Annotated in this window: 52 protein-coding genes (2 of these 52 only partly in view); 21 read left to right on the forward strand and 31 right to left on the reverse strand. The window is 63.6% G+C overall.

Annotated elements, in window-relative coordinates:
- Nucleotides 1-516, reverse strand: partial view of an ABC transporter substrate-binding protein gene (locus tag CFY91_RS13305; RefSeq protein WP_229727162.1) — the start only. 558 nt of this gene lie to the left of the window's left edge; 516 of the gene's 1,074 nt are visible here — the first part of the coding sequence; its start codon is at nt 514-516; the stop codon falls past the left edge of the window.
- Between the two features lie 298 nt (nt 517-814).
- Between CFY91_RS13305 and CFY91_RS13310 the strand changes: the two genes are divergently transcribed.
- Nucleotides 815-2,473, forward strand: a complete 1,659-nt coding sequence (locus CFY91_RS13310) for a nitrite/sulfite reductase (RefSeq protein WP_093986854.1) — start codon at nt 815-817, stop codon at nt 2,471-2,473.
- Nucleotides 2,457-2,954, forward strand: a complete 498-nt coding sequence (locus CFY91_RS13315) for a DUF934 domain-containing protein (RefSeq protein WP_093986855.1) — start codon at nt 2,457-2,459, stop codon at nt 2,952-2,954. Before CFY91_RS13310 ends, CFY91_RS13315 begins: the two co-directional genes overlap by 17 nt.
- Before the next feature lie 55 nt (nt 2,955-3,009).
- On the opposite strand, the gene CFY91_RS13320 is transcribed toward CFY91_RS13315, so the two are convergent.
- Both CFY91_RS13320 and sohB read right to left on the reverse strand, forming a co-directional pair.
- On the reverse strand, nt 3,010-3,999 hold the full coding sequence (locus CFY91_RS13320; RefSeq protein WP_093986856.1) for a YhdH/YhfP family quinone oxidoreductase: 990 nt from the start codon (nt 3,997-3,999) through the stop codon (nt 3,010-3,012).
- Between the two features lie 17 nt (nt 4,000-4,016).
- Nucleotides 4,017-5,033: a protease SohB gene (sohB, locus tag CFY91_RS13325; protein WP_093986857.1), complete on the reverse strand. Its 1,017-nt coding sequence runs from the start codon at nt 5,031-5,033 to the stop codon at nt 4,017-4,019.
- A gap of 203 nt (nt 5,034-5,236) precedes the next feature.
- Between sohB and CFY91_RS13330 the strand changes: the two genes are divergently transcribed.
- From CFY91_RS13330 to CFY91_RS13345, 4 genes are all read left to right on the forward strand, one after another.
- Nucleotides 5,237-5,947, forward strand: coding sequence for a histidine phosphatase family protein (locus CFY91_RS13330; RefSeq protein WP_093986858.1), 711 nt, complete (start codon nt 5,237-5,239; stop codon nt 5,945-5,947).
- Nucleotides 5,948-6,003: 56 nt separating this feature from the next.
- The gene (locus CFY91_RS13335) at nt 6,004-6,318 is read left to right on the forward strand and encodes an SCP2 sterol-binding domain-containing protein (RefSeq protein ID WP_093986859.1); all 315 of its coding nucleotides are present in this window, start codon (nt 6,004-6,006) and stop codon (nt 6,316-6,318) included.
- Nucleotides 6,319-6,508: 190 nt separating this feature from the next.
- Nucleotides 6,509-7,576 (forward strand): phosphotransferase family protein, encoded by a 1,068-nt coding sequence (locus CFY91_RS13340; RefSeq protein WP_093986860.1) that lies wholly within the window; start codon nt 6,509-6,511, stop codon nt 7,574-7,576.
- 35 nt (nt 7,577-7,611) lie between these two features.
- Nucleotides 7,612-8,379 (forward strand): SDR family oxidoreductase, encoded by a 768-nt coding sequence (locus tag CFY91_RS13345; protein WP_093986861.1) that lies wholly within the window; start codon nt 7,612-7,614, stop codon nt 8,377-8,379.
- 52 nt (nt 8,380-8,431) lie between these two features.
- Here CFY91_RS13345 and CFY91_RS13350 read toward each other — a convergent pair whose 3' ends face one another.
- A complete protein-coding gene (locus CFY91_RS13350) occupies nt 8,432-9,082 on the reverse strand; it encodes a hypothetical protein (RefSeq protein WP_093986862.1) in 651 nt (216 codons plus the stop codon).
- A 99-nt stretch (nt 9,083-9,181) separates the two neighbouring features.
- Here CFY91_RS13350 and CFY91_RS13355 point away from each other — a divergent pair, with 99 nt between their 5' ends.
- A complete protein-coding gene (locus CFY91_RS13355) occupies nt 9,182-9,955 on the forward strand; it encodes a TSUP family transporter (RefSeq protein WP_093986863.1) in 774 nt (257 codons plus the stop codon).
- Here the strand turns inward: CFY91_RS13355 and nudC are convergent.
- The 6 genes from nudC to CFY91_RS13385 form a co-directional block, all read right to left on the reverse strand.
- Nucleotides 9,952-10,782 (reverse strand): NAD(+) diphosphatase, encoded by an 831-nt coding sequence (gene nudC / locus CFY91_RS13360; RefSeq protein WP_093986864.1) that lies wholly within the window; start codon nt 10,780-10,782, stop codon nt 9,952-9,954. The two genes, CFY91_RS13355 and nudC, sit on opposite strands and share 4 nt — an antisense overlap.
- Nucleotides 10,775-12,439: a FimL-related protein gene (locus CFY91_RS13365; protein WP_093986865.1), complete on the reverse strand. Its 1,665-nt coding sequence runs from the start codon at nt 12,437-12,439 to the stop codon at nt 10,775-10,777. The genes nudC and CFY91_RS13365 overlap by 8 nt, the downstream gene beginning before the upstream one ends.
- Nucleotides 12,440-12,756: 317 nt before the next feature.
- Nucleotides 12,757-15,027, reverse strand: a complete 2,271-nt coding sequence (locus CFY91_RS13370) for an Orn/Lys/Arg family decarboxylase (RefSeq protein ID WP_093986866.1) — start codon at nt 15,025-15,027, stop codon at nt 12,757-12,759.
- Between the two features lie 104 nt (nt 15,028-15,131).
- On the reverse strand, nt 15,132-15,866 hold the full coding sequence (gene dnaQ, locus CFY91_RS13375) for a DNA polymerase III subunit epsilon (RefSeq protein WP_093986867.1): 735 nt from the start codon (nt 15,864-15,866) through the stop codon (nt 15,132-15,134).
- Nucleotides 15,863-16,303: a ribonuclease HI gene (gene rnhA, locus CFY91_RS13380; RefSeq protein ID WP_093986868.1), complete on the reverse strand. Its 441-nt coding sequence runs from the start codon at nt 16,301-16,303 to the stop codon at nt 15,863-15,865. The genes dnaQ and rnhA overlap by 4 nt, the downstream gene beginning before the upstream one ends.
- A complete protein-coding gene (locus CFY91_RS13385; protein ID WP_093986869.1) occupies nt 16,304-17,068 on the reverse strand; it encodes a class I SAM-dependent methyltransferase in 765 nt (254 codons plus the stop codon).
- Between the two features lie 136 nt (nt 17,069-17,204).
- On the opposite strand from CFY91_RS13385, the gene gloB reads away from it, so the two are divergent.
- On the forward strand, nt 17,205-17,990 hold the full coding sequence (gloB, locus tag CFY91_RS13390) for a hydroxyacylglutathione hydrolase (protein WP_093986870.1): 786 nt from the start codon (nt 17,205-17,207) through the stop codon (nt 17,988-17,990).
- A gap of 87 nt (nt 17,991-18,077) precedes the next feature.
- The gene (locus tag CFY91_RS13395) at nt 18,078-19,640 is read left to right on the forward strand and encodes a lytic transglycosylase (protein ID WP_093986871.1); all 1,563 of its coding nucleotides are present in this window, start codon (nt 18,078-18,080) and stop codon (nt 19,638-19,640) included.
- Here the strand turns inward: CFY91_RS13395 and CFY91_RS13400 are convergent.
- Nucleotides 19,628-21,073 (reverse strand): HDOD domain-containing protein, encoded by a 1,446-nt coding sequence (locus CFY91_RS13400; protein WP_093986872.1) that lies wholly within the window; start codon nt 21,071-21,073, stop codon nt 19,628-19,630. The two genes, CFY91_RS13395 and CFY91_RS13400, sit on opposite strands and share 13 nt — an antisense overlap.
- 143 nt (nt 21,074-21,216) lie before the next feature.
- Here CFY91_RS13400 and CFY91_RS13405 point away from each other — a divergent pair, with 143 nt between their 5' ends.
- From CFY91_RS13405 to fabI, 6 genes are read left to right on the forward strand one after another with little or no spacing between them, the layout of a single operon-like run.
- Nucleotides 21,217-23,043 carry an extracellular solute-binding protein gene (locus CFY91_RS13405; RefSeq protein ID WP_093986873.1) on the forward strand — a complete coding sequence of 609 codons (1,827 nt, stop codon included), beginning with the start codon at nt 21,217-21,219 and terminating at the stop codon, nt 23,041-23,043.
- Nucleotides 23,040-24,854, forward strand: coding sequence for an extracellular solute-binding protein (locus tag CFY91_RS13410; RefSeq protein ID WP_093986874.1), 1,815 nt, complete (start codon nt 23,040-23,042; stop codon nt 24,852-24,854). The genes CFY91_RS13405 and CFY91_RS13410 overlap by 4 nt, the downstream gene beginning before the upstream one ends.
- Nucleotides 24,855-25,940, forward strand: a complete 1,086-nt coding sequence (locus CFY91_RS13415; RefSeq protein ID WP_093986875.1) for a microcin C ABC transporter permease YejB — start codon at nt 24,855-24,857, stop codon at nt 25,938-25,940.
- Between the two features lie 3 nt (nt 25,941-25,943).
- Nucleotides 25,944-26,963, forward strand: a complete 1,020-nt coding sequence (locus CFY91_RS13420) for an ABC transporter permease (RefSeq protein ID WP_093986876.1) — start codon at nt 25,944-25,946, stop codon at nt 26,961-26,963.
- Nucleotides 26,964-26,967: 4 nt separating this feature from the next.
- Entirely contained in the window at nt 26,968-28,584 is a 1,617-nt protein-coding gene (locus CFY91_RS13425) for an ABC transporter ATP-binding protein (RefSeq protein ID WP_093986877.1), read from the forward strand.
- Nucleotides 28,585-28,595: 11 nt separating this feature from the next.
- Nucleotides 28,596-29,390, forward strand: a complete 795-nt coding sequence (fabI, locus tag CFY91_RS13430; RefSeq protein WP_093986878.1) for an enoyl-ACP reductase FabI — start codon at nt 28,596-28,598, stop codon at nt 29,388-29,390.
- A gap of 62 nt (nt 29,391-29,452) precedes the next feature.
- Here fabI and CFY91_RS13435 read toward each other — a convergent pair whose 3' ends face one another.
- The 3 genes from CFY91_RS13435 to CFY91_RS13445 form a co-directional block, all read right to left on the reverse strand.
- Nucleotides 29,453-30,802 (reverse strand): alanine/glycine:cation symporter family protein, encoded by a 1,350-nt coding sequence (locus CFY91_RS13435; protein WP_093986879.1) that lies wholly within the window; start codon nt 30,800-30,802, stop codon nt 29,453-29,455.
- 199 nt (nt 30,803-31,001) lie between these two features.
- On the reverse strand, nt 31,002-34,634 hold the full coding sequence (locus CFY91_RS13440; RefSeq protein ID WP_093986880.1) for a translocation/assembly module TamB domain-containing protein: 3,633 nt from the start codon (nt 34,632-34,634) through the stop codon (nt 31,002-31,004).
- Nucleotides 34,631-36,364 (reverse strand): autotransporter assembly complex protein TamA, encoded by a 1,734-nt coding sequence (locus CFY91_RS13445; RefSeq protein WP_093986881.1) that lies wholly within the window; start codon nt 36,362-36,364, stop codon nt 34,631-34,633. The genes CFY91_RS13440 and CFY91_RS13445 overlap by 4 nt, the downstream gene beginning before the upstream one ends.
- 103 nt (nt 36,365-36,467) lie before the next feature.
- On the opposite strand from CFY91_RS13445, the gene xthA reads away from it, so the two are divergent.
- The 3 genes from xthA (at nt 36,468) to CFY91_RS16035 (ending at nt 38,972) form a co-directional block, all read left to right on the forward strand.
- Nucleotides 36,468-37,280: an exodeoxyribonuclease III gene (gene xthA, locus CFY91_RS13450; RefSeq protein ID WP_093986882.1), complete on the forward strand. Its 813-nt coding sequence runs from the start codon at nt 36,468-36,470 to the stop codon at nt 37,278-37,280.
- 99 nt (nt 37,281-37,379) lie between these two features.
- The gene (locus CFY91_RS13455) at nt 37,380-38,741 is read left to right on the forward strand and encodes a substrate-binding domain-containing protein (protein ID WP_093986883.1); all 1,362 of its coding nucleotides are present in this window, start codon (nt 37,380-37,382) and stop codon (nt 38,739-38,741) included.
- A 72-nt stretch (nt 38,742-38,813) separates the two neighbouring features.
- The gene (locus tag CFY91_RS16035; RefSeq protein ID WP_165765328.1) at nt 38,814-38,972 is read left to right on the forward strand and encodes a hypothetical protein; all 159 of its coding nucleotides are present in this window, start codon (nt 38,814-38,816) and stop codon (nt 38,970-38,972) included.
- Nucleotides 38,973-38,978: 6 nt separating this feature from the next.
- Here CFY91_RS16035 and CFY91_RS13460 read toward each other — a convergent pair whose 3' ends face one another.
- Nucleotides 38,979-40,208 (reverse strand): acyl-CoA dehydrogenase, encoded by a 1,230-nt coding sequence (locus CFY91_RS13460; protein ID WP_093986884.1) that lies wholly within the window; start codon nt 40,206-40,208, stop codon nt 38,979-38,981.
- A gap of 141 nt (nt 40,209-40,349) precedes the next feature.
- Here CFY91_RS13460 and CFY91_RS13465 point away from each other — a divergent pair, with 141 nt between their 5' ends.
- Nucleotides 40,350-41,264, forward strand: coding sequence for a LysR family transcriptional regulator (locus CFY91_RS13465; RefSeq protein ID WP_093986885.1), 915 nt, complete (start codon nt 40,350-40,352; stop codon nt 41,262-41,264).
- Here the strand turns inward: CFY91_RS13465 and CFY91_RS13470 are convergent, their stop codons facing one another.
- From CFY91_RS13470 to rnd, 6 genes are all read right to left on the reverse strand, one after another.
- Nucleotides 41,265-41,678, reverse strand: a complete 414-nt coding sequence (locus tag CFY91_RS13470) for a hypothetical protein (RefSeq protein ID WP_093986886.1) — start codon at nt 41,676-41,678, stop codon at nt 41,265-41,267.
- A gap of 108 nt (nt 41,679-41,786) precedes the next feature.
- Nucleotides 41,787-42,590: an SDR family oxidoreductase gene (locus CFY91_RS13475; protein WP_093986887.1), complete on the reverse strand. Its 804-nt coding sequence runs from the start codon at nt 42,588-42,590 to the stop codon at nt 41,787-41,789.
- Nucleotides 42,591-42,687: 97 nt separating this feature from the next.
- The gene (locus CFY91_RS13480; protein WP_093986888.1) at nt 42,688-43,914 is read right to left on the reverse strand and encodes a M61 metallopeptidase family protein; all 1,227 of its coding nucleotides are present in this window, start codon (nt 43,912-43,914) and stop codon (nt 42,688-42,690) included.
- Nucleotides 43,915-44,022: 108 nt separating this feature from the next.
- Entirely contained in the window at nt 44,023-44,472 is a 450-nt protein-coding gene (locus tag CFY91_RS13485) for a YcgN family cysteine cluster protein (protein ID WP_093986889.1), read from the reverse strand.
- Between the two features lie 7 nt (nt 44,473-44,479).
- The gene (locus CFY91_RS13490; RefSeq protein ID WP_093986890.1) at nt 44,480-44,773 is read right to left on the reverse strand and encodes a YcgL domain-containing protein; all 294 of its coding nucleotides are present in this window, start codon (nt 44,771-44,773) and stop codon (nt 44,480-44,482) included.
- On the reverse strand, nt 44,770-45,912 hold the full coding sequence (rnd, locus tag CFY91_RS13495; protein ID WP_093986891.1) for a ribonuclease D: 1,143 nt from the start codon (nt 45,910-45,912) through the stop codon (nt 44,770-44,772). The genes CFY91_RS13490 and rnd overlap by 4 nt, the downstream gene beginning before the upstream one ends.
- A gap of 108 nt (nt 45,913-46,020) precedes the next feature.
- Between rnd and CFY91_RS13500 the strand changes: the two genes are divergently transcribed.
- Nucleotides 46,021-46,875, forward strand: coding sequence for a sulfurtransferase (locus tag CFY91_RS13500; RefSeq protein ID WP_093986892.1), 855 nt, complete (start codon nt 46,021-46,023; stop codon nt 46,873-46,875).
- Nucleotides 46,872-47,504, forward strand: a complete 633-nt coding sequence (locus CFY91_RS13505; protein ID WP_093986893.1) for a response regulator — start codon at nt 46,872-46,874, stop codon at nt 47,502-47,504. Before CFY91_RS13500 ends, CFY91_RS13505 begins: the two co-directional genes overlap by 4 nt.
- Here CFY91_RS13505 and CFY91_RS13510 read toward each other — a convergent pair.
- The 10 genes from CFY91_RS13510 to cbiB form a co-directional block, all read right to left on the reverse strand.
- Nucleotides 47,496-49,106 (reverse strand): hybrid sensor histidine kinase/response regulator, encoded by a 1,611-nt coding sequence (locus CFY91_RS13510; protein ID WP_229727161.1) that lies wholly within the window; start codon nt 49,104-49,106, stop codon nt 47,496-47,498. The two genes, CFY91_RS13505 and CFY91_RS13510, sit on opposite strands and share 9 nt — an antisense overlap.
- A 131-nt stretch (nt 49,107-49,237) precedes the next feature.
- Nucleotides 49,238-49,786 (reverse strand): glutathione peroxidase, encoded by a 549-nt coding sequence (locus tag CFY91_RS13515; protein ID WP_093986895.1) that lies wholly within the window; start codon nt 49,784-49,786, stop codon nt 49,238-49,240.
- A complete protein-coding gene (locus CFY91_RS13520) occupies nt 49,787-50,551 on the reverse strand; it encodes a substrate-binding periplasmic protein (RefSeq protein WP_093986896.1) in 765 nt (254 codons plus the stop codon).
- A gap of 49 nt (nt 50,552-50,600) precedes the next feature.
- Complete coding sequence (locus tag CFY91_RS13525; protein WP_093986897.1) at nt 50,601-51,338, reverse strand: adenosylcobinamide-GDP ribazoletransferase; 738 nt, start codon at nt 51,336-51,338, stop codon at nt 50,601-50,603.
- Nucleotides 51,338-51,910, reverse strand: a complete 573-nt coding sequence (gene cobC / locus CFY91_RS13530) for an alpha-ribazole phosphatase family protein (protein WP_093986898.1) — start codon at nt 51,908-51,910, stop codon at nt 51,338-51,340. The genes CFY91_RS13525 and cobC overlap by 1 nt, the downstream gene beginning before the upstream one ends.
- Nucleotides 51,907-52,968, reverse strand: coding sequence for a nicotinate-nucleotide--dimethylbenzimidazole phosphoribosyltransferase (gene cobT / locus CFY91_RS13535; RefSeq protein WP_093986899.1), 1,062 nt, complete (start codon nt 52,966-52,968; stop codon nt 51,907-51,909). The genes cobC and cobT overlap by 4 nt, the downstream gene beginning before the upstream one ends.
- Nucleotides 52,965-53,492, reverse strand: coding sequence for a bifunctional adenosylcobinamide kinase/adenosylcobinamide-phosphate guanylyltransferase (gene cobU, locus CFY91_RS13540; protein ID WP_093986900.1), 528 nt, complete (start codon nt 53,490-53,492; stop codon nt 52,965-52,967). The genes cobT and cobU overlap by 4 nt, the downstream gene beginning before the upstream one ends.
- Before the next feature lie 9 nt (nt 53,493-53,501).
- The gene (locus CFY91_RS13545) at nt 53,502-54,968 is read right to left on the reverse strand and encodes a cobyric acid synthase (protein WP_093986901.1); all 1,467 of its coding nucleotides are present in this window, start codon (nt 54,966-54,968) and stop codon (nt 53,502-53,504) included.
- Complete coding sequence (gene cobD, locus CFY91_RS13550; RefSeq protein WP_093986902.1) at nt 54,956-55,966, reverse strand: threonine-phosphate decarboxylase CobD; 1,011 nt, start codon at nt 55,964-55,966, stop codon at nt 54,956-54,958. Before cobD ends, CFY91_RS13545 begins: the two co-directional genes overlap by 13 nt.
- Nucleotides 55,959-56,023 carry the end of an adenosylcobinamide-phosphate synthase CbiB gene (gene cbiB / locus CFY91_RS13555; RefSeq protein ID WP_093986903.1) on the reverse strand. The gene runs 841 nt beyond the window's last position, so only the last 65 of its 906 coding nucleotides appear in the window; the start codon falls outside the window, past its right edge; the stop codon is at nt 55,959-55,961. The genes cobD and cbiB overlap by 8 nt, the downstream gene beginning before the upstream one ends.

A 56,023-nucleotide genomic window follows, 5' to 3' on the forward strand; every position in this document is an offset into this window, starting at 1 on the left:
TGTATTGCGGGCTCCGGAAAAAGCCAGCATTTCGATAGGCGCCTGTGTAGCGTGCAGTGCCAGCAACCCCTCGGCCATCAAGGCTCCGGCCTGTTGATCATTGACCACCAGGCTGCCGATCCAGTTGGCATGTTTTTCCCGGGAAGCGCCGGTTCGCGCCTGCTGATCGGCAGTCAGGGTGCTGTGCAGGGCAAACAGCCGGCTTGGCGAATCGGCAAACAGCCTCAGCAACTCCGGACCGACATATTCCTCGTTGGTAAACAACAGGTAGTCCGGCTGGCGTGTCCGGGTGCGCAGTTCATGGGCCTGCTGCAACATGCGCTGCTTGTTGCGGCCGGCATAAACGACTTCCAGTTGCAGCCCCAGATCCGTGGCTGCGGCCTGCATGAACTGGCTATAGGTGCGCCAAAAGGGCTCGTCGGCATGTCCGGGATTGAGAAACACCACGCTGCTGGCCCAGCCGCAGGGCATCCAGTTGACCAGGAGCAACAACAGCGGCAGGCAAAAGCGCGGCATGATCGGAGCAACGAAGTTGTAAAAGGGCAGCAATTATAGTGGGTTTGCTGCAGTGCCCCTATTGAATGCCGCTATGGGAGTCATAGCGCTTTGCTATGACCGACTGCAAATTCCGGGTTAACGTCGACTTATTCTTTAAACTTCTTTCCATATGAACAAACATCACTTTTACGCATAAATGTGAGCTGGTATCTTGCGCCGCTCTGCCACGATTGTCGCGCCTGACGCGCCCCGCCGCCCTGACAGCGGCGCAGCAGAACATCCATGGCCTGACCAGCAGCCTGATCACAGGAAAATCATGTACGTATACGACGAGTACGACCAACGCATCGTCGAGGACCGCGTCAAGCAGTTCCGCGACCAGACCCGCCGTTACCTGAATGGCGAGCTTTCCGGCGACGAATTCCGCCCGCTGCGTCTGCAGAACGGTCTGTATATCCAGCGTTATGCGCCTATGTTGCGGATTGCCGTGCCCTATGGCTTGTTGGCCTCGCGCCAGGTGCGCAAGTTGGCGCAAATTGCCCGTGACTACGACAAAGGCTATGCGCATATCAGTACCCGGCAGAACGTACAGTTCAACTGGCCTGACCTGGAAGATGTCCCGGAAATCCTTGCTGAACTGGCCAGCGTGCAACTGCACTCCATCCAGACCAGCGGCAACTGCGTGCGCAATACCACCACCGACCAGTTTGCCGGTGTCGCCCGTGACGAGCTGATCGATCCGCGCCCCTGGTGCGAAATCATTCGCCAATGGTCGACTTTCCATCCGGAATTCTGCCAGCTGCCGCGTAAGTTCAAGATCGCCGTGAATGGTGCCGGCAATGACCGTGCGGCCATCGAAGTCCACGATATCGGCCTCGAAGCCGTACACAATGCCGCCGGCGAGCTGGGCTTCCGCGTGCTGGTAGGCGGCGGCCTCGGGCGCACGCCGATGGTCGGCAGCTTCATCAACGAGTTCCTGCCGTGGCAGCACCTGCTGTCCTACCTGGATGCCATCCTGCGCGTGTACAACCGCTATGGCCGCCGCGACAACAAGTTCAAGGCGCGCATCAAGATTCTCGTCAAGGCGCTGGGGGCGGAAGCCTTCGCCGAGAAGGTCAACGCCGAGTTCGCCCACCTCAAGGATGGCCCGACCACGCTGACCGAGGCGGAAGTCGAGCGCGTGGCCCGTCACTTCGTCGACCCGGCCTACCTCGCACTGGTCGATCTGGATGATGAGCTGTCTCGCCTGGACAACGAGCATCCGGGCTTCGCCCGCTGGCGTAGCCGCAATACCACGCCGCACAAAAAGGCCGGTTATGTAGCCGTGACCCTCTCGCTGAAGCCAACGGGCACCGCCCCGGGGGATGTCAGCGACAAGCAGCTGGATGCGATTGCCGACCTGGCTGACCGCTACAGCTTCGGCGAAGTGCGCAACAGCCACTTCCAGAACATCATCCTCGCCGATGTCGAGCAGCGTCGCCTGTTCGAACTGTGGGGTGAACTGCGTGAACTGGGCTTTGCCACCCCCAATGTGGGACTGTTGACCGACATCATTTGCTGCCCGGGTGGCGATTTCTGCTCGCTGGCCAATGCCAAGTCGATCCCGGTCGCCGAAGCCATCCAGCGTCGCTTTGATGACCTCGACTACCTGTTCGACCTGGGCGAGATCGATCTGAACATTTCCGGCTGCATGAATGCCTGCGGTCACCACCACGTGGGGCACATTGGCATCCTCGGCGTGGACAAGAAGGGTCAGGAGTTCTACCAGGTTTCGCTGGGCGGGCACTCCGGCCGTGATGCGCGCCTGGCACAGATCCTCGGCCCGTCCTTTGCCCAGGATGATATGGCCGATGTGATCGAGAAGATCATCGCCGTGTATGTCGAGCAGCGCCATGCCGACGAACTGTTCATCGACACTTACCAGCGCATCGGTATCGACCCCTTCAAGGAGCGCGTCTATGCAGCGAATCATTAAGAACGGCCAGATCATCGACGAAACCTGGCAGTTGCTGCCCAAGGACGCGAGCCTGGATGACATCCGCAACAGCGGGGACATCATTGTCCCGCTGGCCCTGTGGGTGGAACATGACCGTGCCCTGCTGGCCCGTGATGGCGGGCTGGGTGTGTGGCTGGATGCCGGTGAGGAAATCGAGGAAATCGCCGACCAGTTGCAACACTTCCAGGTGATTGCCCTGAATTTCCCGGCCTTCACCGATGGTCGCCATTACTCCACGGCTTATCTGCTACGTACACGCTATGGCTATGGTGGCGAAGTGCGTGCGATTGGCGATGTGCTGCGTGACCAGCTGTTCGCGCTGCGCCGCGTTGGCTTCGATGCCTTCGCCCTGCGTGCCGACAAGGACCCGCAGGATGCCCTGCAGTCCTTCGCCGACTTTGCCGAGGTTTATCAGGCGTCGGCTGATCAGCCGCTGCCATTGTTCCGGCGGCGCGCCTGATTGTATCTGGCATAAAAAACCGGCTTACGCCGGTTTTTTATGCGCGGAGCTGTACTCAGTCAATGCGTACCAGGCGCCGCCGTTGCAACTGCCCGGCAAGCAGCAGCTCAATGGCTTGCGGCACTTCATCCAGGCCGATTTCTTCGGCCAGTTGCGGAAGCTGGGTGAGCTTCCACTGCAGCGACAGCTTGTCCCACATGGAGGCCTTGACCACCAGGGGCAGCTCCACGGAATCCACTCCCAGCAGATTGACGCCGCGCAGGATGAACGGCAGCACGCTGGCCTGGAACTGGCTGCCTGCGGTCAGGCCGCAGCAGGCAGCGCTGGCCCCATAGCGCAGCGCCTTGACGACGTTGAACAGAATGTCGCCACCCACGGTATCCACTGCAGCCGCCCACTGCTCCTTGAGCAGGGCTTTCTCGCAGCCCTGTTCAAGTTCGCTGCGCGCCAGGATACGCTGCGCCCCCAGGCTGAGCAGCCAGTCGTGCTGACTGGTCTTGCCGGTACTGGCGACCACCTGATAGCCCAGTTGTGCCAGCAGGGCCACCGCAACACTGCCTACCCCGCCACTGGCGCCGGTCACCAGCACCGGGCCGGCATCACAGGTCAGCCCGGCCTGTTCCAGTTTTTCCACGCACAAACCGGCAGTCAGCCCCGCGGTGCCGAGCAACATGGCTTCGCGCAAACTCAGCCCGGAGGGACGCTTGATCACCCAGGCAGCCGGGACGCGAATGTACTGGGCCATACCGCCGCTGGTGTTCATGCCCAAGTCGTGCCCGGTGACGATCACTTCGTCGCCAGCTGTGAATTCAGCCACGGATGACTGCTCAACCACCCCCGCTGCGTCGATACCCGGCGTATGGGGATAGTGGCGGGTTACTCCCCTGTTACCGCTCGCCGACAGGGCGTCCTTGTAGTTCAGCGAGGAGTAATGCACGCGGATCAACAGATCGCCGGCCGGCAGTTCTGCCAGGTCTCGCTGGACGATCTGCTGGACGAAGCGGCCATCCTGCTCAATGACCTGAAGTGCCTTGAATGTGCTCATCTTGCAACCTCTCAATGCTAAAACCTTGCCTGGTTCAAACGCTCCCAGGCCTTGAGCAATAGCCCGTCGACACTCCCGGCCGCTGCCAGGCCCACACGTTCGGACAGGCTTTTACGCTGCACAAAATGCAGCTGGTACACATCGGCCTCGTTGGCGCGCTGCGCCAGGTACTCGTCACTGGTGCCCAGTTGATCGACCAGCTGTCGAACCAGAGCGTCCTGTCCCAACCAGACTTCCCCCGTGGCGATCGCCTCGATATTCAGTTGTGGCCGATAGCTCGCCACGAACGCCTTGAACAAGGCATGGGTAGTTTCCAGATCTTGCTGGAATTTCTCCCGACCCTGTTCGGTGTTTTCGCCGAATACTGTCAGAGTGCGCTTGTATTGCCCGGCTGTCAGCACCTCGAAATCAATATCGTGGCGTTTGAGCAGACGATGTACGTTGGGCAGCTGGGCTACTACGCCTATCGAACCCAGTATGGCAAAAGGTGCCGCCAGCACCCGGTTGGCGATACAGGCCATCATATAGCCACCACTGGCCGCGACCTTGTCCACGCAGACCGTCAACGGAATCCCCGCCTGGCGTATCCGCGCCAGCTGCGAGGCGGCCAGGCCATAGCCATGCACCATGCCGCCCGGGCTTTCCAGGCGCACAACCACCTCGTCCTCGGGGCGCGCCATGCTCAGCAGGGCCGTCACCTCATGACGCAAACTGTCTGCCGCACTGGCTCGGATATCGCCCTGGAAGTCCAGCACATAGATACGCTGGCGGTCGTTTTCCTGCTTCTTGCGCGCCTTGGCCTGGCGCTCTTCTTCCTTGCGCAGCGCCTTCAGCGCCGGCTTGTCGAGCACCTGTTGTTGCAAGCGCTGGCGCAACTCCTGATAGAACTCATTGAGTTTGTGCACCTGCAGTTCACCACCCTGCCCTCGTCCTTTGCTGCGTAAAGCCGCTACCACCACCAGCAGGGCCAGCAACGCCACCAGCAGGGTAAAAGTCTTGGCCAGAAACAACGCATACTCGCTGAAAAACTCCACGCATCCTCCTTGTCGAAAGGGTCCATGCAGCCGCTGCTGCAGTACCAGGCAAAGGCTCAAGCATAGCGGTGGCAACCGATGCCAGCCAGCCCGGCAGCGCAGCACCCTAGCGGATTCAAACAAGCGTATGTTTTTTCGTTGACAGTCTCCCGCCTTGCCCATACCCTCGGCGCATCTCAACGCCTAGCGAGAGTCCTGCGTACGTGGGCAGCATCTACCTGATCCGACATGGCCAAGCCTCTTTCGGCAGCGACGATTACGACGTTCTGTCGCCTGTCGGGGTGCAACAGGCAGAAGTCCTCGGACGACATCTGGCGGCACTGGGTATCAACTTGCAACGCTGCCTGAGTGGCGACCTGCGTCGCCAGCAGCATACCGCGCAAGCTGCCATGGCGCAGCTGGCGGCTTGCGGGGGCCACTGTCCTGCCCTGGAAATCGACGCCGCCTTCAATGAGTTCGATGCCGATGCGGTGATTCGTCAGCTGTTGCCCGACCTGTTGCGCGATGAGCCGCACGCCTTGGAAGTGATGCGCAATCCGGCCGCTCAGCGTGCGGAGTTTCAGCGCTTATTCGCGCAGATCATCCAGCGCTGGGTGGAACAGTCCACGGACAGCGACAGCGTGGAAAGCTGGACAGCGTTTTGCGACAAAGTGTGCGAGGGTTTGCAGCGGGTGCTCGCCCAGGCCGGCAAGCGCGACAACATTGCCCTGTTTACCTCGGGCGGAACCATTACTGCACTGCTACACCGTTTTGCCGGCATTCCGGCAGCCAGGGCATTCGATATGAACTGGCAGATCGTCAACACTTCGCTCAGTTGCCTGAAGTTTCGTGGCGACCAAGTGAACCTGGCTTCCTTCAATAGTCACGCCCATTTGCAACTGTTGAAGGCGCCGGAGCTCATCACCTATCGTTGAGCGCCGGCCAACCTGCGGCTTGCAAGGTCGCACAACCCAAAACAAAGGAAAAGACCATGACCACCGTTGCTGAAATCGTTCAAACCATGCAGTCCAAGTTCAACGCCGCTGCCGCTGCTGGCCTGGACCTGGTGTTCCAATTCAACATCGAAGACGGCGAGAACTATGCGCTGATCGTCAAGGACGGTACCTGTGCCGTTGAGCAAGGCGAGAATGCCAATGCCAACGTTACCCTGATCATGGACACCGAGACCCTGAAAGGCATCACCAGCGGTGAAACCGACGGCATGCAGGCCTTCATGGCTGGCAAGCTGCGCGCTGAAGGCGACATGATGCTGGCCATGAAACTGGGCGAACTGTTCCCGGTTTAAGCGCCGCCAGCCTTGCCAGAAACCGGAGCCTTGGTGCTCCGGTTTTTTTTCGTCTACAGCAAAGATCAGGCAGTTTGATTGACCGGCAACAGTGCGATCTATAACACCGCCGCAGGCTTGTAGGGCTGGCAGAAGGCGCATTAGATTAGCCAATAATCGATGGCCCTCATCATAAATAGAAGGGATTAACATGACGCTGACTGATCAATCCACCCGCATCCGCTCCGGTGAAGAGCTAGACGCAGGCACTATCGACCAGTACCTCAAGGCGCATATTCCCGGGCTGAGCGGTACGCCCAAGATCAGCCAGTTTCCCGGTGGCGCATCGAACCTTACCTACCTGATCGAGTATCCGGAGCAGGAGTTTGTCCTGCGTCGTCCGCCCTTCGGCCACAAGGCCAAGTCGGCGCATGACATGGGACGCGAATACCGCATTCTCAACCAGTTGAATGCCGGCTTCCCCTACTGCCCCAAGGCCTATGTACATTGCACCGATGAATCGGTGATCGGCGCCGAGTTCTACGTGATGCAGCGCGTCAAGGGCATCATCCTGCGCTCGGACATGCCAGCGGAGCTGAATTTCAGCGCCGAGCAGACCCGTGCGCTATGCCAAAGCTTCATCGACAAGCTGGTTGACCTGCATAACGTCGACTACCAGGCATGCGGCCTGGGCGACCTGGGCAGGCCGGAAGGTTATGTGCAACGGCAGATCGAAGGCTGGAGTGATCGCTACGAGAAGGCCCTGACGCCCGATGCGCCGTTGTGGGAACCGGTCAAGGCCTGGCTGCGCGAGAAAATGCCAGCCGACCACGTCAAGCCCGGCATCGTGCATAACGACTACCGTTTCGACAACGTGATCCTCGATCCGGGCAATCCGATGCAGATCATCGGGGTTCTGGACTGGGAGCTGACTACCATCGGCGACCCGCTGATGGACTTGGGCAACACCCTGGCCTACTGGATCGAAGCCGCCGATCCGGCCCCCGTGCAACTGATGCGCCGCCAGCCCAGCAATGCCCCTGGCATGCTGACGCGTCGTGAGTTCGTTGACTACTACGCCGAAAAAGCCGGTATCCGTATCGACAACTTCGACTACTACTACACCTATGGACTGTTCCGTCTGGCGGGCATCGTGCAGCAGATCTACTACCGCTTCTACCACGGCCAGACCCAGGACAAACGCTTTGCCCAGTTCGTGCAGATGAACAAGCTGCTGGAACAGATGAGCCTGCAGGTCATCGGCAAATCTACCCTCTAACCGGCTGTACAGCCGCTTACTGCCAAGGAATCACCATGTCCAAGACCCACCTGTTCGACCTTGATGGCAAGATCGCTTTCGTTTCCGGCGCCAGCCGTGGTATCGGCGAGGCCATTGCCAAGCTGCTCGCCCAGCAGGGCGCCCATGTGATCGTGTCCAGCCGCAAGCTGGATGGCTGCCAGGCGGTCGCTGACGCGATCATCGCCGAGGGCGGCAAGGCAACCGCTATCGCCTGCCATATTGGTGAAATGCAGCAGATCAGCGAAGTATTCGCGCAGATTCGCGAGCAGTTTGGCCGTCTGGATATCCTGGTCAACAATGCCGCCACCAACCCGCAGTTCTGCAACGTGCTGGATACCGACCTGGGGGCCTTCCAGAAAACCCTGGATGTGAACATTCGCGGCTATTACTTCATGTCCATCGAAGGCGGCAAGCTGATGAAAGCCAATGGTGGTGGCAGCATCATCAACGTGGCGTCGATCAATGGGGTCACCCCGGGTGAGTTCCAGGGTATCTATTCGGTCACCAAGGCCGCGGTGATCAGCATGACCAAGGTGTTCGCCAAGGAGTGCGCGCAGTTCGGTATTCGCTGCAACGCCCTGTTGCCGGGCCTGACCGACACCAAGTTTGCTTCGGCGCTGACCAGCAACGATGCCATCCTCAAGCTGGCCCTGCAGCGCATTCCGCTCAAGCGCGTTGCCGACCCCAGCGAAATGGCCGGTGCGGTTCTCTACCTGGCCAGCGAAGCGTCCAGCTACACCACTGGCGTGGCGCTGAATGTCGACGGTGGTTACCTGGCCTAAGCCGCACGGGTAAAAAAATGGCCTCGCAAGAGGCCATTTTTATGGGTGCGGTTCAGCGCCAGTTGGCGAGCGCCTCGTTGGCCGCCTGGTTGAGTGGTTGGGCGAGGAGCCCGGCAGCTGAAAGGCTGACCGAATAGGCGGCGCCATCGGCGAGCGGCAGGTAGGTCACGCGCTGTGCTTCGGGCGTCACCACATAGAGGTCACCCTGCCGGCTGCGCAGCCAGCGCCAGAAGTCCACGCCATAGGGGCTCTGTGCCAAGCTAACTTCGGTATGACTGGCCAGTTGCTGTTCTTCGATGGACAGGAAGCGCCCACTGAGCCGCTCCAGGCGATAGCCCGGCTGCAGGCCGATCAGTGCCGCCAGGCTCTTCCAGCGCAGCAGACGAACATCCAGTTGCCAGAGATCACCCTGCAGGCGTACCTCGCGCATCTCGCTGCCTTCAAGCAGGGTCACCCGATAATCCTTGTCGCCATCGGCCTGGAACGTCAGGGTCAGCAATGGCCGATCAGCCGGGAGCATCTGATAGCTGTGCAGGTCGTAGCCGACCACCCCGATCACGCCGGCACCCGCCAGCAAAGCCAGCCCCGCGCTGCCGCGCAACCAGCCGAGCAGCCAGTTGCTGCGCAACAGCATGGCGGCGGCTTGCCAGGCCAGGAGCAAGGCAAGTACGGCAATGCCGATGGCCAGGGCGTAATACTGCATGGAGTCGATTCCTTCTCTGCACGATAGGCGGCATTATGCTCAGCCCGTTGCATGGCAACCAGTTGCCGGCACGCACAATCTGACACAGATCGAGTTTTTATGGCGTTTGCCTTTGACCCAGGCGTACTAATGGTTCTCCTGCTGGTGGCGTTCACCGCAGGTTTCATCGATGCGATTGCCGGTGGCGGAGGGCTGCTGACCATCCCTGCCCTGCTCACTGCCGGGCTGCCTGCCCATCTGGTGCTGGGTACCAACAAACTGTGCGCTACCTTTGGTTCCGCCACCGCCAGCCTGGCGTTTTACCGGCGTCGCTTGTTCCGTCCGACAGACTGGCGCAATGCCTTGCTAGGTACCGCCTGTGGTGCCTTGCTAGGGGCGCTGCTGGCCCAAGCCATGCCGGCTAACTGGTTGCAACTCATGCTGCCCGTGGTGGTGTTTGCTTGCGGTCTGTATTTGTTGCTAGTGCCGACGCCCAATGCCGGTTGTGCGCAGGAAGCGCCGCCCGCATCGGGACGGCAATGGCCGCAAGGATTGGCCCTGGGGTTTTATGATGGCGTGGCCGGGCCGGGTACAGGCGCTTTCTGGACAGTCAGTAGCTTGCTGCTGTATCCGCTCGACCTGCTCCGGGCCAGTGGCGTCGCGCGCAGCATGAATTTCGTCAGCAACGCCATGGCATTGACGGTATTCGCGCTGAGTGGCCAGGTTGCCTGGGTGCTGGGCATCGGCATGGGCCTGGCGCTGATGGCCGGCGCCTATCTGGGGGCGCGCAGCGCGATCGGCGGCGGCGCCCGGCTGATTCGCCCGTTGTTCATTCTCATGGTGCTGGCACTCAGTGCGCGCCTGGCCTGGCAACACTGGTCGATCGGCAATTAGTCAAGGCGCGGCAGGGTATGACCGAGGCGCTGCGCCAGGTAATGCTCGATAAGAAAGCGGGCAATGGAGCGCGGAGCCGGCAGCGTTGGCAGTTGATCGATGGCAAACCAGCGCGCATCCTCGATCTCGTCTTCCTGCAGGCACAGTTCACCGCCGGCGTAGTCGGCATGGAAGCCGAGCATCAGCGAATGCGGGAAAGGCCAGTTCTGGCTGCCCAGGTAACGGATGTTGTCGACTGACAGCCCCACCTCCTCCTGCACTTCACGACGCACACAGTCTTCAGCCGACTCGCCGGGCTCCAGGAAGCCCGCCAGGGTACTGTACATGCCGCTGACGAAACGCGGCGAGCGGGCCAATAACAGCTCATCGCCGCGTGTGACCAGCACGATCATGCTCGGCGCCAGCCGTGGGTACTGGCGCAAGCCGCAGGGTTCACAGGCCATGGCCCGCTCACCGGGGAGCAACTGCATGGCCTGTCCGCAGGCACCGCAGAAGCGGTGTTCACGAGCCCACTGGCCAATCTGGCTGGCATGACCCAGCAGGCGAAACAACTGTTCGTCATGCTGCAGCATGACCTCACGCAAACTCAGCCAGCGGCAGCCCGGCAACAGTTCCGGCTCGGCCAGCTCCCAGACTTGCACCGGAGCGCCATCGAACAGGCCAATACCATGCTGGGCCAGGCAACGTAGATCCTGCTGCTGCACCCAGTTCAGAGGGAACAGACAGCCATGGTCGTCAGCAAGAAAGTGTTGGCGTTGGTGCAATAGCACCCAGCCGCTGGCAGAGGGCGGGCTTTGCCAGGCCACCTGCCAGCGTGCTTCAGGCATTCGCGGGAACCGCCATGCCGAGCGCCTTGATGCTTTCCTCAGCCAGATCCAGCACGCTGGGTCGTGTTTCCGGACGCATCACTGCCCCCGACTCCAGGTAGTACTCCAGGCTCGACAGGGCATCGGCCAGGGTTTCCAGCAGTTGCCCTGGTGGCGTTTGCGCCGCTTCCAGCATCTGTTTCTGGATGTACTCGGCACAGGCTCCCACCAACCAGGCGGCACGTTGCTGTTGCAGGAACCACAGGCCGCCACGTACGGCTTGCAGCGTCGACGGCACGTTGGCCAGGTGCAGCTTGTCACCGCTGGATTCCAGGTAAGAGGTAATCGCCCGCTTGGCCAGATTAAGCCCGGCCTGAGCTTCACCAACCACCACGATATGTGCTTCGGTCAACTGGTGATTGGCAAAGGACTGTGCTTCCTGACCGGGCGGTACGACCGCTGGACGTTGCTCGCGTTGCAGGCTGGCCACCATGCTTTCCACATAGAGCACCGCATCAGCCAGACGATGCAGGCTGTCCGGCTGTGGCGGTTGTTCGGCCGACCATTCGGCGACTACCGGCAGTTGGGCCTGCAAGGCATTGCCGGCTGAGCTCAGGCCGACCATGTCGAGGGTCTTGGCCAGTTTACCAAGCAGCCCATGCAGGCTGGCATAGCTTTCCGGCTGGGCGGTGCCGCGCTCAATCAGGTCGAGCAAGTCCTTCAGGCCGGCCAACTCTTCATGGATGGCCGCTGACAAGGAGCGCAATACCGCCTGTCCCGGCCCGCTCAGGCGCTGATAGGCATCCTCGAGCATATGATCGGTAAAGGGCAGCGGTGTCAGGTTGAACGTATTGCGTACCTGCCGTGCCAAGTCGCCCTGGCTGGCACCCAGTGCTACCAGGTACAGCAGCTCCTTCAGCAGGCTACGCGAGATTTCGTGTCCGGGCTTGTGCAGGGCATGCTTGAGCTCTCGCTCAAGCCGGGAGAACAACTGCTTGCGCGAGCGACGTGGCAACAACTGGGCATCGCTACAGGTTTCCAGGGCTGCGGCGGCTATCCAGCACAACCGGCCAGGCTCACCGGCCAGGCCGGCATCCATGCGCTGCAGGGCTCGCATCATCAGTTTGAGGCTGGCCGGCAGGTTGTTACCGCGCAGGTAATCCAGCAGGCCGAGCTGATACATGTGCTGCAAGCGCCGCGACAGTGCGGCGTCCAGGCCGGCACCACTATGGCCGTCATGCGGGCGTGGCTGGTCAAGACGCACACTGAAGAAGAAGCTTTCCGGCAGGCTGGGCAAATGACCGGCCTGACGCAGTTCATTAATGGTCGGCAAGAGTGCTTCGGGCAACTCCTGGCGCAGCAACTCGACGTTCTCCAGGTAACGACGCAAGACGAACAACGCCTTGCACAGCGCCGAGAGTTGCCCATCGCGCTCGCTGCCGGCACCAGTCGGAATGTCGGTGGCCTGCTGGTAGACCTCCTGGGCAAGCATTTCCGCACCGGTCAACTCGATCAGGCTGAGGGTGCCGCGCACCTGCTGCAGGGCTTCGATGGCATGTTGCAGCAGGCTGCCATTGTCACGCTCGACAATGAACTGCTCCAGGCTCAGTTCCGCCTGCTCCATGGTGGCGTAGAGTTCGTCACGAACCAGCGCCAGGGATGTTCCGCCCTTCACCATAATGTCTGTGCGCCTCCCAGCGCGAAGTGTCCAGCGTCGGCGCGAAGGGGCAAGGCCGCCCTTCGCCTGAGTCTTTGCTCAAGCACCGCAGGCCGGACCGATGGCAAAGCTCAGGGCCATCAGCCGGATACGCTCGACATTCATTGGGTTATTTTCATGAAGGCATCGCCCAACTATAACAAGCGAGCATCAAATGTCGATGCTGGCCACTGTGACCCAGGCCACGTCCGTACAGTTGAGCAATTGTTCAGCTATCTCACGCAAGCATTTGATCAGTCAGGAATCACTCGTTGGACACAGAGGCACCCAGGGGTGTTTCAGGGGCAGGCGTGTTCACGCAGGCAATTCACCCAGGCCTGGCCATCGCGACGCTGCAGGCCGTGCACGTCACTGTCAAAGCCGGGGAAATGGCTGTCGAACCAGCAGGCAAAACGCAGATAGTCGAGGATCGCCGTGCATTGGCTCGTAAAACGCTCACCCGGCATGATCAACGGGATGCCCGGCGGATAGGGCACCAACATCACGGCCGCGACTCGACCAGCCAACTCCTCCAGCGCTACCGCTTCGATCTCGCCACGCACCAACTGATCGTAGGCCTGCGAGGGCTTGCAGACCGGCTGCGGCAATTCGGTATACATCTGGCGCATGGCCGTCGGTGTTGCATGCTGGCGGTAGCAATCGTGCAGTTGCTGGCTGAGATCACGCAACCCCAGCCCCGCATAGCGCTGCGGGTCCTGCTGATACACGCTGGGCAAGGCCGTAACCAGCGGCTGGTTGCTGTCGTAGCTGCGCTTGAACTCCAGCAACTCGGTCAGCAAGGTACTCCACTTGCCCTTGGTGATGCCCATGGAGAACAGCACCAGGAAGGAGTACAACCCGGTCTTTTCAACCACCAGGCCGCGCTCCCAGAGAAACTTGCTGACCAGTGCGGCGGGGATGCCCTGCTCGTCCATTTGCCCATCGACTCGCAGGCCTGGGGTAACCAGAGTGACCTTGATCGGATCGAGTAGCACATAGTCCTCGGCCAGCGCACCAAAACCATGCCAGCCGGCCGTTGGCTGCAACAGCCAGTCGGCGACCTGCAGATTGTCTGTACCGTTAACCTGTGCCGGCTGCCAGATATCAAACCACCAGTCACCATCGGCCAGCGTCTGTCGCAGATTGGCCAGGGCACGCCGGAAACTCAGTGCTTCATCAAAGGTTTCCTGAATCAGTGAGCGTCCGGCAGGCCCCTCCATCATCGCCGAGGCAACATCCAGCGAGGCCAGAATGCCGTATTGCGGCGAGGTGGAGATGTGCATCATGAAAGCTTCATTGAAACGCTCGCGGTCCAGTGGTGCCTGCCCGCCATCCTGTACATGGATCATCGAGGCCTGGCTGAACGCGGCCAGCAGCTTGTGCGTAGAGTGCGTGGTAAACACCAGCGGCGCGTGCGCGCTGCGTGTGGTGCCCATGCCGTAACGCCCCTGATAGAACTCATGGAACGCCGCATAGGCGTACCAGGCTTCGTCGAAGTGCAGTACATCAACACTGTCACCCAGCGCCTGCTTGATGCGCTCGGCGTTGTAGCACAGGCCGTCATAGGTGGAGTTGGTAATTACCGCCAGGCGGATCCGGGCAGTGGCCGGGTCAATACCACGCTCCCGGGCCAACGGGCTGGCGGCAATCTTGGCGGCCAGCGCCGACGGGGAGAACTCATCAAGGGCAATCGGCCCGATGATGCCCAGCTCGTTGCGGGTGGGTGTCAGGTACAGCGGCACAGCCCCGGTCATGATGATCGCGTGGAGGATCGACTTGTGGCAGTTGCGATCGACCAGCACCAGATCGTCACGACCGACCATGGCGTGCCAGACGATCTTGTTCGCCGTGGAGGTACCGTTGATCACGAAGAAGCTGTGGTCGGCCCCAAAATTACGTGCGGCACGCACTTCGGCCTCCGCCAATGGGCCGGTGTGATCGAGTAATGAGCCCAGCTCCGGCACGGACACCGAGAGATCCGAACGCAGAGTGTTTTCACCAAAAAACTGGTGGAACGCCTGTCCAACCGGGCTCTTGCGGTAGGCCACCCCCCCGCCATGGCCTGGTGTATGCCAGGAATAATTGGATTGCGCGGTATGTTGCACCAGCGCCTTGAAAAACGGCGGCAGCAGGCCATCGAGGTAATTGCGTGCAGCCCGTGCTACCTGGCGAGCGAGGAACGGTACGGTGTCCTCGAACAGGTAGAGCAGGCCGCGCAACTGATTGAGATCGGCCATGGCCTCGGCCGGGGCATTTTCGATGGTAACCTGCTCACCCAGGGCGAAGATCGGTAGCTGCGGGGCGCGCTGGCGGGCCACGCGGATCAGTTCCAGCACATCCTGCAGCAGGCGCTGGTTCTCCCCTGCGCCCTCGGCAGCCACCAGCACGCAAGCCAGGCCATGATGGGTCGAGGCGACGATGCGCCCCTCGCTGGCACTGGCCGTGGACAGGATGGCAAAACCGTCCTGAGCCAGTTCGTCGGCAATCGCCCGCACCCGCTCACCTGCCACGCTGTCGGCCTTGATATCGCGGTGCACGATCAGGATGGGGAACTTGAGGTCTTTGTACATGCTGAGATTCCTGAAGGCCTGCCATGCTGCAGGTCTTCAGGTTAGTTCTGCACAGCAGCGCGCGTCACCCCATCTGTAAGAAAAGGTCGCAATGCCGCAGTGTTTTACGCGTCCGGCTCCAGGGTCTGCCACAGCGCCTGGCCACCAGCGGCCTTGGCTATCGCCGTCAGACGGGCCGCATGCGCGGCACGCTCGGCTTCACTGGCGCGGATCACCCGCCCCGCTGCGCGGCTAGCCGGCAGGCGGCGGATCGGCGAGGCCTGCTGACGCCCGGAGTTGTCCCCTTCGGCATTGTCGCCGGCCAGCGACAGATGGGTTTGCCCGCCGGTCATCGCCAGGTAGACGTCGGCAAGAATCTCCGCATCGAGCAGCGCGCCGTGCAGGTCGCGCCCGGAGTTATCGACACCATAGCGCTTGCACAAGGCATCCAGGTTGTTGCGTTGCCCCGGATGACGCTCGCGGGCCATCAGCAGGGTGTCCAGCACCGTGCAATAGTCGTAGGCGTCGCTGCGCTCAGTTTGCCCAAGCAGAGCAAACTCGTTGTTGATGAAGCCAATGTCGAACGCCGCGTTGTGGATGATCAGTTCGGCGCCTTTGATGAACTCGAAAAACTCGTCGGCGATATCGCGAAAGCGCGGCTTGCCGATGAGGAATTCGTTAGTGATGCCGTGAACGGCGATGGCACCTTCGTCGACTTCACGGTCTGGCTGCAGGTAGACATGGAAGTGCTTGCCGGTCAGGCGGCGGCCAATCAGTTCAACACAGCCAATTTCGATGATGCGATGGCCATCACCCACCGGCATGCCGGTGGTTTCGGTATCCAGAACGACATATCTCATGCGCGGGCCTCCTCGACGCCACGGTTGGCCAATTGGTCGGCACGCTCGTTACCGGGGTGCCCGGTATGCCCGCGTACCCACTGCCACTGTACCTGGTGACGCTGCACCTGCTCATCGAGCAACTGCCAGAGGTCGGCATTTTTCACCGGCTGGCGTGCGGCGGTTTTCCAGCCGCGCTTCTTCCAGTTGGGCAGCCATTCCTGGATACCGCGCATGACGTATTCGGAGTCGGTCACCAGCTGCACCTGGCAGGTGCGCTTGAGCGCTGCCAGGGCCTGGATGGCCGCAGTTAGCTCCATGCGGTTGTTGGTGGTATCGCGCTCGCCACCCCACAATTCATGTTCGACGCCCTTGTAGACCAGCAGGGCGCCCCAGCCACCCGGGCCGGGATTGCCCTTGCAGGCACCATCGGTATACACCTGAACCAGATCAGTCATTCAGCTCTTCGTTTCTTCGCAATTGCGCCGGCTGACCTTGGCCACCGGCATGGGCAGGAGTTTTCCCATCGGCTCGCGACGCTGCCGCTGCAGTGGACGCAAGCCCACTACCAGCTTGCGCGCCATCAGCAGATAGAGACCGGCACCTGGCGCATGCAGGCGAGCCCCCAAACGCTCCAGTGGCTGCAGGCGCTGCTGCCAGCGGACCGAGGAAAGCGGCGGACGATAACACCCGTAGGCACGTTTCTCCAGCGCAAAGCCCAGTAGGCCCAGCCAGTCGCCCAGTCGCGCAGCACCCAGGCAGCGCGCCAGGCCCTGACCATCATCGGCAAACTGCTGACGCACGCCCCAGCTGCTCCAGGGATTCATCGCACAGATCAGCAAATGCCCGCCCGGACGCACGCAACGCGCGGCCTCGCGCAGCAGCAACTGTGGCGAGGCGCTGAACTCCAGACTGTGCTGCAGCACCACTACATCGGCGGCATGCTCAGCCAGCGGCCAGGCATGTTCCTCGCAATGAATCTGCGTAGCCGTACCCGGTGGCCCCAGACACACCTGCCGCTGGATGCGCGGGGCAAGCACGCCTGCGGGGGCGGGTCCGCAATGCACGAGATAGCCGCCAAACAAGCCGGCCAGTGCTTCTTCCAGCAACGGCTGGGCGGCTTCCAGCAGCTGCTGGCCGTGGGGCTGGGCAAACCACTGCTGGGCCTGCAGGTCATGCAACCGTTGCAGGCGTGCGGCACTGTCGAAACGCTGCTTTAACATGGCAAACCTCCGCGGCAATGTCGCTACTCTGGTCTGCCCTTCGGCGGGATGCAAGCCAGGCGCCCGGCTGCGTTGCTTGGCGGCAGCCGGACGGTGAGCTGGTAGACTATCGCAGCCTTATCTGGAGAGTCCGCGCATGCTGAGCATCGAGCCCCTGGCCGCCTTCAATGACAACTATATATGGCTGCTCGCCGATGCCGAGCAGCAGCGCTGTGCGGTCATCGACCCTGGCGATGCCAGTCCGGTACTGGCCTGGCTGGATGCCCACCCAGGCTGGCGCCTGGAGCAGATTTTCATCACCCACCACCATGCCGACCATGTCGCTGGCTGCCGTGCATTGCAGGCCGCCAGCGCTGCACGCATCCATGGTCCGGCCGGTGAACGACTGCCCGTCTGCGACCAGTGGCTGCACGATGGCGACCAGCTCACGCTGCTCGACCGCCCCGTGCAGGTGCTGCATGTGCCAGGCCATACCCTGGGGCATATCGCCCTGTATTGCCCGCGCCAGGATAACCAGCCTCCCCTGCTGTTCTGCGGTGACACCCTGTTCGCCGCCGGGTGTGGACGGTTGTTCGAAGGCAGCCCGGCACAGATGCTCGCTTCGCTGAAGCGTCTGGCCAGCCTGGATGACGACTGCCTAGTGTATTGCACACATGAATACACCCTGAGCAACCTGCGTTTTGCCCTGGCAGTCGAACCAAGTAATCCGCACCTGCAGGTCTGGCAAGAGCGCGTGACTGCTCAGCGCCAGGCCGGCCTGTGCAGCCTGCCCAGCCGGATTGACGAAGAGAAAGCCGGCAACCCCTTCCTGCGTTGCCTGCAGCCGGAAATACGCCAGCAACTGGAGCAGCGTGCCGGACGCACAGCGCTTGACGAGGTCGAGCTGTTCGCCACCCTGCGCGCCTGGAAAGACGTGTTTTGAGAGCGCTGCGACAGACTGTCGGGTTGACCCTGGTTGCTCAGGGTTTCTAAAATCGCCGTCCTTTTCGCTGATAACGGCCGCATTGCCATGCCCTCCTTGCTGAACCGACGACCCCGTACGGCAGCCTTGGCAAGTCCCTGGCGCCTACTCGCGGCGGGCCTGCTGGCACTGCTGGTCAGCGGCTGCCAAAGCCTGCCCAATCCGGTCGGCGATGCCGATCAGGACACCGATCCCGCGCTCGGCCTGGAACAACACAGCAGCTGGCTGGAAGGCGAAGACCTCGACAGCGACAGCGAACAGTTCGCCGATGTCTGGGAGCGCATGCGCGCTGGTTACCAGCTACAGGACTACATCGAGGTCAACCCGCGCATCGAGCAACAGCGCCTGTGGTTTGTCAGCAATCCCTCGTTTATCGAAAAGTCCAGCCAGCGCGGCAGCCCGTACATCTTCTACATCGTCGAGCAGTTGGAAAAGAACAACATGCCGCAGGAGCTGGCCCTGCTGCCGATGATCGAAAGCGCCTACAACCCGCTCGCCTACTCGCGGGCCCATGCCGTTGGCCTCTGGCAATTCATCCCCTCCACCGGACGGCACTTCAAACTCAAGCAGACCAACTGGTATGACGGACGGCGCGACATTACCGCCTCCACCCGCGCGGCGCTGACCTACCTGCAATACCTGCACGACATGTTCAACGGCGACTGGCTGCTCGCCCTGGCCTCCTACAATGCCGGCGAAGGCACGGTCAGTCGCGCCATCGAGCGCAACCAGAAACTCGGCCTGCCGACCGACTACTGGAACCTGCCATTGCCCAAGGAAACCCGCGACTACGTGCCCAAGCTGCTGGCGCTGTCGCAGGTCGTGGCCAGTCCCGAGGCCTATGGCGTCAAGCTGGCCGAGATCGCCAATCAGCCGTATTTCGAGCGAGTCGCCTTCGACCACCGTCTGCAACTCAACCGTCTGGAAGACATGGCCGAGATCGACGAAGGCGAACTGGCGCGTCTGAACCCGGCCTTTAAACAGGGGGTGACCTTCGACGGTCCGAAGCATCTGCTGGTGCCCACCGACAAGGCCGAGCTGTTGCAAGCCAGCCTGGCTCTGCTCAAGCCCGAGGAACAGCTCAACTGGCAGCAATACAAGGTACGCAGCGGCGACAGTCTGCACAGCATTGCCAACCGCTACCATGTCAGCGTCAACAGCCTGAAAGACCTCAACGGTTTGAAAAGCAACCACCTGCGCATCGGCCAGGCACTGAACATTCCCGTGCCACCGGGCTTCAAGCCCAACCAGCCGCTTCACCAGGTCACCCAAACAGCCAGCAGCAGCCGTCAGTACCGGGTGCGCCAGGGTGACAATCTGTGGAGCATTGCCAAGGCCCAGCGGGTTTCCGTCAATGAGCTCAAGCGCTGGAACAATCTGCCAGGCAATGCCTTGAAGGTTGGCCAGGTACTGCGCCTGCAGGGCGGCCAGGTTGCCGTGGTGACGAACAGTTCTGCCGGCAAGCCCACCCAGTACCGCGTGCGCCAAGGCGACTCGCTATACCTGATCGCCAAGCGTCACAAGGTGCAACTGGCCCAACTGCAGCGCTGGAATCCGCAGGCCAGCAAGGCCCTCAAGCCTGGCCAGGTACTGACCCTCTACTTGCGCTGAGCCATCGCCTCCAGGCAGCGCCCGGTCGCCTGCACGAAGCGCTGGAAGGCCACGAACTGCTCGTGGCGCAAGGCGCGCGAGGAAACCCGGCAATCGGCATACACCACGCCGATCTCGCGCGTGCCGGCCATCAGTGCGGCAATGAAGAACATGCCATTCCCCAGCCAGTGGCGCATCGGCTGGGTCACCAGATCATTCAGGCTGTAACTGGCCGGCACGCCCATCCACAGGCTTTCCTTGCTTTTCAGCACGTAGCTGAACAGATGCGGCTGCTCGGGGCTGTGCGCCGGCAAGACGAAGTCCCTGCTCCAGTCCTCGCTCTGCGCACCGATGGCGCGACGCACGCGAAAACAGCGCTGTCCTTCGGCCAGTACGCTGACCATCACCCGCTCCAGGCCGGCGCCCTGATGCAGCCCCTTGAGCAGGGTGTCCAGCACCAGATTCACATCACTCTTGCTGTTGGCCAGTAGCGCCAGGTCTTGCAGGCATTGCTGGAGAACCAACAGGTCCGGCTGCAGCAGGCGAGCCTGGCGCTCCTCTTGCTGCAGGCGGATCAGTTCCGGGTCGGTATTGGGAATCAACCGGCCAAGACTCGGCGCCCCAAAGGTGCTGGCGACCTTGACCGCTTCGTCGGCACTGGCCAGCACCTGCTGCAGAGCTTCTTCGGGCGTGGTGCCGGTAAACCCTGACATCTGGTCAAGCAGCGACTGCAAAGGCGCACTGTCCCAGCCCTGCAGGGCGGCGGCGCTGATCTCCACGCCCAGACGTACCGAACGCACCAGTGGATCGTGTACTCCGCCACTGGCCAGCGTCAGGCAAGCCGTTTCGCCGAGGTTCCAGCTTTTCATCAGGCCCAGGGTCAACTGGCGGAAACTGGTCCCCAACAGTTGCTGGACCACCTGTTCAGGATTAGCACCCGGCTGCTGCAGTGCATGGCTCAACTCGTCGCTCTGACTGCCCGCACATCCCCAGAAGGCCATTTCCCCTAAATGATGGAGCAGCGCGGCAATGAACACCTCTTCCTGGTAACGCGGCTGTACATAGCCACAGATGTTGCGCGCCTGGACGGCCGCGTGGAAAGAGCGCGCCAACAGCTCGAGCAACTGCTCACGCGGCTGCCGGCCAAGCAGGCTGTCAATCAGGCTCACCGACAGGGCGATCTGCCGGACATTGTCAAAACCAATCAGGATGATCGCCCGGGAAATGGTCTTGATGCTGTCCTGCTGGGGGTTGAAGTAGGCGCTATTGGCCACACGCAACACTTTCGAAGTCAATGCGGCATCGCGCAGAAGGACTTCCGCCAGTTGCTGGACCGAGGCATTGCTGCCACTGGCCAGATGATTGAGGTCCTGCACTACGGCAGCCAGGGCCGGCAGCTCTGCCTGGCTGATACGTTCGATCCAGGCCTCAAGGCCAATACAACGATCTGTCACGGATGGTTCTCCAGCGGCTTTGTCACAGTCTAGCCAAAGTGATGGCAGCCTGCCGCCATGGCGACGTACTTTTTCCTGTACTGACAAGCTGTTACTGTACCGACAAAGAGCGACAAAACCGCCATGGATGAACCCTGCGCCTGATGCGAACCTTCCTTTTCCTGCTGCTGTCCTGCCTGTGCCTGCCGACGGTTGGCGAAGTGTTCAGGCAGCACGGTTATGCCCAGTTCGGCCAGCTCAAGTACCCGGCCAGCTTCCGTCATTTCGACTGGGTCAACCCCGATGCCCCCAAGGGTGGCACCCTGCGGGTGATGACCTACGGCAGTTTCGACAGCCTCAATCCCTACATTCTCAAGGGCACCAGCCCGAGTAGCAGCGCGATTTACCAGCAGTACGGGGTCAGCGAACTGAACGAGCCGTTGCTGGTCGGCAGCGGTGCCTACGACCCCTCGGGTGACGAACCGGCGTCCAGCTACGGATTGATCGCGCAAAGCCTGGAGTTCAGCGAAGATCGCAGCTGGGTGGTCTTCAACCTGCACCCCAAGGCCCGTTTTCATGACGGCCGGCCGGTCACCGCCGAGGATGTGCGCTTTTCCTACCGGCAGCTGGCCCAGTTCGGCCATCCCAACTACCGCACCAGCCTCCAGGAAGTGAAGCGCGTGGACGTCCTCGCTCCACTGCGCATCCGTTTTGTCTTCAAACGCGCCGGCAATCCCCTGCTCATCCAGCGCCTCGGGGAGCTGCCGGTGTTGCCCGCACACTACTGGCGGGCGCGTGAGTTCAACAGCACCAGCTACGAACCACCGCTGGGCAGCGGTCCCTATCGGATTGTCGAGGTCGATCCGGGGCGCCGCCTGGTCTTCGAGCGGGTCAAGGACTGGTGGGGTGCGCAGTTGCCGGTGAATCGCGGCAAGTACAATTTCGACCGCGTCGAAGTGGAGTTCTATCGCGACAGCCATGTGGCGTTCGAAGCCTTCAAGGCCGGTGAATTCGACCTGTACATCGAACAGCAGGCGAAAAACTGGGCCAACGGCTACAACTTTCCTGCCGTACGCCGCGGCGAGGTGATCCGCGCGCAGATCCCTCACCAGATTCCTACCCAGACCCAGGCGCTGTTCATGAACACCCGCCGGCCGCACTTTGTCAGCCTGGAGGTTCGCCAGGCGCTAGGACTGATGTTCGATTTCGAGTGGGCCAATCGCACGCTGTTCTACAGCGCCTACCAGCGTGCGCAAACCTACTATCCAAACAGCGAATTCAGCGCCCGCGAGCTACCCCAGGGCCGCGAATGGCTGCTGCTCTCGCCCTACCGCAAGCAGCTGCCGGAAGCCCTGTTCACACAGCCCTTCCAGCTGCCGCGTACCGATGGACGCGGCATCCCCCGCGACACCCTGCGCCAGGCGCTGCAACTTCTCGAAAAAGCCGGTTGGAAACTCAACGGGCAACAATTGGTCAATGCCCAGGGCCAGCCGTTGCAGTTCGAGATACTGCTGGTCAACCCTAATCTGGAACGCATCTTCCAGCACTTCCGCAGCAACCTGGCACGTATCGGCATTCAGGCACGCCTGCGCACGGTGGATCGTGCCCAATACAAGCACCGCCTGGACAACTATGACTACGATATGGCGCTGATGACCCTGCCGCAGACCCTCAGCCCCGGCCTGGAACAATGGTCGTACTTCCATTCCAGCCAGGTCGCCGTCAAGGGCGGCAAGAACTACGCCGGCGTTAACGACCCGGTGGTCGATGCGCTGCTGGAAAAACTCCTCGCCGCGCGCAGCCGCGAGCAACAGGTCGCTGCTGCGCGTGCACTCGATCGCGTGCTGCTCTGGCAGCACTACAGCATTCCCAACTGGTACAGCGGCCAACACCGCCTTGCCTACCGCAACCGTTTCGCCTTTGTCAGCACCCCGCCCTACACCCTGGGGCTGCGGGCCTGGTGGCAAACCACGCCGGAGAGTCGTCCATGATCCTGCCCCGTCTGCGTCGCTGCCTGCAGCTTGGCTGCCTGCTGTTCGGCCTGGCTCCGCTGGCCCAGGCCGAACACGCCCTGACCCTGTACGGTGAAGCACCGCGCTATCCTGCCGACTTCAGCCACTTCAGTTGGGTCAACCCCACAGCCCCCAAGGGCGGTACTTTGCGGCTGGCCGGGCTGAACGGCTTTGACAGTCTCAACCCGTTCATTGCCAAGGGTAATGCAGCCGATCAGCTAGGCCTGCTCTACGACACGCTGACCTTCCATTCGCCCGATGAGCCGTTTACCGAATACGGCCTGCTGGCCCAGCGCATCGAGCGCGACCCGCACAACCGTTTCGTGCGTTTCCACCTGCGCCCGCAAGCCCGCTTCAATGACGGCCAGCCGCTGACCGCCGAGGACGTCAAGTTCAGCTTCGACATCCTCCTCGAAAAAGGTCACCCGATGTACCGCCAGTACTATGCGGATGTCAGTGCCGTGGTTATCGAGGGCCCGCACCAAGTGCGCTTCGACTTCAAGCATGCCGACAACCGTGAGCTGCCGCTGATCATCGGCCAGTTGCAGATTCTCCCGCGTCATTGGTGGGCCGAGCGGGACTTCTCGCGGACCAGCCTGGAGCCGCCGCTGGGCAGCGGCCCGTACCGTCTGGTCAAGGTCGATGCCGGGCGCAGCCTGCGTTACGAGCGGGTCAAAGACTGGTGGGCTGCCGACCTGCCGGTGACCCGTGGTCAATACAATTTCGATGTAATCAGCATCGACTACTACCGCGATATGTCGGTGGCGCTGGAGGCCTTCAAGGCCGGGCGTTTCGACTTCAACCTGGAATATTCGGCCAAGGACTGGGCGACCGGCTACGACAGCCCGGCGCTACGTGACGGGCGCTTCATCAAGGAAGCGCTGCCTAACCGCAATCCGGTGGGCATGCAGGGTTTTGCCTTCAACCTGCGCCGCCCGATGTTCCAGGACCGCCGGGTGCGCGAGGCGATTGCCCTGCTGTTCGATTTCGAGTGGTCCAACAAGCAACTGTTCTTCGGCGCCTACAAGCGTAACCAGAGCTACTTCGAGAACTCCGAACTGGCGGCACGCGGCCTGCCCGATGCCGCGCAACTGGCGCTGCTCGAGCCCTGGCGCGGCCAGGTGCCTGACGAAGTGTTCAGCACGCCCTTTGCCGCGCCGCGCAGCGATGCCAGTGGCATCATCCGCGAGCAGACGCGCCGCGCCTACCAATTGCTCCAGGAAGCCGGCTACCGTATCGACAACGATCGCATGGTCGACGCCCAGGGCCAGCCGCTGGCCTTTGAGTTCCTGCTCGCCCAGGCCAATCTCGAACGCGTAGTGCTGCCCTTCAAACGCAACCTGGCCAGCCTGGGCATCGACCTGCAGATTCGCCGCGTGGATGTTTCGCAGTACATCAATCGCATGCGCTCACGGGATTTCGACATGACCTCGATGGTCTGGAGCCAGTCCAATTCACCGGGCAACGAACAGCGTGAATACTGGCATTCGAGCAGTGCCGACAACCCCGGCAGCCGCAACTACCTCGGTCTGAAAGACCCGGCCATCGACGCACTGGTCGACGGGTTGGTCAATGCCGACTCGCGGCAGAGCCTGCTCAACCACGCCCGCGCGCTGGACCGCGTACTGCTCTGGGGCCACTACGTGGTGCCCAACTACTACATCGACACCTGGCGCATCGCCCACTGGCAGCACATCCGCCGTCCTGAGCGCACGCCCGAGTACGACTACTCGCTGATGAGCTGGTGGCATGCCGACGCCGACGCTGCCGGCAACGAGGAGTCCCGCTAGATGCTGGCTTACATCCTGCGCCGCCTGCTGCTGATCATCCCTACCCTGTTCGGCATCCTGCTGATCAACTTCCTGATCATTCAGGCGGCCCCGGGCGGACCGGTGGAACAGATGATCGCCAAGCTGGAAGGCTTCGATGCCGCTGCCGGTGGGGCTACCGGGCGGGTGTCCGGCGGCGCCGCCGAGGTCAGTTCGGCATCCTCCAGCTACCGTGGCGGCCAGGGGCTGGACCCGGAACTGGTCGCCGAGATCGAACGCATGTACGGCTTCGACAAGCCGGCCAGCGAACGTTTCTGGCAGATGCTTGGCAACTATGCGCGCCTGGACTTCGGCAGTAGTTTTTTCCGCGATGCCAGCGTGCTGGAACTTATCGCCGAGAAACTGCCGGTGTCGATCTCCCTCGGCCTGTGGAGCACGCTGATCATGTACCTGGTGTCGATTCCCCTGGGCATTGCCAAGGCGGTGCGACACGGCAGTGCCTTCGACGTCTGGACCAGCTCGGCAATCATCATCGGCTATGCGATTCCCGCGTTCCTCTTTGCCATCCTGCTGATCGTGGTGTTTGCCGGCGGCAGCTACCTCGACTGGTTTCCGCTACGCGGGCTGACCTCCAACGATTTCGACGAGCTGTCCACCGGTGGCAAGATCCTCGATTACCTCTGGCACCTGGTACTGCCAGTCACCGCGCTGGTGATCGGCAACTTCGCCACGCTGACCCTGCTGACCAAGAACAGCTTCCTCGACGAGATCAACAAGCAGTACGTGGTCACCGCCCGCGCCAAGGGCCTTTCGGAAAAGCGCGTGCTCTACGGCCATGTGTTCCGCAATGCCATGCTGATCATCATTGCCGGCTTCCCGTCAGCATTCATCGGCATCTTCTTCACCGGCTCGCTGCTTATCGAGGTGATCTTCTCCCTCGACGGGCTGGGTCTGCTCAGTTTCGAGTCGGCCCTCAACCGCGACTACCCGGTAGTGTTCGGCAGCCTGTTCATCTTCACCCTGCTCGGCCTGCTGGTGAAACTGATCGGTGATCTCACCTACACCCTGGTCGATCCGCGCATCGACTTTGCCAGCCGTGAGCAGTAAGCCATGCCCCTGTCACCCATGAACCAACGTCGTCTGCAGCTGTTCAAGGCACACCGCCGTGGCTGGTGGTCGCTGTGGCTATTTCTTGGCCTGTTCATCCTCAGCCTGGGCGCCGAGCTGATCGCCAACGACAAGCCGCTGCTGGTCAAGTACGACGGCGCGCTGTATTTCCCGGTATTCAAGCGCTATCCGGAAACGGTATTCGGCGGCGAATTTCCCCTGCAGGCTCACTACAAGAGCCCGTACATCCAGGAACTGATAGCCGCCAAGGACGGCTGGATGCTCTGGCCGCCGATTCCTTTCAGCTACGACAGCATCAACTACGACCTGCAGGTCCCCGCCCCGGCGCCGCCTTCACCAGCCAACTGGCTGGGCACCGACGATCAGGGCCGCGATGTGCTGGCACGGGTCATCTACGGCTTCCGCGTGTCGGTGCTGTTTGCCCTGACCCTGACCCTGATCAGCTCGCTGATCGGCGTGTTCGCCGGTGCCCTGCAGGGCTTCTACGGCGGCTGGGTCGACCTGCTCGGCCAGCGCTTCCTGGAAATCTGGTCGGGATTGCCGGTGCTCTTCCTGCTGATCATCCTGGCCAGCTTCGTGCAGCCGAACTTCTGGTGGCTGCTGGGCATCATGCTGCTGTTTTCCTGGATGAGCCTGGTCGACGTGGTGCGTGCCGAGTTCCTCCGCGGACGTAACCTGGAATATGTGCGGGCGGCCCGTGCCCTGGGCATGGGCAACGGACAGATCATGTTCCGCCACATTCTGCCCAATGCCATGGTCTCGACCATGACCTTCATGCCGTTCATCCTCACTGGCGCCATCGGCACCCTGACCGCCCTGGACTTCCTCGGCTTCGGCCTGCCAGCTGGTTCACCCTCGCTGGGTGAACTGGTCGCCCAGGGCAAATCCAACCTGCAAGCCCCCTGGCTGGGCATCAGCGCCTTCTGTGTGCTGGCCCTGATGCTCAGCCTGCTGGTGTTCATCGGCGAGGCGGCCCGTGATGCCTTCGACCCCCGGAAGTGAAGCGATGAGCGACAACCTGCTGGAAATCCATGATCTGGCGGTAGCCTTCAGCCAGGGCGGCACGCCGCAGCGCGTAGTGGACGGGGTGAACCTGAGCATTCGCCGCGGGGAAACCCTGGCCCTGGTCGGCGAAAGCGGCTCCGGCAAATCGGTAACGGCCCACTCCATCCTGCGCCTGCTGCCCTACCCGCTGGCCAGCCACCCGAGCGGGCGCATCCTCTTCGCCGGTGCCGATCTGCTGCAACTGGATGAAGCGCGCCTGCGCGCCATTCGCGGCAACCGCATCGCCATGGTCTTTCAGGAACCCATGACCTCGCTCAATCCGTTGCACACGATCGAGCAGCAGATCGGCGAAGTGCTGGCCCTGCACAAGGGACTGACAGGCGCAGCAGCCCGCGCCCGGGTCCTCGAACTGCTTGAGCTGGTGGGTATTCCCGAGCCGCACAAGCGCCTGCGCGCCTACCCCCATGAACTGTCCGGCGGGCAGCGTCAGCGCGTGGTGATCGCCATGGCGCTGGCCAACGAGCCGGAACTGCTGATTGCCGATGAACCGACCACGGCACTCGACGTGACCGTACAGCTGAAGATTCTCGACCTGCTCAAGGAACTGCAGGCCCGTCTGGGCATGTCACTGCTGCTGATCAGCCACGATCTCAACCTGGTGCGGCGCATTGCCCACCGGGTATGTGTCATGCAGCGCGGAACGGTCGTCGAAGAAGCATCGTGTGAAACGTTGTTCCATGCGCCGCAACATCCCTACACCCGGGAACTGCTGGGAGCCGAGCCTGACGGGCAACCGGCTGGCAATCCCGCCGGCCCCTCGCTGCTGTCCGTCGAGGAGCTACGGGTGTGGTTTCCGATCAAGAAGGGGCTGTTGCGGCGCACGGTGGACCACGTCAAGGCCGTCGACGGCGTCAGTTTCGACCTGCCCCAGGGGCAGACCCTCGGAATTGTCGGGGAAAGCGGCTCGGGCAAGTCCACCCTGGGCATGGCAATCCTGCGTCTGCTCGGCAGCCAGGGGACCATCCGCTTTCGCCAGCAGGCTATTGATGGCCTCTCGCAAAAGCAGGTGCGCCCGTTGCGTCGGCATATGCAGGTGGTGTTCCAGGACCCCTTCGGCAGTCTCAGTCCGCGCATGAGCGTGGCGCAGATTGTCGGTGAGGGCCTGGAAATCCACGGCAGCGCCGACAGCCAGGCCCGGGAACAGGCAATCATCGCCGCCTTGGAGGAAGTGGGCCTCGACCCGCAAACCCGGCATCGTTACCCACACGAGTTTTCCGGCGGACAACGGCAACGCATCGCCATTGCCCGCGCCCTGGTGCTCAAGCCGGAGCTGATTCTGCTCGACGAACCCACGTCGGCGCTGGATCGCACGGTTCAGCGCCAGGTGGTGGAACTGCTGCGCAGGCTGCAGGAGAAGTACAACCTGAGCTACCTGTTCATCAGCCATGACTTGGCGGTGGTCAGGGCCTTAAGTCACCAGTTGCTGGTGCTCAAGGCTGGTCAGGTGGTGGAACAGGGGCCGGCCGAGGCGATTTTCGCCAACCCCCGGCATAGCTATACCAGGCAACTGCTGGAAGCCGCCTTCATGGTTCCCGGCTGTCGCACACACACAGAATGAGGATGTTGGATATGGGTTTTCTCGCCGGTAAGCGCGTACTGATCGTTGGCGTCGCCAGCAAACTGTCGATTGCCTCGGGCATCGCTGCCGCCATGCACCGCGAAGGCGCCGAACTGGCCTTCACCTACCAGAACGACAAGCTCAAGGGCCGCGTCGAAGAGTTCGCCGCCGGCTGGGGCTCCAGCGCCGAGCTGTGCTTCCCCTGTGACGTAGCCAACGACGAAGAGATCGCCAAGGTTTTCGAGGCGCTGAGCCAGAAATGGGACGGTCTGGACTGCATCGTCCACTCGGTAGGTTTCGCGCCGGGCGACCAGCTGGACGGCGACTTCACCGAAGTCACTACCCGCGAAGGCTTTCGTATTGCCCACGACATCAGTGCCTACAGCCTGGTAGCGCTGGCCAAGGCCGGCCGCCCACTGATGCAGGGTCGCAATGGCAGCATCCTCACCCTCTCCTACCTGGGCGCCGAGCGCACCATGCCCAACTACAACGTGATGGGCATGGCCAAGGCCAGCCTGGAAGCCGGCGTACGCTACCTGGCCGGCAGCCTTGGTCCGGAAGGTACTCGCGTGAATGCCATTTCCGCCGGGCCGATCCGTACCCTGGCAGCGTCCGGCATCAAGAGCTTCCGCAAGATGCTCGCCGCCAACGAGAAGCAGACCCCGCTGCGCCGCAACGTGACCATCGAGGAAGTCGGCAACGCCGGTGCCTTCCTCTGCTCCGACCTGGCCTCGGGCATCAGTGGCGAAATTCTCTACGTCGACGGCGGCTTCAACACCACCGCGATGGGTGCCATCGAAGACTGACTGGCCAAACCATGCAACAACAACGGCTCCCGCGGGAGCCGTTGTTGTTTGTGGCGGAAAAACTACTGGGTCGGTCGCGCAAAGTATTCGCGGGTCAGCTTGACCACCACCGGGCTGAGCAGGATCAGCGCCAGCAGGTTGGGAATGGCCATCAGCCCGTTGAGGGTGTCGGCGAGCAACCAGGCGAAGTCCAGCTGGGCAATCGCACCGAACGGTACGGCCAGTACCCAGATGATACGGAACGGCAGGATCGACTTGGTGCCGACGAGAAATTCCCAGCACTTCTCGCCGAAATAGCTCCAGCCGAGAATGGTGGTAAAGGCAAAGATCACCAGTGCCAGGGTCAGGATGGCGCCACCGAAGCCCGGCATGGCACTTTCGAAGGCCGCGGCCGAGAGCGCTGCGCCACTGGCACCGCTGGTCCATACCCCGGAGCAAATGATCGCCAGGCCGGTCAGGCTGCAGATGATGATGGTATCGATGAAGGTACCCAGCATACCGATCATTCCAGACTGTACCGAGCTATGCGTGGTACCGGCCGCCTGGGCGATACCGGCAGTACCCAGGCCCGCTTCGTTGGAAAAGATGCCCCGCGCCACACCAAAGCGAATCGCCGCCATCACCGCTGCACCGGCAAAGCCGCCGGTAGCGGCAATCGGACTGAAGGCATGGGTGAAGATCAGATCGAAGGCGCCAGGAATAGCCGAGAAATTGACCGCCAGAACCACGATTGCCGCGGCGATATAGGCCAGGCACATGAACGGCACCAGTGCCGCAGCGACCTTGCCGATACGCTGGATCCCGCCAAGGATGACCAGCCCGACCAAGACCATGCTGCTCACCCCGGTGACCCACAGCGGTACGTTGAAGGTGGTCTGCAGTGCATGTGCCATGCTGTTGACCTGCACCATATTGCCGATGCCGAAGCCGGCAAACCCGCCGAAGACGGCAAAGGCGGTACCCAGCCATATCCACTTGGCACCCAGGCCATTCTTGATGGCATACATGGGGCCGCCAACATGTTCACCACGGTCATCTTTCTCGCGGTAGTGCACGGCCAGCACCACTTCAGCGTATTTGGTGGCCATGCCGACCAGCGCGGTACACCACATCCAGAACAAGGCGCCGGGGCCGCCGAGAAAAATGGCGGTGGCCACACCGGCAATGTTGCCCGTACCCACCGTGGCTGCCAGGCAGGTCATCAGCGCTTCAAAAGGACTGATTTCGCCACTTTCCGCATCGCCGCGCCGGCGACCGCGCCACATCAGGGCAAAACCGGTACCGATGCGCGCCAACGGCATGAAGCGGAGGAAAAGCATGAGGAACAGGCCAGTGCCCAGGATGGCAACCAGCATGGGTGGCCCCCAGACCAGGCCATTGACGCTGTTGACCAACGCGTTGATGGATTCCATGTACGGCTCCTTTCTTGTTATCGCCGCTTCCGGGATAACCGGCCAGCGGCAGGCCACCCTGCGCGGATAGCGCAGCGATGCTGTGAGGCAGGCGTAACAGGGTGTGTCCGTGCTACGCCTGTGCGGCTGGATGCTAGCACGAAGCGTTCCACTGGCGACCAGTCGCTGCTGTAAAAGCTGTTCGACCAGTCGGTTTTATTCAGAAATCGTGGCGATACACCAGGTCCAGCGAGCTGGCCAGGCCACTGGCCGCCTCCAGGTACAGGCGTTTGCTTAATTCGTAGCGCACCGCCAACAGGCTGCCCTGCTCCAGGGAACCCAGGCCGTAGTGCAGGCTCAGCCGCTCGGAGAAGCGGCCGCTGGCCCCTTCACTGCCCAATTGGAAGTCATCGATACCTAGCCGCTCGGCCAGTTGTCCGGTAAACGACAGGCTACCTGACAGTCCCATGGCCAGTGCTGCGCTGCCCAGGGCCGCGCCATCGCCGCGACTGCCCAGCGGACGGCCGAGTACCAGATAGGACAAGGCCTGCTCCTCGCTCATCGGCGGATCCGCAAATACCTGACTAAGCGGCTGCTCGGCACTGCCCGAGACACGCACCCCTGCGCTCACCGTCCCCACCTTGCGCACCGCTTCGATGTCCAGGAACGGACGATCCAAAGCGCCATTGAACAGCAAGCGTGCACGCCTCACGTTAAGGCGTTGTCCATAGGCTTGATAACGGCCTTTAAGCAATTCCAGCTCACCCTGGCTGCGTAGCTGATCTGTCATATGCAACTGACCACGCACCTCGGCAGTCAGACCAAAACCGCGAAAACGCAAGCGCTGCGCACCGACCCGCAGGCGCACATCCATGGCCAGTGGCAGATTGCGTTCGCTAGCGGGCGCTGCACCCACTACCTCGACATCCGCTGATACGCGCACGGCTTGCGCAGGCAGCTCGCGTACCTCGATCAAGCCACTGGGGACATCCACTTCGCCACTCAGGGCCAGGCCCTGTTCGTCCAACTGCAGCTGCAGGCGGGGCTCGACCTGCAGATTGGCGTAGGGTTCGACCACCACGGGCAACTGGCTACCACTAACCGCCAGGCGGGCACGCAGCGCTTCATGCCAGCCCAGTTGCCCGGTGAACTGACCGCGCCCCAGCTCGCCACTGCGCCAGTTGCCTTGCACCTCTAACTGCTGGCCAACAATCTGTATCTGCACAGCCAGGGCATCCAGATTCAATGGCCAACCGGCCCCAGCAACCCGCCCGTCGAGGAGTTGCAAGTCGCCCTCCACCCAGGGGGCCAGCAAGCTGCCGGTGATCCGCCCCTGGCCCTGCAAACGCCCCTCCAGCGCTTCGAGTCCCGATACGAAGGGCCGGGCCAGGCCGATATCCAGTCCCGTCAGGCGATACTGGCCGCGCAACGGCTTGCTGGCCGTGCGCGGGTCGATCTGCATATCCAGCTCGAATTGTCCCAGTCGTTCACCATCCAGCCACAGGCGAGCCTCTACACCGTGCGGCTGCAACCGGCTGTGCAGGTGCAACTGCTGGTAGGGAAACGCCAGCCACTGGCCTTGTTCGCGTAAGCGCCACTGCCCCTGTCCGGCATCCAGGCGCAGTTGGCCTCGCGGCCCGCGCTCAGTCAGTTGCAGTTGCAATTCACCGTCCAGCTGGCCCTGCCAGTCGAAGTCCTCCGGCCACCAGCCCGCCAGGCTGCTCATCGGCAACTGGCGCAAACGATAGTCCAGGCGACTGTCTGGCCACAGGCGCTGCGCGCCGGCACACAGGCTGGCCTGCTCGGCCTGCCAGCAGTGGGCTGCCAGGTTCCAGGCCTGAGCGTTGAACCGCACGGCCGTAGGTGCCTGCAATTGCCAGGCGAGTTCAGCCAGGTGCACGCGGGCCTGGCGCAACTCGCCCCGCCAGCCCGGCGCTTGCTGAGCGCCAGAGAGCTGCAGGTTCACGGCAAAGTCGGGGGCAAGCCAGTCAAGGTCCAGCTGATGTCGTTGCCAGGTGCCGGCCCCGCTAAGCAGCCCTTCCCCCAGATTCCTTTCACCCTGCCGCAGCACGCCACTCTGCAGACGCAAGGTGCCCTGCTGCCGGGCATCCAGGCGGGCATCCAGCTGCACGCTGGCCAAGCGCAGCTGCTGGAAACGCAGGGCCTGGCCTTGCAGTTGCAACTGACCTTGCGGACGCTGCCGGGTGCCCGCCAGTTGCAACTGCCCTTGCACACGCCCGGCCAGTTCCGGCCAGAGCTGTTGCAGGGCGGGCAGCTTCCAGCGCAGCTCGCCCGCCAGGCGCTGACCACTGCCCAGGCTGGCCTGGCCGTCAATACGGTTATCGCCCAGCTGCAACTGCAGCGGGGCCAGTGACCATTGCTCGCCCTGCGCCTGCAGCGTGGCTTGCCAGCGCAAGGGCTGCTGGCGCACCTGGCCATGCAGGTCCACTACCAGGCGTCCTTGCAGCGCGGGCTGCCACTGCCCCTCACTGTGCAGGCTACCGGCGATGCGTCCTGGTAAACCGGCCTGCCAATAGGCCGGATCGATGTCCCGTAGCTGCAAGTGCGTCGACCAACCCGCCTGGGCACCCAGGCTCAGCTCAAGCCGGCCACTGGCCTGACCCCGACCAGCCTGCAGGCGCACATCAGCCAGCTGCACACGCTGCAAATCGCCGGCAAAGGGGCTGTGCAGGGTGAACGGTCCCGCCGGGCCATCCGCCTCGGCATGCAGCTCGCCCTGGTAGCGCCCATCCTGATAACTGAAGGGGCCCTGCAGGCGACGCAGTCGCCAGTCCAGGGCATCGAGCTGCGGCCAGAGGCGCTGCCAGGGCAGGTCCTGCCAGTCCAGCTGGCCCTGCACGGCCAGACTGGACTGCCAGTCAACCTCGCCGTGCACCTGCAGGTAGCCCTGCTGCCTGTCACCCAGGCGCACCTCTTTGAGTTGCAGGCCCTGCGCGGTCAGCAAGGCGTCCAGCAGCAGGCTCATGGGGTGCTGCTCGGCGGCCAGACTGGCCTGTCCCTGTAGGGCATAGCCGCTCTGCAGATCCCCCTGCAGATCAAGCTGCACATGCTCCATGCGCAAGGTGGCCGGCAGTGTCGGAGTGGCGAGGAAGTCGCTGGCCTGCACCTGCAAACGGGCTGGCCAATGCTCGGCCAGCGGCTGCAACCAGCCTTCACCCTGTGCCTGCAGGTAACCACTGCTGTGCATTTGTAACTGCAGGCGCTGCTGCAGGTCGCCGTGCAGTTGCAAGGCAAGGTTCCAGTCCTGCCCGGACGGAGCCGCAAGCGCCAGTTGGGCCGTGGCCTGCAAGGGCCAGTCGCGCACGGTCTGCAGTACCCCGCTGAGGTGCAGCTGCAGGTCGGCCTGGCGCAGTTGCAGCGCCTCGACCTGCAGCTCATGGCCCTGCCAGCGGGCACGCAGCTGCAGGTTCTCGATGCGCAGCTCGTCCTGCACATACAGCGCGTCCAGCTGCACGCTGTGCAACGCGATCGCCAACGGCATATCCAGCACCGGCAAGCGCAACGCCTGGCGTGCTGCCGGCTCCTCACTAGCCGCCGGATGCACTGCCAGACGGGCAGCCTGTAGCCGCTCTACGCATAACTGCAGGCGCCACAGACAAGCGGGCGTCCAGGACAACTGCACATCATCCAGCTGCAGGCGCAGGTCAGCCGTTTCCCAGCGCACGGTCCGCGCCTGCCAGGTACCCGCCAGGTGCCCCTGACTGCCGAGTACCTGCAGCCCCCCGACCTGGCCAAGTAACCAGCGACTGCCGGCTTCGCTGTACAGCAGACCGAGCAGGCTGGCGACACCGCCCAGCAATAACCCGAACAGCGCATAGAGCAGGCGCTTCACAGTTCCGGCCCCATGGAAAAGTGCAGACGCACACCGCCTGGCTCATCCAGCGCATGCGCCAGGTCAAGGCGCAGCGGCCCCACCGGGGAAAGCCAGCGCAGCCCCAGCCCGATGCCGGTAAAGTGCCGTGCACTGAGGCTGTTGAAGGCATTGCCCCGATCGATAAAGGTCGCCAGGCGCCATTGCTCGCGCAGCGGGTACTGGTACTCCAGGCTGCCGGCCAGCAGGTAGCGTGCCCCGACCTTGTTGCCCCGGCGATCCTCCGGGGACAGGCTCTGGTAGTCGTAACCGCGCACACTCTGGTCACCACCGGCAAAGAAGCGCAGCGAAGGCGGTACCGCCGCATAGTCGTTAGTGGCAATACCACCGGCCTGTACGCGGGCCAGCAGACGATGACCCGCTGCGAAGCTGTACAGGCCCTTGGCCTGGGCATTGACCTGTAGCAGGTCGGTATCGGCCAGCAGGCCGCGCTTGGCCATCTGGCTGTCGATCTGCAGGCGATAGCCCTGGCTGGGATTGCTCGGGGAGTCACTGTGCAGATGATTGAAGCCCAGCCCGGCAAGCAGCAACTGGCTGCGCCCGTCCGGGCTGCCCTGACCATAGTCATAGCGTTCCTCCTGCCAGTTCAGGCTGAGGTTGCGCTGCCAGTCCCCGGCCAGCATGGCCTGCCACTCGGCGCCCAGGCGATAGCGACGAGTGTCGATATCGATCATTTGCTCCTGCTGGTAACCGGCAGTGAAGCGCAGGTGGTCGGTCAGTGCCTGCTGCAAAGGTATCTGGTACCAGCTGCCAACCGCCTGACGCTCCAGAGCCAGCTCGGCATCCGCGCCCAGGCTGTGCCCCTGTGGATTGAGCCAGTGACGCGTCCAGCTGGCACGGCTGCGAGGGCCAATGTCGGTCGAGTAGCCCAGCCCCAGCGTGAAACTGCGTGGCAATACCTGTTGCAGATTGACCTGCACTGGCACGACCAGCCCACTGCGCTGCTCGGCTAGCGCATCGACCCGCACCTCGGCGAAGTAGCCACTGTCACGCAGGTTCTGGGCAAAGCGTGCCACCAGGTCGGCATCATAGGCATCACCCACCGCGAAGGGTTGCAGGCGCTGCAGCAAGCGCTCATCGATGGCAAAGTCGCCCTGGAAGCTCACCGCGCCAAAACGATGCCGTGGCCCACTGGTATAACGCAGATGGATATCTGCCGTGCCCGCTTGCGGGTCGACACGCAGACGCTGCTCGATAAAGCGCCCCTGGAAGAAGCCATAACGCTGCGCCTGGCTGGCGAGCAGCTTCTTGGCCGCCTCGTAGGCGCCATGATCCAGCACCTGGCCAGGCTGCAGGCGACTGCTGCGTGGCCGGCGAAAAGCCGTCAGGCTGGCCGCCTCGCCGAGTACCTCGATAGTTACCTGCTGCAGGCGCACCGGTTCGCCCTGGCGCACCAGCAGGCGCAGGCGCGGTCGCCCCTGGTGTTCGTCAACCTGGCTGACCACCTGCGCGCGGTAATAGCCCAGGGCCTGCAGAGCCTGTTGCGCCTGCTGCTCGGCACTCCGTGCAAAGCGCTGCAGGGCCGCCGGGTCGCGCTCACCCAGGTTGCCTACATACGCCTCGATATTGGCGCGCAAGGCACTATCGCTGGGGCGCAGGCGCACTTCCAGCAACGCCTCGGCCCACACCGGCAAGCCCGGCAACAGCGCCAGGCAGAACAGGGCAACACGGCCCAGGGACAGATCCTTCATCGGTCACATGCTAGCAGAGCCCTGCCGCATGCCGCCAAGCCTGGCTTGCCGATGCCCCGGCCGGCTGACTACCATGCGCCTTTGTTTGCCTGGGGCGCTCTGCATGAAACTGGTTTCCTTCAATATCAACGGCCTGCGCGCCCGTCCTCACCAGCTGGCGGCGCTGATCGAGAAACACCAGCCAGACATCATCGGCCTGCAGGAGACCAAGGTGGCTGATGAGCAGTTCCCCGAAGGCGAGATTCGCCAGCTGGGCTATCACGTGCATTACCACGGGCAGAAAGGCCACTACGGCGTGGCCCTGCTGTCCCGCCAGCCCCCCCTGGAACTGCACAAGGGCTTTCCCGGCGATGCCGAGGATGCCCAACGACGCTTCATCTGGGGCGTGTATGCCGACGCCCAAGGTAATCCGCTGACCGTGATGAATGGCTACTTCCCGCAAGGGGAAAACCGCAGCCATGAGAGCAAGTTTCCTGCCAAGCAGCGTTTCTACGCAGACCTGCAGCAGCTGCTGGAAAACCGCTTCCAGCCGCAGCAACCGCTGGTGGTGATGGGTGATATCAATATCTCCCCGGAAGACTGTGATATCGGTATCGGCGAGGAAAACCGCAAGCGCTGGCTGAAAAGCGGCAAGTGCAGCTTCCTCCCGGAAGAGCGCGAGTGGCTGCAACGCCTCAAGGACTGGGGGTTAGTCGATAGCTACCGACAACTGCACCCGACGGTCGATGACTGTTTCAGCTGGTTCGATTACCGCAGTCGCGGCTTCGAAGACAGCCCGCGACGCGGCCTGCGCATCGATGTGATCCTCGCCTCGTTGGGCCTGCGCGAGCGCCTCTGCGACGCGGGTGTCGACTATGCGCTACGCGGCATGGAGAAGCCCTCCGACCATGCGCCGATCTGGTTGCAACTGAGCTGACGGGACGCTGCCGCGCAGGCTTCACCGTTCTGTCACACGCCTGTCATGCGGTCTGCCTAGGCTGCGGCGCACCTTCTCCGCTGTTGCAAGGTGTGTCGCATGTCTTCGCGTTTTACCCCGGAATCCCGTCCCTGGAGCCAAACAGCCGCGCTACTTGCGCTGGCTTTCTGCTGCTACGTCATGCCCTGGCCGGCCAGCGCTGGCGAGGCTAACCTGCTGTTGCGCATCCAGGGCTCCAACACCATCGGTGCCCACCTGGCACCGGCCCTGGCGGCCGGCCTGCTGCGCCAGCAGGGCGTTGCCCATCCCGAGCAACAGATCAGCGCGCCGAACGAAGTAAGCGTCAGCGGACGGGACGCCCAGGGGCGCCTGCTGCAGATCACTGTCGCCGCCCATGGCTCGGGCACCGGTTTTGTCGCGCTGGCTGAAGGCAGCGCCGAGCTGGCCGCCTCCTCGCGGCCGATCAAGGACAGCGAGCAGGCCAGTCTGGCCAGCCTGGGGGACCTGCGCAGTGCCAGCGCCGAACAGGTCATCGCCCTGGACGGGCTGGCGATCATCGTGCACCCGGACAATCCCGTGCAGCAGCTGGATATCGCCCAGGTTGCTGCGCTGTTCGCCGGAGAAATCGATAACTGGCAAGCTCTCGGTGGCCCCGCGGGGGCGGTACGCCTGTATGCCCGTGATGACAATTCCGGGACCTTCGATACGTTCAAGGAGCTGGTATTGAGCAGCCAGGGCAAGCAACTGGCTGGTGCCGCGCAGCGCTTCGAATCCAGCGACGAACTGTCCGAGCGTGTCAGCCAGGACCCGCAGGCCATCGGTTTCATCGGCCTGCCGTACATCCGCCAGGCCAAGGCCCTGCACATCGCCGACCAGGGTTCGCAGGCCATGCCGGCCAGTCGCGAGCTGATCAGCACCGAGGACTACCCGCTGTCACGGCGCCTGTTCTTCTACCTCAAGCCTGATGAAAGCAATCCCTGGGCGCGCGCGCTGGTCGAGTTCGCCCAGAGTGCCGAGGGCCAGGCCATCGTCACGGCCAACGGCTTCATCGGCCAGCAGGTACAAGCCATGCGTGTTGCCGTGGATGCCAGCCAACCCAGGGTCTATCAACGCCTCGCCGAGCAGGCGCAGCGTCTCAGCGTGAACTTCCGCTTCCGTGAAGGCAGTGCCGAACTGGACAACAAGGCGTTGCACGACCTGCAACGCCTGCTCGACTACCTGAAGGCCAACGACAAGCAGCATCGGCAACTGGTGCTGGTCGGCTTTGGCGACCCGAAAAGCGACCCCGCACGGGCTGCCCTGCTCTCCAAGCTGCGCGCCATGGCAGTGCGCCGTGAATTGGCGCGGGCCGGCATCCTGCCCCGCGACATCCTCGGCCTGGGCGAGCAGCTGCCGGTCGCCAGCAATCAGCAGGACGACGGCCGCATGAAGAATCGCCGGGTCGAGGTGTGGGTCTACTAAAGTGGCACAGCCAGGCCAGCTAGCCTGGCGCTAGCATGCACTGTCAGCCCACTGGGCGCGGAGGACAGTCGCATGCACGTGGAAATTCACGCCATCCAGCGCAATGGTCGCTCGCTCTGGCAGGTTCGCCTGGGTCGGCGCGTCATCACCTTCCAGGATCTGCAGCTGGCCCGGCAGTTTGCCAGCCAGCTGCATCTGCACACGAGCCCGCCGCAGCACAAGCGCGGCTGAAACGCCTCAGCGCGAGGCTTTCATCTGCTCGCGGCTGACGTATTTGCCCAGCTCGTACTTACCAACCATCATGCGGTGCACTTCGTCAGGACCATCGGCCAGGCGCAGGGTGCGCTGCATGGCATACCAGTAGGCCAGCGGGAAGTCGTTGGACACCCCAGCTCCGCCATGTATCTGGATGGCCCGGTCGATCACCCGCAGCGCCACGTTGGGGGCCACCACCTTGATCTGCGCGATCTCGCTGGCCGCCACCTTGTTGCCCACGGTATCCATCATGTAGGCCGCGTTGAGGGTCAGCAGGCGCGCCATGTTGATCTCCATGCGCGAGTCGGCGATGTGATCGAGGTTGCCGCCCAGGCGCGCCAGCGGCTTGCCGAAGGCGCTGCGGCTGACCGAACGCTGGCACATCAGCTTGAGGGCCCGCTCGGCCATGCCGATAGAGCGCATGCAGTGGTGGATGCGGCCTGGGCCAAGGCGGCCCTGGGCGATCTCGAAGCCACGTCCCTCGCCAAGGATGACGTTCTCGTAAGGCACCCGGACATTCTCGAACAGCACCTCGGCGTGGCCATGCGGCGCATCGTCGTAACCGAAGACCGGCAACGGGCGAATGATCTTCACCCCGGGGGTATCGGTCGGTACCAGGATCATCGAGTGCTGCTGATGCTTGGGTGCGTCCGGATTGGTCAGGCCCATGAAGATCATGATCTTGCAGCGCGGGTCGCAGGCCCCGGAGGTCCACCACTTGCGTCCGTTGATCAGCCATTGGTCGCCCTCGCGCACCGCGCGGGCCTGCATGTTGGTGGCATCGGAAGAGGCCACGCCCGGCTCGGTCATGGCGAACGCCGAGCGGATCTCGCCAGCCAGCAGCGGCTCCAGCCAGGTTTTCTTCTGTTCCGCGCTGCCATAGCGCACCAGCACCTCCATGTTGCCAGTGTCCGGTGCCGAGCAGTTGAAGGGCTCGGCACCAATCAACGAGCTGCCCATGATTTCCGCCAGCGGTGCGTATTCGGTATTGCTCAGGCCGGCACCATACTCCGACTCGGGCAGGAACAGATTCCACAGACCGGCCTCGCGGGCCTTGTCCTTGAGCTGCTCCATGATCGCCGTGGGCTGCCAGCGGTCACCTTCGGCCACCTGCTGCTCGAACACGGCCTCGGCCGGATAGACATGCTCTTCCATGAACGCGCTGACACGTTCACGCAGGGCTTGGACCTTGGGGGAATAGGCGAAATCCATGGGCTGACCTTCCAGAAAATGAACCAGCGGGTTGTTGATGTAAAAAGAGGCTAGCCCAGGCGCAAGAATCCACCTAATCTATTTTGCCTGCTTATTAACATTCATAAGCCATATTCAGTCCGGCAAGGCACGGGAGTCCGCATGAACCTGAACAAAGTCGATCTCAACCTGTTCATCGTCTTCGACGCCATCTACAGCGAGGCCAACCTGACCCGTGCCGGGCAGATCGTCGGCATTACCCAGCCTGCCGTATCCAACGCCCTGGCCCGCCTGCGCGAAACCTTCAACGACCCGCTGTTCGTGCGTACCGCGCAGGGCATGGTGCCCACGCCCATGGCGCAGAACATCATCGGCCCGGTGCGCAACGCCCTGCAGCTGCTGCGTGTCTCGGTGCAGGAAAGCCGAACCTTCAACCCGCAGCAGGCCAACAAGACCTACCGCATCAGCATGACCGACCTTTCCGAAGCGGTGATCCTGCCACCGTTGTTCCAGCGCCTGCGCCGCCAGGCGCCGCTGGTGAGCATCGAAAGCATGCTGGCGCGGCGCCGCGAAACCACCAAGGAGCTGGCCGCCGGCCGCCTGGACTTCGCCGTTGATGCACCGCTCAACACCGACCCCCAGGTGCGCCACGTCAAGCTGATGGAAGACCGCTACGTGTGTGCGCTACGTCCGGGGCACCCGTTGGCGCGCGAACGCATCAGCCTCGATGACTACCTGTCGCTGTCGCATATCCATATTTCCAGCCGCCGCAACGGCCTGGGCTATGTCGACCTGGCGCTGGGCAAGATGGGCCTGCAGCGGCGCATTGCCCTACGCTCGCAGCACTACCTGATGGCCTCCAGCGTGCTGCAGCAGACCGACATGGCGATGACCGTGCCCGAGCGCTTTGCGCGGCGCCACCAGATGCATGTGCTGGATCTGCCGGTTAACGGCGTAGCGAATCTGGAAACCCACCTGTACTGGCACGAAAGTACCGATCAGGATCCGGCAAACCGCTGGATGCGTGAACAGATCATCGAGATTGCCCAGCAGGTTTGTGCCCAGCCCGGGCACTGATCAGGCTTCGCGCTCCCACACGCAGCGCAGGCGCAGTGGCCCTTCCTGCGGCGCGCTGCCGCCCTGCTCGCTGTGCCAGCGAAAGGTATGCGTCCCGTTGAGTTCGGTGGTCAGGTGAACCACCGCGCTGGACCAGTACAGGCGCCGCAGCAACGCCTCGAACTGCTCGATCCACAGGCTCCACTCGTACTCGATGTTGGCGTAGCTGGCCCCGAAATGAATCACCTGGGTCAGGTATAGACCGCGCTCCGGCAGTTGCTGGCAAGCAAACATCTGCCGGCCGAGGAAATCCCACGGTTCATGCGCCAGGCTGTCCAGCACCTGGCGGTTGCTGGCCCGGCGCAGCAGGGTCTGCTCGGCGTCAGCGGCCGGCCAGTCCTGAATGCTGCCGTAGACGATGGATTCCGACTGCACGCACACGCTCCTGAAAATTCGTGCTGCCTTCTAACACAGCCCGGCGCGTGCGCAAAGTCGCGACGGGGCAAAGCGCGATGCGCCGCACCCCGTCGTCGCCTGCATCAATCAGCTGTTCTTGCTGCGCATGCGCGCCGCCATGCGCGCCATCTCGTCGTAGATGGCCTGCGGCTGTTGGCGTTTGATGGCCCAGGCCATGCGCCCCTGCTCGTGGGGCAGGATCATGAATTCCTCGGCTGCCACCTGCTGGAAGATGTAGTCGGCGATCTCGCCGGCACTGATCGGCGAGCTTTCCAGGAGTTTGCCGACCTGGGCCTTCATGGCCGGCGTCGGGCCACGGAACGAGTCGAGCAGGTTGGTCTGGAAGAACGACGGGCACACCACGTGCACTTTGACCTGCTGGTCGCGCAACTCCACCAGCAGGCTTTCCGAGAGCGCTACCACGCCGGCCTTGGCCACGTTGTAGTTGCTCATCGCCGGCCCCTGCATCAACGCGGCCATGGAAGCGATATTGATCAGCCGGCCCTGGCTCTTCAGCAGCAACGGCAGGAAGGCCTTGCAGCCCTTGACCACGCCCATCAGGTTGATTGACAGCTGCCAGTCCCAGTCCTCCAGGCTCAACTCGCTGAAGAAGCCGCCGGCGGCCACCCCGGCATTGTTGACCACTACATCGATACCGCCCAGGCGCTCCTCGCAGGCTTGCGCCAGGGCGGTCAGCTGGCTGTAGTCACGCACGTCGCAGCGCTGGATGAAGCCATCGCCACCGGCTTCGCGCACCAGGCGCAGGGTTTCTTCCAGACCGGCCTGGTTGACGTCGGACAGCGCCAGGCGCCAGCCCTCGCGTGCCCAGCGCAGAGCCATCTCGCGGCCCAGACCGGAGCCTGCGCCAGTAATCATGATGCGGTTGTGCATGCGTGCCTGCCTTGTTCAGTGAGTAAACGACTGACCGGCAGTGTAGCCGCGCCGGCTGGCGCGGCAGTGCACCATCATCCCGCTGAATGATCTGCTCTCAACGCAGCAGACGGCTGTCCAGCACTTCGGAAGGCGCGCCCAAGAGGCTTTCGCTGATCGCCAGCACATCGTCGGTGCTGGCCTTTTCCAGGCGCATCAGCGCCCGGGTCAGGTCATCCAGCGCGTGGCGACCCTCGCTGACCTGGCGGATCTCCTTGTCCAGGTCCTGCAACAGCAGCACGGCCCGCGCGGTCATCGGCCCGCTGCTGTTCTCGCCACGCAGGCTCTTCACATCCTTGCTCCAGCGTTTCAGCTGGGCACGCACCTTGTGGTAGCGGTCTTCGCTGAGCCCGCCGGCACGGCGCATCAGCTCGATGGCGTAGTACTCGGCGATACCCTCGCTGATCCAGTCACTGCGATCGGTGTCTCGGATACGGCTGAACACATGTACCAGTTCGTGCACCAGGGAACTGGTGCCATTCTCGCTGACCAGTGGACGGTCACTGTGCATGTAGTAGGAGTTGCTTGCCGACAGGCCGCCCCGCCACATCGGGTCGCCAGCGCCAACGATCAGCAGCTTGGCCGGATCACGTGGGAAGACCTGCTGGGCATGCGGCCAGATGAAGGTCAGCAAGGTCAGCACATCCATGCGGCGCATGCCCTGGCCGGTTGGCGCACTGATGGTGATGTCGGTGTTGCCCAGTTGCGCGCGGCGCGTGCCGAGCTTGCCGGCAATGATCCAGCCGGTGGGACGGTCGAATACCCGCTCCGGGTTATCGATGCGGAACTTGTGCTTGCCGATCCGTGGCCAGCCGGTTTCCACCGACTTCCAGCCCTTGGGCAGCTGGAACTGCAGGCGCGCGACCAGCTGCACCTTGGGGTCGTTGTCCATGTGCGCCGGGGGCACCAGATCGTCGCCACGCAGCAGCGCCCACTGCGGGGTCATCAGCGCATCGTAGCGCTCGCCTCGCGGATGACTGACTCTGACCTTCCAGCTCAGGGTGCTCTTGCCCTTGCCGGGTTGCCAGTACAGCTTGTTGTCCTTCTGCTCGAAGGTGCCGTCACCGGCAAAATCGCTGTAGGCCCCCTCATCGCCGAGGTTGAAGTTGAAGTAGTAGAGGTTGTCGGCGCGCGACAGGCTCAGACTGACCTCGGCCTGGTCGGCTTCAGGGAGAAAACGCACGTGGTAATCGAGGTCCACGCGTTCACGCTTGGCCGCCCACAGCGGACTGCTGCACAACAGGCCAAGCAGAATCAGCAATGCTGACGGACGTAGCAGGTTCATCTGGGGAATCTCCCGGTCAGGCGCGCCCACCTGGGCGCTGGATAAGCGATATCGTTGAGCCGCGGTGCACGCTGCTTGCCGGTCAGCGCCGCGGTGTGCCGGAAACCCTCAGCCGGCGCGGAAAATCAGATGATCTTCCCAGTCGTCCTCGGCCACCTGGTTTTCGCTGAGCATACGACCGGCCTGGGAAATCCGCTGTTCATGCACCGCATTGCGATCACCGCAGACCAGATGGTGCCAGGGCGGCAGGTCGCTGCCAGCGGCCACCAGCCGATAGGCACAGGTTGGCGGCAGCCACTTGAACTGCTCGGCCTGCGCCGCATCGAGCTGGATGCAGTCTGGCACCTGGGCTCGCCGGTTGGCATAGTCGCTGCACCGGCAGCTGTCACGGTCGAGCAGTTTGCAGGCGATGCGCGTGTAGTAGACGCTGCCATCGTCCTCGTCTTCAAGCTTCTGCAGGCAGCACAGGCCGCAACCGTCGCACAGCGACTCCCACTCCTCGGCATCCAGTTGGGCGAGGCTCTTGCGTTTCCAGAAGGGTTCGACCTTGGCTGCCATGGCTACCTCAGAGTGGATCGTTCATGCGCAGCAGTTCATCGGGCAGGTGCTCGATGTACTCCTCTTCGGCCGGCGGCATTTGCAGGTGGAAGCCCTGCTTGTCGAGGTTTTCCAGCACCTTGTGGATGTCTTCGCGGGCCAGTTGACGCGCCTCGCTGAGCACCAGGTCAAAGGCGTGACGCGGCGTGCCGAAGGCCTGCAGCAGCGCTTCGGGAACGCGGCTGAGCGCTTCGGCCTTGAGCACGTACAGATACATTTCGTTTTTGCGCGGGCTCTTGTAGATCGAGCAGATACGTTTCATGCCGAAGCTCCGGGGGTGGTCAGCGCGGTAATCCGGGCCAGCAAGGCAGCGCCCATGCGCTCGCGTCGCCAACCCTTGAGGCTGTCAGGCAGGTGATAAGGTCCGTGCGGAAAGCCGCTCTTGAGCAAGGCTTCGAGAACTTTCTTGCGCAACATCAGCTCGGGGGCCATGTCCAGCTGTTCGGCCTCCTGCTGGCCGACGCTGCGCAGTTTCTTCAGCAGGCCGCTGGCTTCCAGTGGCAGCGGCTCATCGAGCGGCTGCGGCCACTGCTCGGGCGGCAGGCTGGCCGCCTCGGCAATCAGGCGCAGCAGAGTCTCGCCATCCTGGCGCACGGTGCGTGGGTGCATGTCTTCGATACGCGCCAGGCTGACCCGGTCCTGCGGCTGCAGGCGCGCCAGGTGCCAGAGCGTGCCCTCACGGAGGATGCGATTGCGCGGCTGGTCACGCAGCCGGGCCTGCGTCTCGCGCCAGGCGCACAGGGCACGCAGCACGGCCAGTTGCTGGCGACTGAGTTTCCAGGCCAGCTTGACCTCGCGCCAGGCCTGTTGCGGGTCGCTGTCGCGCCCCAGGCTGTCGACCAGTTCGGCGCCATCCTCGAGCAGCCAGGCATGTTTTTCTGCGCTCAGGCGTGGCAGCAGTGCCTGATACAGTTCGGCCAGGTGCTGCACGTCTTCGGCGGCATAGCTGACCTGGGTTTCGCTGAGAGGGCGCTGCAGCCAGTCGGAGCGGGTTTCCCCCTTGGGTAGCTCCAGGCCAAGCACCGCCTGTACCAGGCGCGAGTAGCCCATGGAAAACCCCAGGTTGAGGTAAGCAGCAGCCAGTTGGGTATCAAACAGCGGGCGCGGCTGGCAGCCCAGCAGGCGTTGGAAGACTTCCAGGTCCTCGCTGCAGGCATGCAGCACCTTGGTCACGCCACGGTCATCGAGCAGTGCGGCAAGCGGCGTCCAGTCGTCGATGCACAACGGATCGATCAGCCAGGCCCCCTCCCCGGTGCTGGCCTGCAGCAAACCGGCAATCGGATAAAAGGTATCGACCCGCATGAATTCGGTATCCAGCGCCACGAACGGCTGCTGCCGCCAGGCCTGGCATTGCTGTGCCAGCTCGGCATTGTCTCGTATCCAGTGAATGGTGATGGCCACGCAGCTCTCCTGTGCAAGGCTGGCAGTATAAACGAGCTGCCGCCAGCAAGCTGCCATACGGCTGATAAAGCGCTTATGATTCGGGCACTTGCCTGTCTGGAGTGTGTCATGTCGCTTGCCCGCCTGATGGATCCGCTCACCCTCAACAACCTGTTGCACGACCCGCAACTGGTCCTGCTGGACTGCCGCTTTGCCCTGGACGATGCCGACTACGGCCTGCGCAGCTATCGCGCCGGGCATATTGCCCAGGCACGCTTCGTCGACATCGGTCGTCAGCTCAGCGCCGCTCATCGTCCGGGGCAGACCGGCCGCCATCCCCTGCCAACCCCGCAGGCGCTGCAAGACTGCCTGCGCCAGCTGGGTATCAACGATGACAGCACGGTGGTGCTCTACGACGACAACAGCAATGCCTTTGCCGCACGGGCCTGGTGGATACTCGCCTGGCTGGGCAAGCGTGACGGCCTCTACCTGCTCGACGGCGGACTGGCCGCCTGGCAAGCCGCCGGGTTGCCGCTCAGCCAGGCGGAGCCGGCAATCAACCCCGGGCAGTTCCAGGCGCGTGCCGAGGCGAGCCTGCTGGTCAGCGCCGAGCAACTGCTGGCCCGCCTGGACGATCCCCAGCTGACCCTGCTCGATGCCCGCGCCCCGGCACGTTTCAGCGGCGCGCAGGAACCCATCGACCCGCGCGGCGGACACATTCCCGGCGCACAGTGCGCGCCCTTTGCGGAAAACCTGCAAGCCGATGGCCGTTTCCTGCCTAGCGAAGCCCTGCGTAGCCGTTTTGCTGCGCTGTTGGGTACGCGTCCGCCTGCCGCCGCGGTGGCCTACTGTGGCTCGGGAATTACCGCCTGCCACAACCTGTTCGCCCTGTGCCTGGCTGGCTATCCGCTGCTGCCGTTGTATGCCGGCTCGTGGAGCGAATGGATCACTGATCCGCAACGTCCCGTGGCGACCGGCGCATGAGCCTGCTGCATCTGCAACTGCCCGACCAGCTGCGCCTGCTGCTGGTCGATGACCACCGGCTGTTTCTCGAAGGCCTGGCGCTGGTCTTGCAGCCACTCAGCCGGGCCGTGCACATCGACCTGGCCGATAGTGCGGCGGCGGCCGACCAACTGCGTCGCCAGCATGACTACGACCTGATCCTCCTCGACTTGCGCCTGCCGGATCGCTCGGGGCTGCAACTGTTGCGCGACTGGCAACAGGCCGGCAACCCGACCCCGGCGGCGGTACTCAGTGCCAGCGAAAGCCCCGCCGACATGCAGGCGGCACTGCAGGCCGGGGCGCTCGGTTTCATTGCCAAGAGCAGTGATGCACAGAGCCTGCGTAGCGCCATCAGCCGTCTGCTGCTTGGCGAGTGTCTGCCGCTGCCGTTGCCACTGGCTGGCAACCCGCCGGCAGGCAGCCTGACGCCACGCCAGCAGGAAATCCTCCTGCTGCTGGCCGAAGGCCTGCCCAACAAAAGCATCAGTCGCCAGCTGCAGTTGTCCGAGGACACCGTGAAGACCCACCTCAAGGCGTTGTTCCAGCACCTGGGCGTGCATACCCGTACCGCCTGCGTCAGCGTGGCGCGCCAGCGCGGTCTATTAGGCTGAGCGCAGCAGGCCGCTGAACAGCACCTGACGCAGACGCGCCGGCAGGATCGGCTTGGCCAGCAGGCTGACATGCGCCGGCGCACAACGTTCCTGCAGTTCGGCGCTGCTCTCGGCACTCACCAGCAGGGCCGGCAGCATGCGCCCGGCCTGCTCGCGTAGTCGCTCGATGGCCTGCAGGCCATTGCATTCGTCCTGCAGGCGGTAATCACTGATCAGCAACTGTACCGGCTGGCTGGCCAGGGCCTGGCGCGCCTCGGCCAGGTTGGCACAGGCCTGCACCTGGCAGCCCCAGCGTTGCAGCAGGCCGGCCAGGGCTTCGCGGCTGGCCGCATCGTCTTCCAGCAGCAGCACCTGCATGGGCAACTGGCCAGGCTGGCTGTTGCCGGTTTCCGGACTGCGCGCGGCCACCCTGGGCAGACGCAACTGATAGCGCACCCCCTGACCGGGAGCACTGCTGACCTGCAAGGCATGTTCCAGCTGGCTGGCCAACTGGCGCACGATGGCCAGCCCGAGCCCCAGGCCGGTGCTGCTACGTAGCGGCTGCCCAGCCTCCTCCAGCAAGCCGCGGCCATCATCACCGAGCTCCAGACATAGCTGTTGCTGCTCTTCACGCACGCTGATCCAGATGCGTCGCGCCTGGGCATGTAGCCAGGCATTGACCAGCAGGTTGCGCAACAGCCGCTCCAGGCGCACCGGGTCGCTGCGCACCCAGTAGTCGAGTGGGCAGTCGAGCTGCAGCTCGGCAGCCTCCTGCTGCTCACGGGTAATCACCTTGAGTTCATCCATCAGGCGTGCCAGCAGCGGTTGCAGCTGCACATCCTGCCATTGCGGGCTGCCACCTTCCGGCAAGCTCATGCGCGTGTAGTCGAGCAGCGACTGCAGCATGCGTCCCAGTTGCTCGGCCGACACCGCCAGGCGCTGGCTGATCTGCCGGGTCTGTGCATCGCTGGCCTGCTCCTGCAAATGGCGGGCATACAGGCCCATGGCATTGAGCGGCTGGCGCAGGTCATGGCTGGCCGCGGCCAGCAGGCGCTGGGTGCGTTGATCGGCCTGCTCGGCACGCACGCGCGCCAGGCTCAGCAACTGTTGATCGAGCCAGGCCTGGCGCTGGCCACGCTCCTGCTGCCAGCTGCCGATACTGCCGATCACCGCCGCACAGAGCAGAAACTGGCTTTCGTAATACAGCTCGGCCTGAGCGCCACGCAACCAGAGCATCAGCAACACATAGCTCAGGCAGACCAGCCAGGCGCTGGCAATCAGATTGCGACTGGACAAGCCGGTGAGCAGGAAGGCAAACAGCAACACCAGAAACAGACCGTCGTAACGCATGGCCAGGTCATTCAGATAACACCAGCCGATGAAGGCCACCACCACCAGGGCATTGCCCAGGAAAGCCAGGAAGTACAGGTGCAGGGCCAGTGGCGGTGGCAACCCTGGATGACGACAGAGCGGCCAGGCCAAGGCCAGCAACAACAGACCAAACCCACGCAGGAACAGGCTGCCCTCGAAAATCTCGGCCGGTAGCAGCCAGGCATCGAGGAGCATGAAACACAGCTGGAAGAGCGCCGCGGTACTGATGATCAGCCCCAGGCGACGGCGCATGCGCGCCACCCGCCAGAGGCCGAAAGCCTGCTCCAGCGGCTCGACAAAACGCAGCCGCCAACCACCGGTATGTCGCGCCGCCAGCAGCAGACGCTCGTCGTCACAGGCCGGCGGCAGGTTTGCTGTGGCGTTCAGGGCTGGCTGTCCAGTGCACGGCGCAAGGCCTCGCGCAGACGCGGGTCATCCGGCGCGGTCTTGCTGTTGAAGGCCGCCACGACCTGGCCCTGGCGATCCACCACGTATTTGTAGAAGTTCCATTTCGGCGCCGTGCCGCTCTGCTCGGCCAGTTGCCGGAACAGCGGCGTGGCCTGGCTGCCGCGCACCGACTGCGGCTGGCTCATGCTGAAGGTCACCCCGTAGTTGACGTAGCAGACCGTGGCGGTTTCTTCCTGGTCATTGGCTTCCTGAAAGAAGTCATCGGAAGGCACGCCCAGCACTTCCAGGCCTTCGCCGCGAAACTCCTGGTACAAGGCCTCCAGCCCCTTGAACTGGCTGGTAAAGCCACAGTGGCTGGCGGTGTTGACCACCAGCAGGGCCTTGCCGGTGAACTGGCAGAGATCGAGGGTTTCCTGGGAGCGCAACTTGGGCAATTGCTGCTGCAGCAGTGGCGGGCATTCGGCAGCCTGCAGGGAACCCCAGGCCAGGCACAGCAGCCCGGCAACACAGCGTAGTCGTTTCATCTAGTGATCCTCGGGTAACGGGACAGGTTCGCTCAGGCCATGACGCTGCAATAGGGTGGCATAGCTGCCATCCACGCGCATAGCGGCCAACGCCTGGTTGAACGCGGCGATGATCTGCCGATGCTGTGGATGCTTGCGACTGGCCAGCAGGAACAGCGGTTTCTCGCTCAGCGTGCCCGGGACGAAGGCCAGGTTTGCGGCCTGTTCACGCAGCTCGCCAGCCAGGTGGAGACGCGCCACCCATTCGTCCTCGACCGCCAGGTCGACGCGCCCGGCCAGGAGCATGCGTAAACCACTGGGGAAGTCGCGTACGGCAACACGCTGCAACGCCGGATGCTCGTCAAATGCCGCGCCATAGCTGTAACCACGCACCACGGCAATCCGATAGGGGCGCAAGTCATCCAGGCTACTGAAGCGTACTGTCTCGCCCTGGCGTTGCAGCAGACGCAGGCGATTGTCCAGCACCGCATCGCTGAACAGGCCGAAGCTTTCACGCTCGAGCGAATGCCAGGCGCCGACCAGGATGTCGTATTCGCCCAGTCGCACACCACGCAGCGCGCGAGCCCAGGGCAGCTCGGTGTAGCGTATTGAATAACCGGCACGCTGCAAGGCTTCGCGACTCAGCTGAACCATCAGCCCGTCACCCGGCAGACGCTGGTCATTGAACGGCGGCCAACGATCAGCCACCAGATGCAGTACGGTTTGCTCGGCACGCAGTCCATCGCTCACCGCCAGCAGCCACAGGATCAGTAGAAGACGCCGCATAGCAGGCTTCCTGGGAAGATTCCCCCAGCAGTCTAGCAGGGGTGCCCGGCTAGCCAAGGGCCAGGGCCAGCACCAGCAGAATGGCCAGCTCGGCCAGCTCCACCAGCGCCCCGGCACAATCCCCCGTGCAACCGCCCAGACGCTGCAGCATGGCGCGGCGTGCCAGATAGAAACAGCCCAGCGCAGCCAGCAGGGCATACACGCCCGCCCAGCCGAACAACAGGCACAGGCCGGCCTGCACAGCCAGCAGGTAAGGCACCGTCTGGCGCGGCAAATGCCGGCTAAGCGCAGCACCCAGCCCTTCCGCTCGCACATAGGGCGTGCAATAGAACAGCAAGGGCAGCAGGCTGCGCGCCAGCCAGACCGCCAGCAGCACGGCCACGCCCTGCCCGGCCGGCAGCAATACACTCAGCGCGGCGCACTTCAGCAACAGCAACAGGCACAGCGCCACGACAGCCATCGGCCCGCAACGCGGGTCCTTCATGATCGCCAGGGTGCGTTCGCGCTCGCCGTAGCCGCCCACCCAGGCATCCACGCAGTCGCCCAGACCATCCAGGTGCAGGGCACCGCTGAGCAGCACCCAGAGGCTGAGCAGCAACGCGGCGCCCAGCAACGCCGGGGTATCGGCCAGGCACAGGCTGGCCAGCCACAACAGGCCGCCGAGCAGGCCACCCACCAGCGGGTAATACAACAAGGAACGCCCCTGCTCATCAGGCGGCGGCATGCCCGGCAGGCTCACCGGCAAGCGGGTGAGAAACTGCAGGGCAATCAGCAGGGGCAGCGGCATCAGGCCTGTTCCAGGTTCAGTGCGGCATCCACACGCAGGCTGTGCAGTGCGCCGTAGCCGACTTCCACCTGCATCAGCTGAGCCTGCGGCAACCCCTGCAGGCGGGCCAGCAGCAGGCGCATCACCCCGCCATGGGTAATCAGCAGCACACGTTGTCCGGCCAGTTCGTCAGCCAAGCGGGTAACCGTCGTTTCGACACGCTGGATGAAGGCCGGCAGCGCCTCGGCCTGCGGCGGCGTGTAGTGCAGCGGGTCGTTCCAGAAGCCTTCCAGGCCCTTGGGGTCTTCCAGGAGGATCTGCGCGGCATTGCGCCCTTCCCACTCACCAAAGCAGATTTCCCGCAGATCCTCCTCGATACGCAGCGGTACGCCGAGGCGTTCCGCCAGCTCACTGGCAAAGGCCTGACAGCGGCTCAGCGGCGAGCTGATCAGCAGGTCCCAGGGGCCGCCTTCGGCCACTGCGGCACGCATCTGCTGCAGGCCGCGTTCACTCAGCGGGGTGTCGGTACTGCCGATGAAGCCCGGGCCGGCCTGGGTTTCGCCATGGCGCAATAGATCAAGGTGCAAGGTCATGGGTGGTCGCCCTCCGCGACGTTAGCTTCAGAAAAAGTGGTCATTCCGGCGTGCAGCTCGCACGCCAGACGAACCAGCGGTAAGGCCAGGGCCGCCCCGCTGCCCTCGCCCAGGCGCAGGCCCAGGTCGAGCAGTGGCTGTGCCTGCAGCGCCTGCACCGGCACGGCATGGCCGCGCTCGGCACTGGCATGGGCAAACAACAACCAGGGACGGCAGGCCGGATTGAGTTGCACCGCGCAGTAGGCGGCGGCGGTGCAGATAAAACCATCGACCAGCGCGGCGATGCCCTGCTGGGCGCAGGCCAGGTAGGCACCGGCCATGGCGGCGATTTCCAGGCCGCCGAGGCGGCGCAGTACCTCGAAGGGCTCGCCCATGGCCGGTCGGTGCAAGGCCAGGGCACGCTCGATGACCGCCTGTTTATGGCTCATCCCCTGGGCATCCAGGCCGGTACCGCGTCCGGTCAACTCGGCCACCGGCCAGCCACCCAGGGCGCACAGCAGCGCGGTGGCCGAGGTGGTGTTGGCAATGCCCATTTCACCGGCCAGGAACAGATCACAGCCCGCCTCAGCAGCACGCTGCACGGCATCCCGCCCGGCCTGCAGGGCGGCCTGGCATTGCTCCACGCGCATTGCCGGCCCTTCGCAGAAATTCGCCGTGCCGGCGCCCAGGCGCAGATGACGCACGCCGGGCAGTTGCAGGTCTTCCTGCACGGTGCCCAGATCGATCAGTTCAATGGGCATGCCCTGGGCACGCGCCAGCACACTGACCGCCGCGCCGCCTGCCACGAAGTTGTGCAGCATCTGCACGGTCACGGCCTGGGGAAACAACGAGACGCCTTCGGCCGCCACGCCGTGGTCGGCGGCAAACAGGTACAAGCGCGGGCGGGCTACCCAGGGCCGCTCGCGGCGCTGCAGACCGGCCAACTGGATGGCCAGGCTTTCCAGCTGGCCGAGCGAGCCGGCCGGTTTGGTCAGCTGCGCCTGGCGTGCACGCGCGGCGTTGCTCATCGCCTCATCAGGGGCCAGGCAAGCGGCCTGCCACCAGGGTTGTGTGCTCATCCGGCTACTCCGTTGTCTTTCAGGATCATGGGCAGACCGGCCACGGTCAGGGTGACCCGCTGGCAACGTGCCGCCAGCGCCTGGTGCAGCCAGCCGGCTTCGTCGACATAGCGACGCGTCAGCTCGCCCAGCGGCACCACGCCCAGGCCGGTTTCATTGCTGACCAGGATCAGCCGTCCCGGCAGCTGTTCCAGGCAGTCGAGCAACGCCTGGCGTTCACGCGCCAGGGCCTGGCTGTCCTCGGCCAGCAGCAGGTTGGTCAGCCACAGGGTCAGGCAGTCGACCAGCAGGCAACGCTGCGCCGCCGCTTCTTCACGCAGCACCGCGGCCAGGGCCAGCGGCTCCTCGCGCAGCCGCCAGTGCGCCGGACGCTGCTGGCGGTGATGGGCGATGCGTGCGGCCATTTCTTCATCCAGGGCCTGGCTGGTGGCGACGTACACCACCTCCAGACCGCTGTCGCTGGCGCGTTGTTCGGCCAGGCGGCTCTTTCCGGAGCGTGCGCCACCGAGGATTAGTTCAATCATGCCGGCTACTCATGGCTGCGGGCTCATGCCACATAATTCACGCAACAGACGGGTATCCAGATGCGCCTCGATCAGGTCGGCGAGACGCTCGATGTCCTGTTCGCGGCGCGCATGGTAATTCACCTGCACCACCTCGCGCAGCCCGGCCCAGCGCAATAGCGCCGCACAGGCCTCGGGCTGCTCGAACAGGCCATGCAGGTAGGTGGCGATGATCTGCCCGTCGGCACTGCGCGCGCCGTCCGTACGCGCGTCGTCCAGGCGTACCGCCGGCTGTGCCAGCGCCGCCCCCTGGCTGACCCCGGCATGGATCTCGTAACCCGTCACGGTCGCCCCCTCCGGCAGCAGGCAGCCACTGACCCGCCGCAACTGCTTGTCGGCCTGCAGTTCACTGGACAGCGCCAGCAGGCCCAGGCCGGGGCTGCTGCCCGGCGCGCCTTCCAAGCCAAGCGGATCATCAATGCGCTGGCCGAGCATCTGCAGACCGCCGCAGATGCCCAGCAGCTTGCCGCCATAGCGCAGGTGGCGCAGCAGGGCCTGATCCCAGCCCTGCGCACGCAGGCTGGCCAGGTCGGCGCGCACGCTTTTCGAGCCCGGCAGGATGATCAGGTCGGCCGCCGGCATGGCCTGGCCGGGCCCGACGAACTGCAGGTCGACCTGCGGGTGCAGGCGCAACGGGTCGAAATCGGTGTGGTTGCTGATACGCGGCAGCACCGGCACGCAGACCCGCAGGCGCTGCGCCTCAACCGTCATCTCCTGGCGGGTCTGGATGGCGTCCTCGGCCTCCAGGTGCAGGTCATGTACATAGGGCAGCACGCCCAGCACCGGTTTGCCGGTGCGCTGCTCCAGCCAGTCCAGGCCAGGTTGTAACAAGGCCAAGTCACCGCGGAAGCGATTGATCACGAAGCCGCGCACGCGGGCCTGTTCGCTGGGCGAGAGCAACGCCAGGGTGCCGACCAGATGGGCGAATACCCCGCCACGGTCGATATCGGCGATCAGCAACACCGGGCAATCCACCGCCTCGGCAAAGCCCATGTTGGCGATATCGCCTTCGCGCAGGTTGATTTCCGCCGGCGAGCCGGCGCCCTCCACCAGCAGCAGCGGGTACTGCGCCTGCAGGCGCCGGCAGGATTGCAGCACGGCCTCGCGCGCGGTCTGCTTGTAGTGGTGGTAATCCAGCGCCTGCATAGTGCCGATGGCCCGGCCCTGGATGATCACCTGGGCGCCGGTGTCGCTGTTGGGCTTGAGCAGCACGGGATTCATGTCGCTGTGCGGGGCCAGCCCGGCCGCTTGCGCCTGCACCGCCTGAGCGCGGCCGATCTCGCCCTGGTCGATGGTCACCGCGCTGTTCAGCGCCATGTTCTGCGGCTTAAAGGGGGCCACGGCAAGCCCCTGGCGGCGCGCCCAACGGCACAAGGCCGTCACCAGGGTACTCTTGCCCGCATCGGAGGTAGTGCCCTGCACCATCAGCAACGCCATAGCGGTATCCCCTTCCAGTCATGGAGTGCCTGGGCCAGGCGCTGCCAGCCCGCTTCGTCGCCGGGCAGGCCCAGGCGTAGTGCCGGCAGCTCGCTGAACAGCCGGGTGAGAATGGCCCGTTCAGCCAGGTAGGCATGCAACGCGGCGGCCTCGGCGTGCGGTACCAGGCGAAACGGCACCGCCTCACCCCAGGCCGGCAGACCACAGTCGGCCAGCAGGCGCGCCAGGCGCTCTCCGTCTTCGAGCAGGCGCTGGCGCTGGCGTGCCTGCCCCGGGTAGTCAGCCAGCAGCGCCCGGCCCATGGCGCGGGCCGGGCCGCTCACCGCCCAGGGCCCCAGGCGCTGCGCCAGGCGCTCCAGCAGCGCGGCCTCACCCAGCACAAAGCCCAGCCGCGCACCGGCCATACCGAAGAACTTGCCGAACGAGCGCAGCACGATCAGCCCAGGACGCGGGCAGGCACTGGCCAGGCTGAAGGCCGGCGCGCAGTCGATGAACGCCTCGTCAACCACCAGCCAGCCACCACGTTCTGCCAGTTGCGCGTGCCAGTCGAGCAGGCGCTGTGGCTCAAGGCGCTGCCCGGTGGGGTTGTTGGGGTTGACCAGCAACAGCACATCGCACTGTGCCAACTGGCGTTCCATGCCCTGCACGGAGAGCCCGCGCACCCGGTGCCCGGCTGTCCGCCAGGCCCGTGCATGTTCGGCATAGCTGGGGCTGAGCACCCCGACCAGGCCCGCTGCGCGCAGCTGCGGCAACACCTGCAGGGCCGCCTGCGAACCGGCCACGGCAAGCAGCTGGGCGCAGCCGTAGTAATCGCGGGCCGCGGCTTCCAGGCCATCGTCGGCTTCCGGCAGGCGCTGCCAGGCACTCGCCGGCAGTTCGGGAAGCGCCAGGGTGTAGGGCGCGATGCCGGTGGACAGGTCCAGCCAGCGCGCTTCGGCGATGCCATAGTGACGCGCCGCCCGGCGCAGCTGGCCGCCGTGCTCCAGCCATTCAGACATAGGCAAATCCCAGTACGATCAGCAGCAGCCAGAACAGGCAGGTGGCCACGACCAGAT

The sequence above is a fragment of the Pseudomonas fluvialis genome (assembly GCF_002234375.1).
In the GTDB taxonomy this organism is placed as follows: Bacteria; Pseudomonadota; Gammaproteobacteria; order Pseudomonadales; family Pseudomonadaceae; genus Aquipseudomonas; species Aquipseudomonas fluvialis.

What these genes read in the sequence shown, in the direction of transcription:
- CFY91_RS13310 (WP_093986854.1), top strand. Translation starts at nt 815, where the DNA reads ATGTACGTATACGACGAGTACGACCAACGCATCGTCGAGGACCGCGTC.
- CFY91_RS13315 (WP_093986855.1), top strand. Translation starts at nt 2,457, where the DNA reads ATGCAGCGAATCATTAAGAACGGCCAGATCATCGACGAAACCTGGCAG.
- CFY91_RS13320 (WP_093986856.1), bottom strand. Translation starts at nt 3,999, where the DNA reads ATGAGCACATTCAAGGCACTTCAGGTCATTGAGCAGGATGGCCGCTTC.
- CFY91_RS13335 (WP_093986859.1), top strand. Translation starts at nt 6,004, where the DNA reads ATGACCACCGTTGCTGAAATCGTTCAAACCATGCAGTCCAAGTTCAAC.
- CFY91_RS13340 (WP_093986860.1), top strand. Translation starts at nt 6,509, where the DNA reads ATGACGCTGACTGATCAATCCACCCGCATCCGCTCCGGTGAAGAGCTA.
- CFY91_RS13345 (WP_093986861.1), top strand. Translation starts at nt 7,612, where the DNA reads ATGTCCAAGACCCACCTGTTCGACCTTGATGGCAAGATCGCTTTCGTT.
- CFY91_RS13350 (WP_093986862.1), bottom strand. Translation starts at nt 9,082, where the DNA reads ATGCAGTATTACGCCCTGGCCATCGGCATTGCCGTACTTGCCTTGCTC.
- CFY91_RS13355 (WP_093986863.1), top strand. Translation starts at nt 9,182, where the DNA reads ATGGCGTTTGCCTTTGACCCAGGCGTACTAATGGTTCTCCTGCTGGTG.
- nudC (WP_093986864.1), bottom strand. Translation starts at nt 10,782, where the DNA reads ATGCCTGAAGCACGCTGGCAGGTGGCCTGGCAAAGCCCGCCCTCTGCC.
- CFY91_RS13365 (WP_093986865.1), bottom strand. Translation starts at nt 12,439, where the DNA reads ATGGTGAAGGGCGGAACATCCCTGGCGCTGGTTCGTGACGAACTCTAC.
- CFY91_RS13370 (WP_093986866.1), bottom strand. Translation starts at nt 15,027, where the DNA reads ATGTACAAAGACCTCAAGTTCCCCATCCTGATCGTGCACCGCGATATC.
- dnaQ (WP_093986867.1), bottom strand. Translation starts at nt 15,866, where the DNA reads ATGAGATATGTCGTTCTGGATACCGAAACCACCGGCATGCCGGTGGGT.
- rnhA (WP_093986868.1), bottom strand. Translation starts at nt 16,303, where the DNA reads ATGACTGATCTGGTTCAGGTGTATACCGATGGTGCCTGCAAGGGCAAT.
- CFY91_RS13385 (WP_093986869.1), bottom strand. Translation starts at nt 17,068, where the DNA reads ATGTTAAAGCAGCGTTTCGACAGTGCCGCACGCCTGCAACGGTTGCAT.
- gloB (WP_093986870.1), top strand. Translation starts at nt 17,205, where the DNA reads ATGCTGAGCATCGAGCCCCTGGCCGCCTTCAATGACAACTATATATGG.
- CFY91_RS13395 (WP_093986871.1), top strand. Translation starts at nt 18,078, where the DNA reads ATGCCCTCCTTGCTGAACCGACGACCCCGTACGGCAGCCTTGGCAAGT.
- CFY91_RS13405 (WP_093986873.1), top strand. Translation starts at nt 21,217, where the DNA reads ATGCGAACCTTCCTTTTCCTGCTGCTGTCCTGCCTGTGCCTGCCGACG.
- CFY91_RS13410 (WP_093986874.1), top strand. Translation starts at nt 23,040, where the DNA reads ATGATCCTGCCCCGTCTGCGTCGCTGCCTGCAGCTTGGCTGCCTGCTG.
- CFY91_RS13415 (WP_093986875.1), top strand. Translation starts at nt 24,855, where the DNA reads ATGCTGGCTTACATCCTGCGCCGCCTGCTGCTGATCATCCCTACCCTG.
- CFY91_RS13420 (WP_093986876.1), top strand. Translation starts at nt 25,944, where the DNA reads ATGCCCCTGTCACCCATGAACCAACGTCGTCTGCAGCTGTTCAAGGCA.
- CFY91_RS13425 (WP_093986877.1), top strand. Translation starts at nt 26,968, where the DNA reads ATGAGCGACAACCTGCTGGAAATCCATGATCTGGCGGTAGCCTTCAGC.
- fabI (WP_093986878.1), top strand. Translation starts at nt 28,596, where the DNA reads ATGGGTTTTCTCGCCGGTAAGCGCGTACTGATCGTTGGCGTCGCCAGC.
- CFY91_RS13435 (WP_093986879.1), bottom strand. Translation starts at nt 30,802, where the DNA reads ATGGAATCCATCAACGCGTTGGTCAACAGCGTCAATGGCCTGGTCTGG.
- CFY91_RS13445 (WP_093986881.1), bottom strand. Translation starts at nt 36,364, where the DNA reads ATGAAGGATCTGTCCCTGGGCCGTGTTGCCCTGTTCTGCCTGGCGCTG.
- xthA (WP_093986882.1), top strand. Translation starts at nt 36,468, where the DNA reads ATGAAACTGGTTTCCTTCAATATCAACGGCCTGCGCGCCCGTCCTCAC.
- CFY91_RS13455 (WP_093986883.1), top strand. Translation starts at nt 37,380, where the DNA reads ATGTCTTCGCGTTTTACCCCGGAATCCCGTCCCTGGAGCCAAACAGCC.
- CFY91_RS16035 (WP_165765328.1), top strand. Translation starts at nt 38,814, where the DNA reads ATGCACGTGGAAATTCACGCCATCCAGCGCAATGGTCGCTCGCTCTGG.
- CFY91_RS13460 (WP_093986884.1), bottom strand. Translation starts at nt 40,208, where the DNA reads ATGGATTTCGCCTATTCCCCCAAGGTCCAAGCCCTGCGTGAACGTGTC.
- CFY91_RS13465 (WP_093986885.1), top strand. Translation starts at nt 40,350, where the DNA reads ATGAACCTGAACAAAGTCGATCTCAACCTGTTCATCGTCTTCGACGCC.
- CFY91_RS13475 (WP_093986887.1), bottom strand. Translation starts at nt 42,590, where the DNA reads ATGCACAACCGCATCATGATTACTGGCGCAGGCTCCGGTCTGGGCCGC.
- CFY91_RS13480 (WP_093986888.1), bottom strand. Translation starts at nt 43,914, where the DNA reads ATGAACCTGCTACGTCCGTCAGCATTGCTGATTCTGCTTGGCCTGTTG.
- CFY91_RS13485 (WP_093986889.1), bottom strand. Translation starts at nt 44,472, where the DNA reads ATGGCAGCCAAGGTCGAACCCTTCTGGAAACGCAAGAGCCTCGCCCAA.
- CFY91_RS13490 (WP_093986890.1), bottom strand. Translation starts at nt 44,773, where the DNA reads ATGAAACGTATCTGCTCGATCTACAAGAGCCCGCGCAAAAACGAAATG.
- CFY91_RS13500 (WP_093986892.1), top strand. Translation starts at nt 46,021, where the DNA reads ATGTCGCTTGCCCGCCTGATGGATCCGCTCACCCTCAACAACCTGTTG.
- CFY91_RS13505 (WP_093986893.1), top strand. Translation starts at nt 46,872, where the DNA reads ATGAGCCTGCTGCATCTGCAACTGCCCGACCAGCTGCGCCTGCTGCTG.
- CFY91_RS13510 (WP_229727161.1), bottom strand. Translation starts at nt 49,106, where the DNA reads ATGCGCCGTCGCCTGGGGCTGATCATCAGTACCGCGGCGCTCTTCCAG.
- CFY91_RS13515 (WP_093986895.1), bottom strand. Translation starts at nt 49,786, where the DNA reads ATGAAACGACTACGCTGTGTTGCCGGGCTGCTGTGCCTGGCCTGGGGT.
- CFY91_RS13520 (WP_093986896.1), bottom strand. Translation starts at nt 50,551, where the DNA reads ATGCGGCGTCTTCTACTGATCCTGTGGCTGCTGGCGGTGAGCGATGGA.
- CFY91_RS13525 (WP_093986897.1), bottom strand. Translation starts at nt 51,338, where the DNA reads ATGCCGCTGCCCCTGCTGATTGCCCTGCAGTTTCTCACCCGCTTGCCG.
- cobC (WP_093986898.1), bottom strand. Translation starts at nt 51,910, where the DNA reads ATGACCTTGCACCTTGATCTATTGCGCCATGGCGAAACCCAGGCCGGC.
- cobT (WP_093986899.1), bottom strand. Translation starts at nt 52,968, where the DNA reads ATGAGCACACAACCCTGGTGGCAGGCCGCTTGCCTGGCCCCTGATGAG.
- cobU (WP_093986900.1), bottom strand. Translation starts at nt 53,492, where the DNA reads ATGATTGAACTAATCCTCGGTGGCGCACGCTCCGGAAAGAGCCGCCTG.
- CFY91_RS13545 (WP_093986901.1), bottom strand. Translation starts at nt 54,968, where the DNA reads ATGGCGTTGCTGATGGTGCAGGGCACTACCTCCGATGCGGGCAAGAGT.
- cobD (WP_093986902.1), bottom strand. Translation starts at nt 55,966, where the DNA reads ATGTCTGAATGGCTGGAGCACGGCGGCCAGCTGCGCCGGGCGGCGCGT.